This window comes from Kocuria sp. CPCC 205263 (assembly GCF_040981075.1).
In the GTDB taxonomy this organism is placed as follows: Bacteria; Actinomycetota; Actinomycetes; order Actinomycetales; family Micrococcaceae; genus Kocuria; species Kocuria rosea.
Window position 1 is genome coordinate 1 of sequence record NZ_JAVKPV010000017.1, and the last position, 55,465, is coordinate 55,465.

The 55,465-nt window shown below is 73.9% G+C and carries 53 protein-coding genes and 2 pseudogenes (1 of these 55 cut by a window edge); 24 read left to right on the forward strand and 31 right to left on the reverse strand.

Going from position 1 to position 55,465, the window contains the following annotated elements; translation table 11 throughout:
- Window positions 1-258: 258 nt before the first annotated feature.
- On the forward strand, window positions 259-1,602 hold the full coding sequence (gene gabT / locus RF647_RS17625; RefSeq protein WP_368812850.1) for a 4-aminobutyrate--2-oxoglutarate transaminase: 1,344 nt from the start codon (window positions 259-261) through the stop codon (window positions 1,600-1,602).
- Between the two features lie 151 nt (window positions 1,603-1,753).
- Here the strand turns inward: gabT and RF647_RS17630 are convergent, their stop codons facing one another.
- Entirely contained in the window at window positions 1,754-2,707 is a 954-nt protein-coding gene (locus RF647_RS17630) for a hypothetical protein (protein WP_368812851.1), read from the reverse strand.
- A 239-nt stretch (window positions 2,708-2,946) separates the two neighbouring features.
- Complete coding sequence (locus tag RF647_RS17635; RefSeq protein WP_368812852.1) at window positions 2,947-3,372, reverse strand: hypothetical protein; 426 nt, start codon at window positions 3,370-3,372, stop codon at window positions 2,947-2,949.
- Between the two features lie 139 nt (window positions 3,373-3,511).
- Here RF647_RS17635 and RF647_RS17640 point away from each other — a divergent pair, with 139 nt between their 5' ends.
- Window positions 3,512-5,023, forward strand: a complete 1,512-nt coding sequence (locus RF647_RS17640; protein WP_368812853.1) for an amidase — start codon at window positions 3,512-3,514, stop codon at window positions 5,021-5,023.
- Here RF647_RS17640 and RF647_RS17645 read toward each other — a convergent pair.
- Window positions 5,020-5,211, reverse strand: a complete 192-nt coding sequence (locus tag RF647_RS17645; protein WP_109268626.1) for a hypothetical protein — start codon at window positions 5,209-5,211, stop codon at window positions 5,020-5,022. The genes RF647_RS17640 and RF647_RS17645 overlap by 4 nt on opposite strands.
- 174 nt (window positions 5,212-5,385) lie before the next feature.
- On the opposite strand from RF647_RS17645, the gene pgm reads away from it, so the two are divergent.
- Entirely contained in the window at window positions 5,386-7,020 is a 1,635-nt protein-coding gene (gene pgm / locus RF647_RS17650; RefSeq protein ID WP_368812854.1) for a phosphoglucomutase (alpha-D-glucose-1,6-bisphosphate-dependent), read from the forward strand.
- On the opposite strand, the gene RF647_RS17655 is transcribed toward pgm, so the two are convergent.
- Entirely contained in the window at window positions 7,010-7,708 is a 699-nt protein-coding gene (locus tag RF647_RS17655; protein WP_368812855.1) for a metal-dependent transcriptional regulator, read from the reverse strand. The two genes, pgm and RF647_RS17655, sit on opposite strands and share 11 nt — an antisense overlap.
- A 227-nt stretch (window positions 7,709-7,935) precedes the next feature.
- Between RF647_RS17655 and RF647_RS17660 the strand changes: the two genes are divergently transcribed.
- The 5 genes from RF647_RS17660 (at window position 7,936) to RF647_RS17680 (ending at window position 12,474) form a co-directional block, all read left to right on the forward strand.
- Window positions 7,936-8,469, forward strand: a complete 534-nt coding sequence (locus tag RF647_RS17660) for a DUF4242 domain-containing protein (protein ID WP_017832068.1) — start codon at window positions 7,936-7,938, stop codon at window positions 8,467-8,469.
- A gap of 126 nt (window positions 8,470-8,595) precedes the next feature.
- The gene (locus RF647_RS17665; RefSeq protein ID WP_368812856.1) at window positions 8,596-9,687 is read left to right on the forward strand and encodes an acyl-CoA dehydrogenase; all 1,092 of its coding nucleotides are present in this window, start codon (window positions 8,596-8,598) and stop codon (window positions 9,685-9,687) included.
- Complete coding sequence (locus RF647_RS17670; protein ID WP_237740401.1) at window positions 9,663-10,415, forward strand: ABC transporter ATP-binding protein; 753 nt, start codon at window positions 9,663-9,665, stop codon at window positions 10,413-10,415. The genes RF647_RS17665 and RF647_RS17670 overlap by 25 nt, the downstream gene beginning before the upstream one ends.
- Window positions 10,412-11,593 carry an ABC transporter substrate-binding protein gene (locus RF647_RS17675; protein WP_368812857.1) on the forward strand — a complete coding sequence of 394 codons (1,182 nt, stop codon included), beginning with the start codon at window positions 10,412-10,414 and terminating at the stop codon, window positions 11,591-11,593. Before RF647_RS17670 ends, RF647_RS17675 begins: the two co-directional genes overlap by 4 nt.
- Window positions 11,590-12,474 (forward strand): ABC transporter permease subunit, encoded by an 885-nt coding sequence (locus RF647_RS17680; RefSeq protein ID WP_368812858.1) that lies wholly within the window; start codon window positions 11,590-11,592, stop codon window positions 12,472-12,474. Before RF647_RS17675 ends, RF647_RS17680 begins: the two co-directional genes overlap by 4 nt.
- A 3-nt stretch (window positions 12,475-12,477) precedes the next feature.
- Here RF647_RS17680 and RF647_RS17685 read toward each other — a convergent pair whose 3' ends face one another.
- Together RF647_RS17685 and RF647_RS17690 are read right to left on the reverse strand one after the other, a co-directional pair.
- Window positions 12,478-12,723 (reverse strand): CDGSH iron-sulfur domain-containing protein, encoded by a 246-nt coding sequence (locus tag RF647_RS17685; protein WP_368812859.1) that lies wholly within the window; start codon window positions 12,721-12,723, stop codon window positions 12,478-12,480.
- Between the two features lie 80 nt (window positions 12,724-12,803).
- Window positions 12,804-13,865 carry an iron-containing redox enzyme family protein gene (locus RF647_RS17690; protein ID WP_368812860.1) on the reverse strand — a complete coding sequence of 354 codons (1,062 nt, stop codon included), beginning with the start codon at window positions 13,863-13,865 and terminating at the stop codon, window positions 12,804-12,806.
- A 191-nt stretch (window positions 13,866-14,056) separates the two neighbouring features.
- On the opposite strand from RF647_RS17690, the gene RF647_RS17695 reads away from it, so the two are divergent.
- The 5 genes and pseudogenes from RF647_RS17695 (at window position 14,057) to cadA (ending at window position 20,617) form a co-directional block, all read left to right on the forward strand.
- Entirely contained in the window at window positions 14,057-15,415 is a 1,359-nt protein-coding gene (locus RF647_RS17695) for a uracil-xanthine permease family protein (RefSeq protein WP_368812861.1), read from the forward strand.
- Window positions 15,416-15,564: 149 nt separating this feature from the next.
- Window positions 15,565-15,966 carry a hypothetical protein gene (locus RF647_RS17700; RefSeq protein ID WP_017832076.1) on the forward strand — a complete coding sequence of 134 codons (402 nt, stop codon included), beginning with the start codon at window positions 15,565-15,567 and terminating at the stop codon, window positions 15,964-15,966.
- A 173-nt stretch (window positions 15,967-16,139) separates the two neighbouring features.
- On the forward strand, window positions 16,140-16,427 hold the full coding sequence (locus tag RF647_RS17705) for a hypothetical protein (protein WP_368812862.1): 288 nt from the start codon (window positions 16,140-16,142) through the stop codon (window positions 16,425-16,427).
- Window position 16,428: 1 nt separating this feature from the next.
- Window positions 16,429-18,759 (forward strand): annotated as a pseudogene (ppsA, locus tag RF647_RS17710) (phosphoenolpyruvate synthase); the annotation flags it as partial.
- A gap of 43 nt (window positions 18,760-18,802) precedes the next feature.
- Window positions 18,803-20,617: pseudogene (gene cadA / locus RF647_RS17715) on the forward strand (cadmium family heavy metal-translocating P-type ATPase).
- Window positions 20,618-20,626: 9 nt separating this feature from the next.
- On the opposite strand, the gene RF647_RS17720 reads toward cadA, so the two are convergent.
- From RF647_RS17720 to RF647_RS17735, 4 genes are all read right to left on the reverse strand, one after another.
- Entirely contained in the window at window positions 20,627-21,055 is a 429-nt protein-coding gene (locus RF647_RS17720) for a universal stress protein (protein WP_368812863.1), read from the reverse strand.
- Window positions 21,056-21,140: 85 nt separating this feature from the next.
- Window positions 21,141-21,569 carry a universal stress protein gene (locus RF647_RS17725; RefSeq protein WP_368812864.1) on the reverse strand — a complete coding sequence of 143 codons (429 nt, stop codon included), beginning with the start codon at window positions 21,567-21,569 and terminating at the stop codon, window positions 21,141-21,143.
- A gap of 76 nt (window positions 21,570-21,645) precedes the next feature.
- Window positions 21,646-22,077: a universal stress protein gene (locus tag RF647_RS17730; RefSeq protein ID WP_368812865.1), complete on the reverse strand. Its 432-nt coding sequence runs from the start codon at window positions 22,075-22,077 to the stop codon at window positions 21,646-21,648.
- A gap of 163 nt (window positions 22,078-22,240) precedes the next feature.
- Entirely contained in the window at window positions 22,241-22,657 is a 417-nt protein-coding gene (locus RF647_RS17735) for an Hsp20/alpha crystallin family protein (protein ID WP_031282283.1), read from the reverse strand.
- 284 nt (window positions 22,658-22,941) lie between these two features.
- Between RF647_RS17735 and RF647_RS17740 the strand changes: the two genes are divergently transcribed.
- Window positions 22,942-23,460, forward strand: a complete 519-nt coding sequence (locus RF647_RS17740; protein WP_368812866.1) for a hypothetical protein — start codon at window positions 22,942-22,944, stop codon at window positions 23,458-23,460.
- Between the two features lie 19 nt (window positions 23,461-23,479).
- On the opposite strand, the gene RF647_RS17745 is transcribed toward RF647_RS17740, so the two are convergent.
- Together RF647_RS17745 and RF647_RS17750 are read right to left on the reverse strand one after the other, a co-directional pair.
- Window positions 23,480-24,805, reverse strand: a complete 1,326-nt coding sequence (locus RF647_RS17745; RefSeq protein WP_368812867.1) for an erythromycin esterase family protein — start codon at window positions 24,803-24,805, stop codon at window positions 23,480-23,482.
- Window positions 24,802-26,157 (reverse strand): phosphoribosyltransferase family protein, encoded by a 1,356-nt coding sequence (locus RF647_RS17750; protein WP_368812868.1) that lies wholly within the window; start codon window positions 26,155-26,157, stop codon window positions 24,802-24,804. Before RF647_RS17750 ends, RF647_RS17745 begins: the two co-directional genes overlap by 4 nt.
- Before the next feature lie 271 nt (window positions 26,158-26,428).
- On the opposite strand from RF647_RS17750, the gene RF647_RS17755 reads away from it, so the two are divergent.
- Complete coding sequence (locus RF647_RS17755) at window positions 26,429-27,007, forward strand: hypothetical protein (protein WP_368812869.1); 579 nt, start codon at window positions 26,429-26,431, stop codon at window positions 27,005-27,007.
- Between the two features lie 24 nt (window positions 27,008-27,031).
- Here RF647_RS17755 and RF647_RS17760 read toward each other — a convergent pair whose 3' ends face one another.
- Genes RF647_RS17760 through RF647_RS17780 form a run of 5 tightly spaced genes read right to left on the reverse strand, consistent with a single transcriptional unit; the run spans window position 27,032 to window position 31,354 of the window.
- Window positions 27,032-28,078, reverse strand: coding sequence for an enoyl-CoA hydratase/isomerase family protein (locus RF647_RS17760; RefSeq protein WP_035925933.1), 1,047 nt, complete (start codon window positions 28,076-28,078; stop codon window positions 27,032-27,034).
- Window positions 28,079-28,118: 40 nt separating this feature from the next.
- Window positions 28,119-28,943: a glycerophosphodiester phosphodiesterase family protein gene (locus RF647_RS17765; RefSeq protein ID WP_368812870.1), complete on the reverse strand. Its 825-nt coding sequence runs from the start codon at window positions 28,941-28,943 to the stop codon at window positions 28,119-28,121.
- Window positions 28,944-28,953: 10 nt separating this feature from the next.
- Complete coding sequence (locus RF647_RS17770; protein WP_368812871.1) at window positions 28,954-29,832, reverse strand: HAD family hydrolase; 879 nt, start codon at window positions 29,830-29,832, stop codon at window positions 28,954-28,956.
- A gap of 14 nt (window positions 29,833-29,846) precedes the next feature.
- A complete protein-coding gene (locus tag RF647_RS17775; RefSeq protein ID WP_368812872.1) occupies window positions 29,847-30,368 on the reverse strand; it encodes a YbhB/YbcL family Raf kinase inhibitor-like protein in 522 nt (173 codons plus the stop codon).
- A 56-nt stretch (window positions 30,369-30,424) separates the two neighbouring features.
- On the reverse strand, window positions 30,425-31,354 hold the full coding sequence (locus tag RF647_RS17780; protein WP_368812873.1) for a carbohydrate kinase: 930 nt from the start codon (window positions 31,352-31,354) through the stop codon (window positions 30,425-30,427).
- A 210-nt stretch (window positions 31,355-31,564) separates the two neighbouring features.
- Between RF647_RS17780 and RF647_RS17785 the strand changes: the two genes are divergently transcribed.
- Complete coding sequence (locus tag RF647_RS17785; RefSeq protein WP_368812874.1) at window positions 31,565-33,022, forward strand: glyceraldehyde-3-phosphate dehydrogenase; 1,458 nt, start codon at window positions 31,565-31,567, stop codon at window positions 33,020-33,022.
- A gap of 159 nt (window positions 33,023-33,181) precedes the next feature.
- Here RF647_RS17785 and RF647_RS17790 read toward each other — a convergent pair whose 3' ends face one another.
- The 10 genes from RF647_RS17790 to fdhD form a co-directional block, all read right to left on the reverse strand.
- Window positions 33,182-34,501, reverse strand: coding sequence for a M18 family aminopeptidase (locus RF647_RS17790; protein WP_368812875.1), 1,320 nt, complete (start codon window positions 34,499-34,501; stop codon window positions 33,182-33,184).
- 9 nt (window positions 34,502-34,510) lie between these two features.
- Window positions 34,511-35,614 carry a lysostaphin resistance A-like protein gene (locus RF647_RS17795; RefSeq protein WP_368812876.1) on the reverse strand — a complete coding sequence of 368 codons (1,104 nt, stop codon included), beginning with the start codon at window positions 35,612-35,614 and terminating at the stop codon, window positions 34,511-34,513.
- Between the two features lie 87 nt (window positions 35,615-35,701).
- Complete coding sequence (locus tag RF647_RS17800) at window positions 35,702-36,763, reverse strand: Gfo/Idh/MocA family protein (RefSeq protein ID WP_368812877.1); 1,062 nt, start codon at window positions 36,761-36,763, stop codon at window positions 35,702-35,704.
- Between the two features lie 74 nt (window positions 36,764-36,837).
- Entirely contained in the window at window positions 36,838-37,857 is a 1,020-nt protein-coding gene (locus tag RF647_RS17805) for a LacI family DNA-binding transcriptional regulator (RefSeq protein ID WP_368812878.1), read from the reverse strand.
- Window positions 37,858-37,898: 41 nt separating this feature from the next.
- Window positions 37,899-39,353 (reverse strand): GH1 family beta-glucosidase, encoded by a 1,455-nt coding sequence (locus tag RF647_RS17810; protein WP_368812879.1) that lies wholly within the window; start codon window positions 39,351-39,353, stop codon window positions 37,899-37,901.
- Window positions 39,353-40,249, reverse strand: coding sequence for a carbohydrate ABC transporter permease (locus tag RF647_RS17815; RefSeq protein WP_368812880.1), 897 nt, complete (start codon window positions 40,247-40,249; stop codon window positions 39,353-39,355). The genes RF647_RS17810 and RF647_RS17815 overlap by 1 nt, the downstream gene beginning before the upstream one ends.
- Window positions 40,246-41,367, reverse strand: coding sequence for a carbohydrate ABC transporter permease (locus RF647_RS17820; protein ID WP_368812881.1), 1,122 nt, complete (start codon window positions 41,365-41,367; stop codon window positions 40,246-40,248). Before RF647_RS17820 ends, RF647_RS17815 begins: the two co-directional genes overlap by 4 nt.
- 64 nt (window positions 41,368-41,431) lie before the next feature.
- Window positions 41,432-42,742: an extracellular solute-binding protein gene (locus tag RF647_RS17825; protein WP_368812882.1), complete on the reverse strand. Its 1,311-nt coding sequence runs from the start codon at window positions 42,740-42,742 to the stop codon at window positions 41,432-41,434.
- A 175-nt stretch (window positions 42,743-42,917) separates the two neighbouring features.
- Window positions 42,918-43,652, reverse strand: coding sequence for a glutamine amidotransferase (locus RF647_RS17830; RefSeq protein ID WP_368812883.1), 735 nt, complete (start codon window positions 43,650-43,652; stop codon window positions 42,918-42,920).
- Window positions 43,653-43,691: 39 nt separating this feature from the next.
- Window positions 43,692-44,549 (reverse strand): formate dehydrogenase accessory sulfurtransferase FdhD, encoded by an 858-nt coding sequence (fdhD, locus tag RF647_RS17835; RefSeq protein ID WP_368812884.1) that lies wholly within the window; start codon window positions 44,547-44,549, stop codon window positions 43,692-43,694.
- A gap of 397 nt (window positions 44,550-44,946) precedes the next feature.
- On the opposite strand from fdhD, the gene RF647_RS17840 reads away from it, so the two are divergent.
- The 5 genes from RF647_RS17840 (at window position 44,947) to RF647_RS17860 (ending at window position 48,766) form a co-directional block, all read left to right on the forward strand.
- Window positions 44,947-45,537 (forward strand): alternate-type signal peptide domain-containing protein, encoded by a 591-nt coding sequence (locus RF647_RS17840; protein ID WP_368812885.1) that lies wholly within the window; start codon window positions 44,947-44,949, stop codon window positions 45,535-45,537.
- Window positions 45,538-45,646: 109 nt separating this feature from the next.
- Complete coding sequence (locus RF647_RS17845; RefSeq protein WP_368812886.1) at window positions 45,647-46,234, forward strand: hypothetical protein; 588 nt, start codon at window positions 45,647-45,649, stop codon at window positions 46,232-46,234.
- A gap of 23 nt (window positions 46,235-46,257) precedes the next feature.
- Window positions 46,258-47,250: a hypothetical protein gene (locus tag RF647_RS17850; protein WP_368812887.1), complete on the forward strand. Its 993-nt coding sequence runs from the start codon at window positions 46,258-46,260 to the stop codon at window positions 47,248-47,250.
- Window positions 47,247-47,912, forward strand: a complete 666-nt coding sequence (locus RF647_RS17855) for a signal peptidase I (RefSeq protein WP_368812888.1) — start codon at window positions 47,247-47,249, stop codon at window positions 47,910-47,912. Before RF647_RS17850 ends, RF647_RS17855 begins: the two co-directional genes overlap by 4 nt.
- A 101-nt stretch (window positions 47,913-48,013) precedes the next feature.
- Complete coding sequence (locus RF647_RS17860) at window positions 48,014-48,766, forward strand: PIG-L deacetylase family protein (protein WP_368812889.1); 753 nt, start codon at window positions 48,014-48,016, stop codon at window positions 48,764-48,766.
- 25 nt (window positions 48,767-48,791) lie between these two features.
- On the opposite strand, the gene RF647_RS17865 is transcribed toward RF647_RS17860, so the two are convergent.
- On the reverse strand, window positions 48,792-50,006 hold the full coding sequence (locus RF647_RS17865) for an MFS transporter (RefSeq protein ID WP_368812890.1): 1,215 nt from the start codon (window positions 50,004-50,006) through the stop codon (window positions 48,792-48,794).
- The gene (locus tag RF647_RS17870) at window positions 49,999-51,282 is read right to left on the reverse strand and encodes a glycosyltransferase 87 family protein (protein ID WP_368812891.1); all 1,284 of its coding nucleotides are present in this window, start codon (window positions 51,280-51,282) and stop codon (window positions 49,999-50,001) included. The genes RF647_RS17865 and RF647_RS17870 overlap by 8 nt, the downstream gene beginning before the upstream one ends.
- Before the next feature lie 225 nt (window positions 51,283-51,507).
- Here RF647_RS17870 and RF647_RS17875 point away from each other — a divergent pair, with 225 nt between their 5' ends.
- A complete protein-coding gene (locus RF647_RS17875; protein WP_368812892.1) occupies window positions 51,508-52,242 on the forward strand; it encodes a GAF and ANTAR domain-containing protein in 735 nt (244 codons plus the stop codon).
- A 67-nt stretch (window positions 52,243-52,309) separates the two neighbouring features.
- Here the strand turns inward: RF647_RS17875 and RF647_RS17880 are convergent, their stop codons facing one another.
- On the reverse strand, window positions 52,310-53,119 hold the full coding sequence (locus RF647_RS17880; protein ID WP_368812893.1) for an SDR family oxidoreductase: 810 nt from the start codon (window positions 53,117-53,119) through the stop codon (window positions 52,310-52,312).
- 173 nt (window positions 53,120-53,292) lie between these two features.
- Between RF647_RS17880 and RF647_RS17885 the strand changes: the two genes are divergently transcribed.
- Window positions 53,293-53,964: a hypothetical protein gene (locus RF647_RS17885; protein WP_368812894.1), complete on the forward strand. Its 672-nt coding sequence runs from the start codon at window positions 53,293-53,295 to the stop codon at window positions 53,962-53,964.
- Between the two features lie 24 nt (window positions 53,965-53,988).
- Here RF647_RS17885 and RF647_RS17890 read toward each other — a convergent pair whose 3' ends face one another.
- On the reverse strand, window positions 53,989-54,918 hold the full coding sequence (locus RF647_RS17890; RefSeq protein WP_368812895.1) for an NADP-dependent oxidoreductase: 930 nt from the start codon (window positions 54,916-54,918) through the stop codon (window positions 53,989-53,991).
- 173 nt (window positions 54,919-55,091) lie between these two features.
- On the opposite strand from RF647_RS17890, the gene RF647_RS17895 reads away from it, so the two are divergent.
- A protein-coding gene (locus RF647_RS17895) for a VOC family protein (RefSeq protein ID WP_035925887.1) crosses the window boundary here: on the forward strand, window positions 55,092-55,465 show its 5' portion. 46 nt of this gene lie beyond the right edge of the window; 374 of the gene's 420 nt are visible here — the first part of the coding sequence; the start codon lies at window positions 55,092-55,094; the stop codon falls past the right edge of the window.

The window sequence follows — 55,465 nt, forward strand, 5'->3', positions numbered from 1 at the left end:
GCCGCGAGGGCGGGGCCGAGGGCCTCCACGAGTACACCACCACCCAGTACATCGGCGTGGAGAACCCCTGGAGCAGCGTCCCGACCCCCGGCACCGGCACCCCGGCCTGAGGTCCTGACCCGCGTTCCCGCACCGGGACGGCGGTCGTCGCAGGCAGCTGCGGCGGCCGCCGTCCCGTGCCGGGGCACTCCCGCCCGGCGCCCCCGGCCGTCCCGTCCCGTCCCCACCGTCCCGTCCCCACCGAAAGGAGATCTCGTCGTGACCGAGATCCAGTACCGGCTCGAGCAGGTCCGTCGCCTCGACGGCGCCCTCCCGGGCCCCAAGTCCCGCGAGCTGTCCGAGCGGCGCGCCGCGGCCGTCGCCTCCGGAGTCGCCTCCTCCGTACCCGCCTACGCCGCGGACGTGGACGGCGGGATCGTGCTCGACGTCGACGGCAACCAGCTCGTCGACCTCGGGTCCGGCATCGCCGTGACCAGCGTGGGCGCCTCCGCCCCCGCCGTGGTCGCCAAGGTGCAGGAGGCCGTGGCGCACTTCACCCACACCTGCTTCATGGTCACCCCGTACGAGGGCTACGTGGCCGTCGCGGAGAAGCTCGCCGAGCTCTCCCCCGGTGACCACCAGAAGAAGGCGGCGCTGTTCAACTCGGGCTCCGAGGCCGTCGAGAACGCCGTGAAGATCTCCCGCGTGCACACCGGCCGCCAGGCCGTGGTCGTGTTCGACCACGCCTACCACGGGCGCACGAACATGACCCTCGCGATGACCGCCAAGGTGATGCCCTACAAGCAGGGCTTCGGCCCGTTCGCCGGCGAGGTCTACCGCGTACCCGTGTCCTACCCGTTCCGGGACCCGGAGGGCATGACCGGCGCCGAGGCCGCCCGCCGCGCGCTGCTCCAGGTGGAGAAGCAGGTCGGCGCGGAGAACGTCGCCGCCGTCGTGATCGAGCCCATCCAGGGCGAGGGCGGGTTCATCGTGCCGGCCGACGGCTTCCTGCCCGCGCTGTCCGAGTGGTGCACCGACAACGGCGCCGTGTTCGTCGTCGACGAGGTGCAGTCCGGCATCGCGCGCACCGGCGAGTGGTTCGCCGTGGACCACGAGGGCGTCGTCCCCGACCTGATCACCGTGGCCAAGGGCGTGGCCGGCGGCATGCCGCTGTCCGGCGTGGTCGGCCGCGCCGAGATCATGGACTCCGTCCACGCGGGCGGCCTCGGCGGCACCTACGGCGGCAACCCCGTGGCCTGTGCCGCCGCCCTCGGCGCGCTGCAGACCATCGAGGAGTGGGACCTCGTGGCCCGCGCCCGCCGGATCGAGGAGATCATCCGCGAGGAGCTGGCCCCGGTGGCCGAGGAGACCGGCACCGTGGGCGAGATCCGCGGCCGCGGGGCCATGATGGCGCTCGAGTTCGTCCGGCCCGGCGGCACGGAGCCCGACGCCGACGCCGCCAAGGCGATCGCCGCGGAGTGCCTCGCGCAGGGCGTCCTCATCCTGACCTGCGGGACCTTCGGCAACATCGTGCGCCTGCTGCCCCCGCTCGTCATCGGCGAGGAGCTGCTGCGCGACGGCCTGCAGGTGCTCGCCCAGGCCGTCCGCAACGCGGCGGCCTAGGCGCGCACCGACGGGTCTCGTTCAGCGCCACCCTCCCGCCGGGGGGTCTCGTTCGCATGGTCAGTCAGTCACATTCCGTCCGGACGGGCCCCCTCGGCGCGGCGGGCGGCCGGTCGCGACCCCTCGCCCCGCGGACCTCGGCTCGGCCCCGTCACCGGTGGTGTGCGGTCCCCATGGCCTCCCACACCAGGGCGACCGCCACCGGCACCCGGCCCCGCGTCGTCGTCGTGTGCCGGTGCAGGTCGTGAGCGCAGATCCGGAGCTCCCGCCACCCCGCCGACTCCGTGGCCCGCAACCGCCTGATGTCCAGCACTCGCTGCTCCGCCCGGTCGTGGTGGGCACCCTCGTACTGCAGGCTGAGCCGGTGACTCTCCAGGGCGAGGTCGGGCTGCGCCAGCAGCGTCCCGTCTGGCCCCAGCAGAGGATGGTCGAGCACCAGGCCCCGGATCCCGTGGTCCTCGAGCAGCAGCCGCAGCCGTGTCTCGCCGGGCGAGTCCGACCCCACCCGCATCCGCTCGATCGCGGCGCGGGCCGTACGGATGCCACGCCGCCCGGCGTGCTCCCGCACCCCGGTCTCGAGCTCGTCCGGCCGGCACACCGCGGCCGCGGCCCGGCGGATCCCGTGGCGGTGGGCGTTGACCAGTCCGTCGGCGAGCACCACTGCCTCCGTCACCGTGAGCTCGGCGCAGACGTCCAGGAACGTGCGCACCGGTGACGTGACGGCCACCCCGTGGACGCGGACCACCTCGTGCGGACCGAGGCGTCCCCTCCGGCAGACGACGCCCGGCCGCCTCAGGGCCCTCGAGTCGTCGGCGCGCGTGAGCCACAGCTCCGAGGACCCCTGCCAGGGGACAGGAACCCGCATCCGGTGGAGCAGCGCCGCGGAGCGGTGGCTGATCACCGTCCCCGGATACCGGCGGGTCAGTGCCCGTGCCGCTTCCAGCAGAGGAGCGGGACAGCCGGCGGGGACCCGCACTCCCCTGCCGACGGGACTGATGAGGTCGGCGTCCCGGAGCCGGTGCTCCGCGACGCCCAGGGCGAGGGCCTCTTGGCGTGAGAAGCCGATGCCACGGAGCTCAGGCGGCAGGGGTCCGGGGTGTCTCATGCCGAGAGCATGACCGCCGGGGACGGGGGGAGGAGGGCGCGAGCACACGGAGTGGCGCAGTCCTGCCCTCCCGGACCGTCATCGTGCCCCGGTGGAGTGCGATTGCGCCGCCCGGCATTCTTCGGCCCCTCACACGGCGAGGGGGCGGGTTCTGCACGTCGCCATCACCGACGGGGCGCTGCCGGACCCTCCGCGCCACTGTTTCCCACCGAACGCGACCCCTCGCGCACGGTGGGAGGTCAGCCGGAGCAGCGCTCCTGCAGGCCTCTGACCTCCTGGACCACGCTGATGAAGGAGCGCTCGCCCTGCCGGAAGCCGGCGACGGCCTCACGGACCGAGGTGAGCTGCCCGGACAGCTCGTCCGGAGCGGTGGCCGCGAGCTCGTCGACCTCGGTGAACAGCCCGGCGGGATCCTCCCGCAGCTGTTGCGGCGCGGTGCGCACGGTCTCGAGCACGCGGGCGCACGTCTCCTGGACGGTGGCCGACGAGGCCCCGCCGGAGGCCGTGGGGGCGCTCGCGGCGGCGGACGCCGTCGCGTCCGGCCCGCTGCCGGCCGCGGTGTCCCCGTCGGAGGAGGGGGATGAGCAGCCGGCGAGGGCCAGGAGCAGGACGGACGCCGTCGCCGCGCGGATCGCCGCGGGACGGGGCGCACAGGCGGTGGGCACGGGGGTCTCCTGCGGGTCGGGGAAGATCGGGAACCGGGGCGTGCGGGCACGTCCGGACAGCCGACAGCCTACTAGCCTGGGCTCAGCGCCCTGCGGAGCCCCGGAGGGGGACCGTGCGACCGTCGGACAGGAGCCCGCAGTGACCTCAATCGGAGACCTCAGCGCCGTGCAGCTGCGGGACGCGCTCGCGCGCGGCGAGCTGGGCGCTGTGGAGACCGCCGAGCACTTCCTGGCCAGGATCGAGGCGCTCAATCCGGCGCTGGGGGCGTTCGTCCACGTCGCGGAGGACCTCGCCCTCGACCGGGCGCGCGCGCTCGACGCCCTGCCCGCCGGTGCCGCCCGCGGAGCGCTGCACGGCGTGCCGCTCGCGGTGAAGGACCTGCACGACGTCGCGGGGATGCCCACCACCTACGGTTCCGCCGCCGTGGCCGGACGGCACGGCGGCACACCCGTGGCGGAGGCCGACGACGACCTCGCGGCCGTGCTCAGCGCGTCCGGGGCGGTGTGCCTGGGCAAGACCCAGGTGCCCGAGTTCGGCCTCAACTGCTACTCCGAGAACCTCGTGGCCCCGCCCGCCCGGAACCCGCACGACCCGTCGACAGGAGCCGGCGGCTCCTCGGGCGGCCAGGCGGCGGCCGTGGCGGCGGGTCTGCTCCCCGTGGCGCCGGGCTCCGACGGCGGAGGGTCGGTGCGCATCCCAGCGGCGGTGTGCGGGCTGGTCGGGCTCAAGCCCAACCGCGGCCGGGTGCCCACCGCGGACGCGCAGTCGGACGCCGCCCAGCTCGTGGTGAACGGTCCTCTCGCCCGCACGGCCGAGGACGCGGCGCTGCTGCTCGACGTCCTGTGCGCCCCCGCGCCCGGCCCGGCGCACGGCAACGTGGTGCGGCGGGCGGTCCGCGCCGCTCCGCAAGGGTCCTTCCTGGACGGCGTGCGCGCGGCCCGGCGGGGCGACCTCCCGTGGGGGGACCGGCCGCTGCGGATCGGGGTGAGCACCGCCTCCCCGTTCGACGCCGTCCAGGACATCGAGGTCTCCCCGGAGGCCCGCGCCGCCCTCGACGCGGGCGTCGCCCTGCTGCGGGCCGCCGGGCACGAGGTCGAGGAGGCCGAGCTGTCCTACGACCCCGAGTACTCCGGGGCCTTCTTCGACGTGTGGACCACCTCGATGGGCACGGCCCCGCTGGACGACGAGCAGGCGGGGAGGCTCACCGGCCTCGCGGGGGCCTTCCGCGCCCGCGCCCTGCGCCGGTCGGCGGTCGAGCTGGCGCACGCCGTGGGCGTCCTGCGCCGGATCGAGCAGGACGTGGTGCGGGCCTACGGTGCCTGGGACGTGGTCCTGACGCCCGCGCTCGCCATGACACCGCGGCCACTGGGCTGGTACTGGGAGGGCTACGACCTCGCGGACCCCGCGGGCGCGGACCAGGACTACCGGCGCCAGTGCGGGTACACCCCGTGGACCTCGGTCGTGAACGTCGTGGGTCTGCCCGCGGTGACCGTCCCGACGCTGTGGACCCGCGAGGCGGGCGACGAGGACGGGCCGGTCGTGCCCATGGGCGTCCAGCTCATCGGCCGCCCGAGCGCGGAGGCTCAGCTGCTCGCCGTCGTTGCCCAGCTCGAGGACCAGGGCCGCCCCGGCCCCCGCGCCGCCGCCTAGGAGTGGCCCAGGGCCTCCTCCTCCGAGTCGGGGTCGTCCGGATCGGTGGCCGCCTGGGGGTCCTCCTCCGGCTCGAAGCCGGTCGCGTTCTCGTCGGTGGTCAGCCCGATGCCCTGCTCGTTGTCCGGGACGGTGCCCTCCGGGCCCTTGCCCGAGCCCTCGGTCGTCCCGCCGGGTGCGTCGCTCATGGTGTGCCTGCCTCCTCGTTCGGTCCTGCCCTGTCTGGTGCCCTCATCCTGTCCCACCGGCCGCGATTCCTCCACCCCTGCGCGGGCCTCCCGCGCGGCACTGAGCACGAAACCTGACGACCCGATCGCGTGCCAGCCTCCGCGGGCCCGCCGCCCGGCGGTAGGTTGGGCGCCATGACCAATCGTGCGGGCACCGTCGCCCAACCCAGTGACCTCGTCGACCTCGGCAAGCTCCTCGACGCCTACACCGACGTCGTGCCCGATCCCTCGGACCCGGACCAGCGCGTGGCGTTCGGGACGTCCGGGCACCGCGGCTCGTCCCTCAAGGCCTCGTTCAACGAGCAGCACATCGCGGCGATCACGCAGGCCATCGTGGAGTACCGCGCCGGCCAGCGGATCACGGGCCCGCTGTTCATGGGCAAGGACACCCACGCCCTGTCCGGGCCCGCGCAGGACACCGCGCTCGAGGTGCTGGCCGCCAACGACGTCACCGTCCTGCTGGACTCCCGGGACGGCTACGTGCCCACCCCGGCGCTGTCCCACGCGATCCTGACCCACAACGCGGGCCGGGCGGAGGCGGTGGCCGACGGCATCGTCATCACCCCCTCGCACAACCCGCCCGGCGACGGCGGCTTCAAGTACAACCCGCCCAACGGCGGCCCCGCGGACTCCGACGCCACCGAGTGGATCGCCCAGCGGGCCAACCAGTTCCTCGAGAACGGCATGTCCGGGGTCCGCCGGGTCTCCCTGGAGCGGGCGCGGGCGGCGGAGACCACGGGCAGTTACGACTTCCTCGAGGAGTACGTGCGGACGCTGCCGGAGGTCGTCGACCTCGACGTGGTCCGGGACTCCGGTCTGCACATCGGCGCGGACCCCATGGGCTCGGCCTCCGTGGCCTACTGGGGCGAGATCGCCCAGCGCTTCGGGCTGAACATGACCGTGGTGAACCCGCAGGTGGACCCGCAGTGGGCGTTCATGACCCTCGACTGGGACGAGAAGATCCGGATGGACTGCTCCTCCCCGTCCGCGATGGCCTCGCTCATCGGCAACCGGGACAAGTATGACATCGCCACGGGCAACGACGCCGACACCGACCGCCACGGCATCGTGACCCCGGACGCGGGGCTGATAAACCCCAACCACTACCTGGCGGTGGCGATCGACTACCTCTTCCGCGAGCGCACCGGCTGGTCCCCGGACGCCGGGGTCGGCAAGACCCTGGTGTCCTCCTCGATCATCGACCGGGTGGCGGCCTCGCTGGGCCGCGAGCTCGTGGAGGTGCCGGTGGGCTTCAAGTGGTTCGTGCCCGGGCTGATGGACGGCTCGATCGGCTTCGGCGGCGAGGAGTCCGCGGGCGCGTCCTTCCTGCGCCGGGACGGTTCCGTGTGGTCCACCGACAAGGACGGGATCATCCTGGCCCTGCTGGCCTCGGAGATCACGGCCCGCACCGGAAAGACCCCGTCCCAGCGCTACACGGAGCTCACTGAGGAGTTCGGCGCCCCCGTCTACCAGCGCATCGACGCCCCGGCGAGCCGGGAGCAGAAGGCCGCCCTGAAGAAGCTCTCCCCGGCCCAGGTCGAGGCGGACACCCTGGCCGGCGAGCAGATCACGGCGAAGCTGACGAACGCCCCCGGCAACGGCGCGGCGATCGGCGGGCTGAAGGTCACCACGAGGAACGCGTGGTTCGCGGCCCGGCCGTCCGGCACGGAGGACGTCTACAAGATCTACGCGGAGTCGTTCCTCGGCGAGGAGCACCTGCAGCAGGTCCAGCGGGAGGCCAAGGCGCTGGTGGACGGCGTCATCTCCTGACGGGCCCCGGAGGCGGTCCGGGCCGGTCCCGGGGCCGGACCCAGACCGCCTCCGCGGCGAGGACGTCCACCTCGACGACGTCCCCGTCCAGCACCACGGGCACCGCGCGGGACCGGTCCTCGCCGAGCACGAGCTCCGTGCCCGGCCGGATGCCGGCGCTCCCGAGCCGGCGCAGCACCCCCGGATCCGCGTCCGAGACGCGGGCCACCACCACGGGACTGCCCGGGGCGACGTCGGCGAGGAGCACTGCCGGGGCGGACGGCACGGTGCCGTCCCGCCGCGGGATCGGGTCGCCGTGCGGGTCCCGCTCCGGATGGCCCAGGAGGGCCTCCAGCCGGGCGACGAACTTCTCGCTCACCGCGTGCTCGAGGACCTCGGCCTCCTCGTGCACCTCGTCCCAGGAGTAGCCGAGGTGGCCGGTGAGGAACGCCTCGAGGATCCGGTGGCGCCGCACCATCTGGACGGCGACGTCCCGGCCGCGGTCGGTGAGGACGATCCCGCCGTGGGCGGGCCGGCTCAGCAGCCCCTGCGCGGTGAGCTTCTTGACGGCCTCCGACACGGTGGACGGGGACAGGCCCAGCCGCTGGGCCAGCCCGGTGGTGGTCACGGCGTCCGAGGACCACTCCTGGGCCAGCCAGACGGTCTTCAGGCAGTCCTGGACGGACCGGTTCAGTTCTTCCGCGCGCACTCCCCCAGGCTAGCGACCCGCGGGCGGCGGCGCCCGGCGCCGACCCCCGGGCGGGCGGAGCGGGGGGCATTGTGCACCCTGCGGTCCCCCGGCACGAGGAGAACCCGCCCGGACGCCCAGTGTTGCGAACTGTGACGGATCCCGGGACCTTCCGAGGGCAGGAGCCTAGCCTGGCAGGAGTGCCCGAGCGGCGACGACGTCGCCCCGACCCGACGGAAGGAACCCCCATGTCGCTCCACCTGCTCGAGATCGTTCCCGCCTCCGCGTCCAAGGACGCCGTGACCCAGCTCATCGCCACGGTCTCCGAGGCCGTCTCCGCGGCGGGCGCCGAGTTCATCGAGTCCCAGGTCACGGCCGACCACGGACGGGTCTTCGTGATCGTGGAGGCCGACAGCGCCGAGGGCCTCGCCCAGACCGTGCGCACCGCCGCCGGGGACGCCGCCGCGGAGGTCACCGGCCCCGACGCCGTCCGTCTCGTGGGCGCCGAGCTCGACGACATCAAGAAGCTCAAGGGCGACGCGCAGTACCTGGTGGAGTGGGACATCCCCGCCGAGATCACCATGGAGCAGTACCTGGCGCGCAAGAAGGCCAACTCCCCGAAGTACGCCGAGGTCCCCGAGGTCTCCTTCCTGCGCACCTACGTGCGCGAGGACACCGCCAAGTGCCTGTGCTTCTACAACGCCCCCGACGAGGCGGCCGTCGAGCGGGCCCGCCAGGCCGTGGGCACCCCGTTCGACCGGCTGTTCAAGCTCAACGTCTGAGCGGGACGCAGCACGCGACGACACGGCGGTCCCCGCGAGCCGGGGGCCGCCGTCGTGCTTCGACGCCCCGGGCCAGCCCGTCGAGCGGACGAGCCCGCCCCGCACTCCCCGGCAGAACGGAAGACCATGACCCAGTCCACGCGATCCCCGTCCACGGCCGGCGGGCCGCCCCCCGAGAGCCGGTCCCTGCTCGCGCCGCTCGTCGACTACCCCGAGCACGAGTTCGTCCGCCGCACCGCCGCGGCGCGGGCCCGCGACGTCGACACGGCCGCCGCCTCCCCGCTGGGGACCCTGCGCGAGCTGGGCGCCCGGGGGCTGCTGGACCTCGGTCTGACCGGGTCGCTGGCCCCGCAGGCGGCCGTCGTGTTCGACCTCGCCACCGAGTGCACCGCCACGGCGTTCTCCCTGTGGGCCCACCGGGCGACCGTCGAGTACCTCGCCGCCACCGGGACGGAGATCCCCGCGGACGTGCGCTCCGGGGCCGTGCCCGGCTGCTCGGCGATGGCGCCGGCCTTCAAGGACGCCGCCGGCATCGGCGAGATCCCCGTGACGCTGACCGCCGGCGCGGCGGGACCGGTCCTCGACGGCACCGTGCCGTGGGCCTCCAACCTGTACCCCGAGGGCGTCGTGGTCCTGCCCGCCGTCCGGGAGGACGGCACCCGCGTGGTGGTCCGGACCCGGGTCTCGGCACCGGGGGTGACGGTGCGCCTGCTCGAGAACCTGATGGCGCTCAACGCGACGGCCTCGGGCGTGCTCGTCCTCGAGGGCGTGGCCGTCGACCCCGCCGTGGACCTGCTGAGCGAGGACGTCCCGTCCTTCCTCGCCGCCGTCCGCGGCCCGTTCCTGCTGCTGCAGACCGCCTTCTGCCTCGGCCTCTCGGCCGCCGCGCTCACCGCCGCGCACGAGGCCCTGCAGGGCGTCGCCGAGGTGTTCCGGGAGGAGCTCGAGGAGGCGACCGCCGAGTACCGCCGCCTGCGCGCCGACCTGCTGCGCCTGGCGGAGGCGCCCCGGGAGACCGCCCCCCGGGAGCTGTTCTCCCTCCGGCTGGACGCCGCGCTGCTCACGGGCCGGGCGACCCGGATCGAGGGGAAGGTCGTGGGCGGGCGCGGCTACGCCATGTCCTCCCCCACCGCCCGCCGGGCCCGCGAGGCCGCGTTCCTGCCCGTGCAGTCCCCCACGGAAGGTCACCTGCGGTGGGTGCTGCAGAACCTGGCCTGAGCCGCGCCGCGCCGGCGCTCACCGTCCGCGGGCTGCGCAAGAGCTACCCGGGGGCCTCCGCGCCCGCCCTCGACGGGGTGGACCTGACCCTGCGCAGCGGCGAGACGTTCGCGGTGCTGGGCCCCAGCGGGTCCGGGAAGTCCACGCTGCTGCGGGCGATCGCGGGGCTCGAGCCCCTGGACGGGGGCAGCATCGAGTTCGGCTGCGCCGACGAGCGCTTCGCCGTCGTCTTCCAGGACCCCGGGCTGTTCCCCTGGCTGTCGGTGCGCCAGAACATCGCCCTCGGCGGGCGGTACCGGCGCAACCGGGACCGCTTCGAGGACACCCGCGTGGACGACCTGCTCGAGATCCTCGGCCTGGTCCCGCTCGCGCACACCCCCGTCCAGGAGCTCTCCGGCGGGCAGGCCCAGCGGGTGTCGGTGGGCCGAGCGCTCGCGGTGCGCCCCGACGTGCTCCTGCTCGACGAGCCGTTCAGCGCCCTGGACCCGGCGACCCGCAAGGACCTCCAGCTGTGGCTGCGCGGGCTCGCGACCGAGCTGGACCTGACGGTCTTCCTCGTGACCCACGACGTCGACGAGGCGATCACCCTCGGCGACCGGATCGGCTTCTTCGCCGGTCCGCGCGGCTTCCGCCGGCAGTGGGTCCCGGCGCAGGACGGCACGACGGCCGAGCAGATCCTCGCCCACTACCGCGGGGCCGACGACGGCTCCGGGAACTGGGTCATATGAGCGCCGGCGGGCCGAGCCGGCGGGTCCTGCTGCGGGCCGGGGCGGGGGCCGCGGCCCTCACCGGGCTCGGCTGGGGCGCGGGCTCCCTCTACGCGGACAGCCAGCAGGAGGCGCGCGGCGCGGCCGACCCGGAGCGCCCGGTGCGGATCGGGTACCTCCCGATCACGGACGCCTCCCCCCTGCTGGTCGCCCATGCCAACGGGTACTACGAGGACGCCGCCGTCCCGGTGGCCGACCCCGTGCTCTTCCGCAGCTGGTCCTCGCTGTCCGAGGCGTTCGTGGCGGGCAAGGTGGACGCGATCCACCTGCTGATGCCCATGGCCCTGTACATGCGCTACGGGCTGCGGGCCGACGTGCGCATCACCGCGTGGAACCACACCAACGGCTCCGCCCTCACGGTCCGCCCGGACGTGGCGGAGATCGCCGATCTGGCCGGGGAGTCCGTGGCGATCCCGGCGTGGTGGTCCGTGCACAACGTGGTGGTCCAGAAGCTGCTGCGGGCCGCGGGCCTGACCCCGGTGATGCGCGAGAGCCCGTCCCGGGCGCGGCGCACGGTGGCCCTGCTGCCCATGGCGCCCTCGGACATGCTCCCCGCGCTCAACAACGGCGTGATCGGCGGGTACGTGGTGGCCGACCCGTTCAACGCCGCCGCGGAGGCGCGGCAGGTGGGGCACATCCACCGGTTCCTCGGCGACGTGTGGCGGGACCACGCGTGCTGCGTGACCATGATGCGCGGCGAGCTCCTCCGCAACCGTCCCGCGCACGCCGCCGGGTTCATGGACGCCCTCGTCCGGGCCCAGGCCTGGGCCCGGCAGAACCGCCCCGAGACCGCGGCGCTGCTGGCCGCCGGCTACCTCCCCCAGCCCCGGCCCGTGATCGAGCAGGCCCTGACCTACTCCGCCGCCGCGCACGGTGACGCCCTGCACCACCCGGACTGGCACGGCGAGCGCCTGGACTTCCGCCCCTACCCGTACGCGAGCTTCACCGAGGAGCTGGTCCGCGCCATGCAGGACACCGTCGTCGACGCCCCGGCGGCGTTCCTCGACGGACTGGACCCGGCGCTCGTCCACCGCGAGCTCGTCGACGACACGCTCGTGACCCGCAGCATCGAGAAGGCCGGCGGCCTCGCCGCCTTCGGCACGACCGGCACCACCCGGACCGAGGAGATCAGCGCATGAGCGCGCCGCACCCCGCCCCGCAGGACACCCCGGGGTCCCCCACCGACCTCGACGACGCCGCCCGCAGCGCTCCGGCCGGGACCGGCCCGGCGGGCCCCGACCCGGCGCGGACGACCCGGCGCACCGGGTCCCGCTGGACCGGCCCGGCCTGGGGTGCCTTCGGGGTGCTGGTCACGATCGCCGTGTGGTGGGCGTTCACGCACGCCGCGGCCGGGGCGAACACCATGATCGCCTCCTTCCAGCCCGAGCGCATGCCCGGGGCGGTGGCCTCGCTGGCCGAGCGGGGGGTGGTGGTCCAGGACGGCCTGACCAGCCTGTGGCGCCTGCTGTGCGGGCTGGCCGTGGCCACGGGCCTGGGCGTTCCGCTGGGCCTGCTCATCGGCTCCTACCGCCTCTTCCGGTGGACCAGCGCCCCGGTGGTGCAGTTCCTGCGCATGGTCTCCCCGCTGTCCTGGGCGCCGGTGGCCGTGGCGCTGCTGGGGGTGGGCAACGCCCCCGTCATCTTCCTCGTCGCCGCCGCCGCGGTCTGGCCGATCACCATGAACACGGCCGCCGGCGTCAAGGCGCTGGACCCGCTGCACCTGCGGGTCGCCGAGACGCTCGGGGCCACCCCGGTCGAGCGGCTGCGCACCGTGGTGCTGCCCAGCATCCGGCCGTTCGTCATGACCGGGGTGCGGCTGGCCCTGGGGATCTCGTGGGTGGTCATCGTGCCGGCCGAGATGCTCGGGGTCAGCAGCGGCCTGGGCTACGAGATCCTCAACGCCCGGGACCGGCTGGCCTACGACGAGATGCTCGTGGTGATCCTCGTCATCGGCCTCCTGGGCATGGCGCTGGACCAGCTCGCCCAGTGGCTGCTGCGCGAGCCGGGTCCGCGCCGCTGAGTCTCAGCGGGCCCGGAACCGGGCGCGCTTGTGCGAGCCGTCGCAGAACGGCTTGATGGACGACGCCCCGCAGCGGCACAGCGCCACGGTGGCGCGCCCGGGGTCGATGGGCCGGTCGTCGCCGTCCAGCAGTTCGTAGCCCCCGCGCACCAGCAGCGGGCCGTCGGGGCACACGGTGATCGTCGCCGACGCGCCGGACCCGGCAGCAGCGGCCGGCCCGGGGTCGGGCACCGGCGCAGGCTCGGCCACCGGCGCAGACTCGGGCACGGGCGGAGGCCCGGCGGCCGGTCCCGGGGCCGCCCGGGCGTCCTCGGGGCGGTGCGCCGCGCTCACCGGACGAGCTCCGCGGCGCCGTGCGGAGACGGCTCCGCCGCGGCCGGGCGCAGCGCAGACTCCCCCGCCTCCCACCGCGCGAGCGCGTGGCGGGCGGCGAGCGCGTCCAGGTGCAGGACGCAGCGCGCGCCGAAGAAGACGTCCGCCGCGACGGCGGGCTCGTCGACCACGAGGCCGCCGGCCATGTCCCGGGCCGCGATCTGCTCGTGGGCGGCGTCGGCCTCGACGTGCTCGTCGTAGAACGCCGCCGCGGCGGGAAGTCCCAGGCGGTGGAAACCGCGCGCCAGGAACTTGGAGGGCACCGACGACGTCATTTCGTACATCGCCAGGTGCCCCACCACCGCGCCGCGCAGCCGGCGGTGCAGACCGAACATCGTGACGGTGTTGACCCCGGCGAGCCACTCGGCGGGCACCCGGTCCACGGCGCAGCCATAGGAGTCGTCGAGGCCGGCCTCGCGCATCCCGGCCGCGAACAGGGCCGAGTGCATGCGCGCGGCGTCGCCGCCGCCGTACTCGTCGACCTGGATCTCGATCAGGCCGGCCTTCGCCCGGCCGCTCAGCCGGGGGATGCCCCAGGTGTGCGGGTCGCCCTCCATGAGCTGGTAGACGGACTTCAGCTGCAGGAACTCCCGGGCCTGCTCGGCGTCCGCCCGGCCGGAGAGGTGGCGCGCGAGGCTCGGCCCGTCGTCGTCGGCGGCGATGGCGAACAGGGCGTCGGCGACCGCCTGCGGCGTGCCGGGCACAGTGTCGGCGGGCAGCTCCGCGCGCAGCTCGGCCTCGAGCGCGCCGGAGAGGACCTCCCGCGCGCGCAGCAGCTCGGGGTCGCTCTCCCAGCGGTCGTCGACCCCGTCGACGCCCTGGTAGTGCAGGGCATGCAGGACGAACAGGCTGAGCTGGACGTCGTCGTCGGCGAGCACGCCGTCCGCGCGGGACACGGCGGCGCGGGCGGCCGCCGGCAGCGCCCCGGCCCGGGCCTCGGCCCCGGGGGAGCCGGGCTCCTCCCGGAGCACCGCGAGGAGGTCCTCGCCGAGCGGCCCTCGTGGCTGTGGCTGACGCATGTGTCGACTCCTGTCCGGATGATGGGGGTGATCGCCCACCATCATAGTTTCCATCACCGTGCTGATCATATGGACGGCGTCCGACAGCGCCGGGGCACCGGGTCCGGGACCCCCTCTCCGACCGGCGGGGCACCGAGTACAGTGGTGGAGGCCCGGATCCGGGCTCCCACCCCGCCGTCGAGGAGACCCGCATGAGTTCCCCCGTGCCCGGACGCACCATCGCCACCCGCCTCGGCCTGGGCTGGCGCCTCCACGGCGACGGCCGCACCGTCACCGCCGGGGAGGTCGTCAGACCGCGGGAGCGGCTCACCTGGCCCCGGACGGTCACCATCGGCGCGCAGCACGTGGTCGCCATGTTCGGCGCCACGTTCCTGGTGCCGCTGATCACGGGCTTCCCGCCCTCCACCACACTGTTCTTCTCCGGCGTGGGCACGATCCTGTTCCTGGTGGTCACCGCCGGCCGGGTCCCCTCCTACCTCGGCTCGTCCTTCGCCTTCATCGCCCCGATCACCGCCTCGATGAACCAGTACGGTCCCGGCGGCGCGCTGGGCGGCGTCCTCATGGCCGGCGCGGCGCTGTTCCTCATCGGCCTGGTGGTGCAGTTCGCGGGCACCGCCTGGCTCCAGAAGCTGATGCCGCCGCTGGTCACGGGCACCATCGTGGCGCTCATCGGGTTCAATCTGGCGCCGTCCGCGAAGGACAACTTCATGGAGGCCCCCGTCACCGCACTGGTGACGCTGTCCTCCATCATCCTCGTCTCGGTGCTCTTCCGCGGCCTGCCCGGGCGACTGTCGATCCTGCTGGGCGTGGCCATCGGATACGTCACCGCGGTGCTGCGCGACGAGGTGGACTTCAGCCGGATCGACACCGCCTGGCAGCAGCAGGGCCTCTTCGGGCTGCCCCCGTTCCAGACCCCCGAGTTCCACCTGCCCCTGATGGGCCTGTTCGTCCCCGTCATCCTCGTGCTGGTCGCCGAGAACATCGGGCACGTGAAGTCCGTGGCGCTCATGACCGGCGACGACCTCGACCCGTACATGGGGCGGGCGATCATGTCCGACGGGCTCGCCACCATGATCGCCGGCTCTGGCGGCGGCTCGGGCACCACGACCTACGCCGAGAACATCGGCGTCATGGCGGCCACGCGCGTCTACTCGACGGCGGCCTACTGGGTCGCCGCCGTGGTGGCGATCCTGCTGAGCGTCTTCCCGGTCTTCGGCGCCGCGGTGGCCACGGTCCCCGCAGGGGTCCTGGGCGGGGCCGCCACGGTGCTGTACGGGATGATCGGCATGCTCGGCGTGCGGATCTGGGTGCAGAACCGCGTGGACTTCTCGAACCCGGTCAACCTCACCACCGCCGCGGTGGCCATGATCATCGGGATCGCCGACTACACGTGGGAGGCCTCCGGGCTGCAGTTCGCGGGCATCGCCCTCGGCACGGCGGCCACGCTCGTGGTCTACCACCTCATGGCGTTCCTGGCCCGCGTGCGGGGGACGGTGGGCAGCGACCCGCTCGCCCCCGACACCACGCGGCTGCCCTCCCCCTTGGGCTGAGCTGCGCCGGACACCCCTCTACTCGTCGGTAGACGAAATGTGCCGGTGAGGGGCCACCTTTCGTGGTGACCCAGGTCTCCTTTCCCCTAGCGTGGAATGCGGGAGGGCCGAGCAGCCGGCCGCGCACCACGAGCTGCAGGGGAGAGACCATGCACCACAAACCGTCCGTTCTCGTCCAGGTCGACCTCGACGGCCGGCACATCCGGCTCGTCGTCAGCGGGTGCGTCACCGAGCTCAATCACCGGGCCCTGTGCCCCCTCGTCCGCCGCGCCCGCACCCTGGCGCCGGACATCGCCGTGGTCGTGGACCTCACCACCGCCCACCACGTCGAACCGGTCGCCGTGGACCTGCTGCGCTGGGCCGCGGAGCACGAGGACGCGGTGCGCGGCACGCCCGCCGTCGACTTCGTCCTCCCTGCCGAGCTCCCCGGCCACGGCACCGTGACCCGGCTCGCCGGGTGGGCCAACGCCCGCCGCCGCCCCGGGGCCCCCGAGCCCGCGCGCCGGGGGGCACGGAGCGGAGCCGCCCCGCGGTCCCGCCTCGCGGGCTGAACCGGCCCGTACCGTCCCACCAGAGGGAGGACACCCGTGAGCACGATCAGCCGCGCCCTGATGGCGCACCCCACCGCCCGCTCCTCGCGCGCGAGGAGCGGGCGGCGGAGGTCCGGTGCATCGAGGCGTGCCTCGAGGTCGCTCAGATCTGCCGGATCGGCGCCGAAGCCTGCGTGGAGGAGGACGCCGTCGCGGACCTCCGCGACTGCCTGCGCGCCGAGCAGGACTGCGCGGTGATCGGCTCGGCCACCGCCCAGGTGCTGGCCCGCCTCGGCTTCCCGGAGCCCGGGGACGGCCGGGCCGTGCTGGTGCCGCTGCTCGAGGCGTGCGGGGCGGCGGCCCGGGCGTGCCGGGACGCCTGCCGTCGGCACGCCGAGGTCTACGAGCACTGCGCCCTCGTGGCCGAGGCGTGCGAGCGGTGCGACGAGGCCTGCGCGGACCTGCTGAACCGTAGGAGCTGACGTGGCCGCCCCCGAGGTCCACTGGTTCGAGGAGCTCGGGATCGCAGACGTCCCCCGGGTGGGCGGCAAGAACGCCTCCCTCGAGCAGATGGTCCGGGAGCTGGCCTCCCGGGGGGTGCGCGTGCCGGGGGGCTTCGCGACCACCGCGGACGCGTACCGGTCCTCCGTGGAGGCCAATGGGATCGGGCCCGCCCTCCGGGACCGGCTCGCGGACCACCGCGCGGGCCGTGCGACGCTGCGGGAGACCGGTGCCGCCGTGCGCGAGCTGTTCCTGCGCGGCGAGTTCCCCGCGGGGACGGCACGGCAGATCCGGCAGTTCTACCGGGAGCTCTCCGCGCGCACGGGCCGCGCCGGACTGTCCGTGGCCGTGCGCAGCAGCGCGACCGCGGAGGACCTCCCGGACGCGAGCTTCGCCGACCAGCAGGAGACGTTCCTCAACGTGGTCGGCGAGGACGAGCTGCTGGAGGCGTGCCGGCGGTGCTACGCGTCCCTGTTCACGGACCGGGCCATCACCTACCGGGAGCTCTAGGGGTCCGACCACCTCGCGGTCGCCCTGTCCGTCGGCGTGCAGGAGATGGTCCGGGCGGACCTCGGCCGCTCCGGGGTGATGTTCTCGATCGACACCGAGAGCGGCTTCCCGCGCGTGGCCGTGATCAGCGCGACGTGGGGCCTGGGCGAGACGGTCGTGCAGGGCACCGTGGACCCGGACAAGTACCTCGTGTTCAAGCCCCTCTTCGACGTGGCGGAGGCCCCGATCGTGGAGCGGACCCGGGGTGCCAAGCTGCACAAGCTCGTCCACGACGACGACACCCCTGCCGGGGCCGCCGCCACCCGGCTCGTGCAGACGTCCCCCGCGGAGCGGCAGGCGTGGGTGCTCGGCGACGACGACGTCCTGCGGCTCGGCCGCTGGGCCGTGCTCGTCGAGGACCACTACGGCCGCCCCATGGACCTGGAGTGGACGAAGGACGGGCTGACGGGCGAGCTGTTCCTGCTGCAGGCCCGGCCGGAGACCGTCCAGGCCGGTCGCAGCGGGACCCGCTTCACGATCCACCACCTCCGGGGCGAGGGGCGCGTGCTCGCGGTGGGCGCCGCGGTCGGGGACGCCGTGGCCACCGGCCCGGCCTGCGTGGTGCGCACCGCGGCGGACATCGAGTCCTTCCGGGACGGGTCGGTGCTCGTCACCGAGACGACGGACCCGGACTGGGTCCCGGTGATGAAGCGCGCCGCCGCGATCGTCACCGACCACGGCGGGACCACCAGCCACGCGGCGATCGTCAGCCGGGAGCTGGGCCTGCCCGCCGTCGTCGGGACCGGGGACGCCTCGCGGACGATCCCGGAGGGCCAGGAGCTGACGGTCTCCTGCGCGGCGGGCGACCGGGGCACGGTCTACGAGGGCACCCTCCCGTTCGACGTCGAGGAGGTCGACCTCGGGGAGCTGCCGGAGTCGCGCACCGCGATCATGGTCAACGTGACGAGCCCCGCCGCGGCCTTCCGCTGGTGGCGGCTGTCGGCCGACGGGGTGGGTCTGGCCCGGATGGAGTTCGTCGTCAACAACATCGTCGAGGTCCACCCCATGGCCCTCGTGCACCCGGAGCGGGTCCGAGACGAGGCGGACCGCCGGCGGATCGCGGAGCTGACGGCGGGCTTCCCGGACGACCAGGAGTACTTCGGGCAGACGCTGGCGCTGGGCCTCGCCAAGCTCGCCGTGCCGTACCACCCCCGGCCGGTGATCGTGCGGCTCAGCGACTTCAAGTCCAACGAGTACGCCCACCTTGTGGGCGGGGCGGCCTTCGAGGAGCCCGAGGAGAACCCGATGCTCGGCTTCCGGGGACCTCCCGCTACTACGACCCCCGGTACCGGGAGGGCTTCGCCCTCGAGTGCCGGGCGCTGCGGCGGGTGCGCGAACGCATCGGCTTCGACCACGTGGTGGTCATGATCCCCTTCTGCCGCACCGTGGGCGAGGCGGACCGGGTCCTGACCACGATGGCCGAGCACGGCCTCGAGCGCGGGCGGCACGGCCTGAAGGTGTACATGATGTGCGAGATCCCCTCCAACGTGGTCCTGGCCGAGCAGTTCGCCACGCGGTTCGACAGCTTCTCCATCGGCTCCAACGACCTCACGCAGCTCGTCCTGGGGGTGGACCGGGACGCGGATGATCAGCGAGGTGATCCGCAAGGCCCACGCCCCGGGCATCCCCATCGGCATCTGCGGCCAGGGGCCCAGCAACCACCCCGACTTCGCCGAGTTCCTGGTGCGGGAGGGGATCGACTCGATCTCCCTGAACCCGGACAGCTTCCTGCGCACCGCGCGGCGGATCGCCGAGACCGAGCGGCGCCTCGCGGGCCCGGGCCCGAGCCCGGGAGCACAATGGACGCATGAGCCTCTCGGCGGGCGCGCGCCCCGACCTGGACGTCGAGCCCGGCCGCGCGGGGCGGCTGCTCGAGTTCCCGCGGCGCTATCCGCTCGTGGCCGTGGGCGCCGTGGTCGTGGGACTGCTGGTCGCCGGGCAGCCGGGGCCGGCGCAGTGGCTGGGCTCCGGGTGGGCCCTGGTCGTGGCCGCCCGGGTGGCGTGGGGCATGGTCGCGGACGTCGTCGCCGGGCACTGGGGCGTGGACCTGCTGGCCGTCACGGCGATCAGCTCGACCGTGGCGGTCGGCGAGTACCTGGCGTCCCTCGTGGTGGTCCTCATGCTCACCGGGGGCCAGGCCCTCGAGGACTACGCGGCGAACCGGGCCCGCAAGGAGCTCAACGCGCTGCTCGAGCGGGCCCCGGTGCTGGCCCACCGGCGGCACCCGGACGGGTCCGTCGAGGACGTCCCGGTCGAGGAGGTCCGCCCCGGGGACGAGCTGCTGGTCCGCCCCGCCGAGGTCGTCCCCGTGGACGGGCGCCTGGTCGGCGCGGAGGCCGACTTCGACGAGTCCTCCATCACCGGGGAGAGCCTGCCCGAGACCCGCCGCGCCGGGGAGCCGGTGCTCTAGGGCGTCCTCAACGAGCAGCAGGCCGTGGTGCTGCGGGCCACTGCCACCGCGGCGGACAGCCAGTACTCCCAGATCGTGGCGATGGTCCGGGAGGCCGCCGAGTCCCGCGCGCCGGTGGTGCGCCTGGCCGACCGCTACGCCGTGCCCTTCACCGCGTTCGCCCTCCTCGTGGCCGGGCTGGCGTGGTGGTACCACGGGGACCCGGTGGTCTTCGCCGAGGTGCTCGTGGTGGCCACCCCCTGCCCGCTGCTGATTGCCGCCCCCGTGGCGTTCCTGGGCGGGATGAGCCGGGCGGCGCGCAACGGCGTCATCATCATCAACGCCGGGACCCTCGAGCGGCTCGCCGCGGTGCGCACCGTGGCCTTCGACAAGACCGGGACGATCACCGACGGCCGCCCCGAGCTGCTGGCCGTCCACGCCCGCCCCCCGTTCCCGGAGGAGGAGCTGCTGCGCCTGACGGCGTCCGCCGAGCAGTACTCCTCTCACGTGCTCTCCGCCTCGGTGCGGGACGCCGCGCTCGCCCGGGGGCTCGTGCCGGCCCCGGCCGAGGAGGCCCACGAGGAGGCCACCCACGGGGTCACCGCCACCGTGGAGGAACGCCGGGTGGTGGTCGGCAAGCGCGCCCACGTGGCCGTGGACGGCCGCTTCGCCGGCACCCTGGTGATGAGCGACCAGGTGCGCGAGGACGCGGCGGCCACGATGGCCGAGCTGACCGCGCTCGGGGTCCGGGAGATCCTCGTGCTCAGCGGTGACGCCCGCGCCACCGTGGAGCACGTCGCCGCGGCGCTGGGCATCACCCGGGTGTTGCCCGAGTGCCTGCCCGAGGACAAGGTCCGCACCGTCCGCAGCGCCCCGCACCGTCCGGTGCTCATGGTCGGCGACGGCGTCAACGACGCCCCCGTGCTCGCCGCCGCCGACGTCGGCGCCGCGATGGGCGCCCGGGACGCGACCGCCGCCAGCGAGTCCGCCGACGTCGTGATCCTCACCGAGGACCTCGCCAGGACCGCGACGGCGGTGCGGATCGGCCGGCGCACCATGCAGGTGGCCCTGCAGAGCATCTGGCTGGGCATCGCCCTGTCCGTGGTGCTCATGCTCGTGGCCGCCACCGGGGCGATCCCCACGATCCTCGGCGCCCTCAGCCAGGAGGTCGTGGACCTCCTGGCCATCCTCAACGCCCTGCGCGCCCTGCGCGGGCCCCGCGGCGAACGGTGACGGGCCGGCTCAGTGCCGGACCACGAGCACCGGGCAGTGGGCGTAGGAGACGCACGCGTGGGAGACCGAGCCCAGGGATGAGCCGAGCAGCCCGCCGCGGCCGCGCCGGCCGAGCACGAGCAGCTGCGCGGTCTCGCTCTCCGCGATGAGCCGGCCTGCCGGACGGCCGTGCGTCACCGTGGTGGTCAGCCGGCCGGGGACGTCCTCCCCGAAGACGGCCGCGACCGTGCGCGCGAGGATCCGCTCGTGGTTGGCGCGCAGCGCCTCATGGTCGACGAGGAGCTCGGCGTCCAGCACGGTGGGGTCCCCCGCGCACGCGATCGCCTCGAGCGGGACGTCGAGAGCCGCCGCGAGCCTCGCGGCGAGCCGCAGGGCCTCCATCGAGGACTCCGAGCCGTCGATCCCCACGAGGATCCGCTGGTCCGTCGGTGCGTTCATGACCGAACCTCCTTGTCCGGGCCGGCTGCCGGGAGCCGGCCTGTCGGTGCCGTGTGGCCCGCGCCGGGTGCCCGGCGCCGGCCGGTCAGTGCCGGACGACCAGCACCGGGCAGTGGGCGTGGTCGATGCACGCGTTGGAGACGGAGCCCAGGGCCGAGCCCCGCAGGCCTCCGTGGCCGCGGCGCCCGAGCACCAGCATCAGGGCGTTCTCGCTCTCCTCGACCAGGCGGGCCGCGGCCCGTCCGTGGAGCAGCTCGGCGCGCACGTGCTCCGGGGGGGCCGCGCCGAAGACGTCGGCGACCGTCGAGCGGAGCAGCTCCACGCTGCCGGCCGGCGGCTGGTCCGGGTCGACGGTCCCCCAGCCCTCGTAGACGGGCGGCCCCTCCCAGAACATGAGGGCGGCCAGCGGGACGCCCAGGGCCCGGGCGATCCTGTCCCCCGCCCGGAGGGCCTCCTTCGAGGAGTCCGATCCGTCGATGCCGACGAGGATCCGTTGCTTCGAGGGTGCGTCCATGGCCGAGCTCCTTCGTTCCGGCGCCCGCGGTCCGTGCCCGGGGCGCGCTCCGGCCGCCAGGAACCTGGCGGGCCGCTCAGTGCCGCACCACGAGGACGGGGCACTTGGCGTGGGAGACGAGGGCCGAGGAGACGGAGCCGAGGATCATCCCCAGCACCCCGCCCGTTCCCCGCCGGCCCACCACGAGCATACGGGCCGCCTCGCTCTCCTCGATGAGCCGGGCGGCGGGCTGGCCGCGCAGGAGCCGAGTGGTCAGGTTCGCCGGGCGCTGCTCCCCGAACACCTCGTCGAGGGTGCTCTCGAACAGCTGCTCGCTGCCGCGGCGGAACTCCTCGGGGTCCACCACGCGGTAGCTCTCGTAGAGCAGCGGGTCCTCCCAGCACATGACGGCCTCGAGCGGTGCGCCCAGGGCCTCGGCGAGCCGCACTCCCTCCCGGAGCGCGGCCTTGGACGACCCGGACCCGTCGACTCCCACGACGATCGGGCCTCCGGACGACGGCTCGCCCATGGTGTTCCCCCTTGTTCCCGGCGGGCCGGCCGGTCCGCCTGTCTCCACGATAGGACTCGGTGAGGTCCGTCACAACGCATCCCCGGTCCCGGGGCCCGCATGACGGCCGGCGGGCGGCACCGTCCCGGCCCGCCTGCCGTCGCGCGGGCGGCGCGCAGCGTCCTCAGCCGCGGGTGACCTGGATCTTCCGGGTCGCGGGCGGCTCGACGTGCCCGGCGACGGGGACGCGGACCTCCAGCACGCCGTCGCGGTACGCGGCGCTGATGTCCTCGTCCCGGCACCCGGCGGGCAGCGGCAGGGCGCGGGAGAACGAGCCGTAGCGGAACTCCGAGCGGTAGCCGCCCTTGTCCTTGTGCTCGGTCCGCTCCCTGCGCTCGGCCCGCAGGTGGAGCACGTCGTCGGCCACGGTGAGCTCCACGTCCTGCTCGGGGTCGATGCCGGGCAGCTCCGCCCGGATCACCACGGTGTCGCCGTCCCGGTACTCCTCCACACGGGGCCAGGAGGCCTCGACGTCCCCCTCCAGGAGGCGTCGGAGGGGCTCGAGCATCTCCAGCCCCTCCCTGCGCATCAATCCGGCCATGACCTGACTCCTTCCCGTGGCACCGGTGCCGCGGCCGTCCGGGAGGTCGTCCCGGCCGTCCGGTGGGACCGGTGCGGTCCGCCTCAGACCCTTCAAGCGTAGACACCGCCGATCGGGCGCGTAAGGGCCGCGGGGTCCGGGACGCATGATGACGGGGACCCGCTCTGCCGGCCCCGAGGACACTGTATTCGCAGGTGCGACAGGGCGATGATCGGGGCATCCCCACGGGTCCTGTCGCCGTCCGGCGCCTACCCCGTGGACCGGGAGAGATCGGGGTGTCCGCGGTGGACGACAACGTGATGAAGATCGTCTACACGTTCTTCCTGGGGGCCCTGCTGGCCCTGTTCGTGGGCCTGGGGATCCAGACGTTCTACCCGGGGCCGGAGATGCCGGAGCCGACCGCGGGGATGGAGTTCGTGCCCGAGGGCGGCGCTCCGACCGAGGAGCAGCGCGCGGAGATGGAGGAGAACGACCGGCAGTGGCGGCAGTGGCAGGAGGAGCAGCAGAGCTACAGCCGCGACGTGGCGGTCGTGGCCCTGGGCGCCTCCGTGGTGCTGCTCGGTCTCAGCCTCGTGCTGGAGAAGCGCAACAGGGTGCTGACCAACGGGCTGATGCTGGGCGGGCTGTTCACCCTGATCTACGCCATCGGCCGCAGCTTCGCCTCCAGCGAGACCACCATGACGTTCGTCGCCGTGAGCGTGGGTCTGGCCGTGGTGCTGGTCCTCGGCCACCGGCGCTTCTTCCAGGACCGTCCCCCGGCGGGCGCGCCCGAGGAGGCGCACCGGGAGCCGACGGGCGTCTGAGCCGCTCCGCCGGGACGCCTCAGAAGCCCGTCGGCTCGGTCTCCAGCTCGGGCTCCTCGGGCGGGGCCTCGTGGTGCAGGGGCCGCAGGGCGGCGGTCGTCCCGAACCACAGCAGCGCGTCGTAGCGCTCCCCCATGCGGGTGGGGACGTAGTTGCCGGCCTCGCGCCACGGGTGGTACACCACCCCGACGGCCCGGTGGCCGAACCTCCCGGAGAGCCAGGGCCCGGAGCGGTCGCGGCCGAAGACGAGCACCGCGTCCTCCTCCAGCGCCCGGTGCAGGAGGTCCTCGTGGCTGCCGGCACGCGCCTGCGGGACGGTGAGCACCTCCTCGGTCGCGCCCCACGCCTCCGCCGCGACGACCGTGCCGGTCCAGGAGGCGAGGCCGACCAGGACCACCTCGTGCGCGGGGTGGCGCTCACGCAGCAGCTGGCCCACGTTGACCAGCCCGGCGTCGAACATGTCGGTGGCCCGGGCGTCCCCCACGTGGGAGTTGTGCTCCCACACCAGGCCCTTGGCACCGGGCCCGTGATGGCGGGAGAGCAGGTCCGCGGTGTCCGCCATGTGCTCGTCCCGCACGTTCCAGGACTGCCGGTCGCCCCGCACCATGGTCCGGTAGTAGCGCTCGGCGTCGACCGCCACCATGGCGTTGAGGGCGGCGTCGAACGCGGCGGGGTCCCCGGCCGTCCGGTCCATGGTGCGCCGGCGCACCTCGGTGAGGAGGGCGACGACGTCGGCCTCGCAGCTCTCGGGCACGATCCGCGTCCGCCACGCGTAGCGGTGCGGGTCCTCGTGGAAGGGGACGAAGCACTGCCACGCCTGCAGCGCGGCGGGCAGCGCCTCGGGGGCGCTCGTCCCGAGCCAGCCGATGATCTCCCGCAGCGAGTCCCACAGCGAGTAGACGTCCAGGCCGTAGAAGCCCACCTGCTCGTGGCGGGCCCGGCGGGCGTTCTCCTCCCGGAGCCAGTCGAGGAACTCGGCGACCTCCTCGTTCGCCCACATCCACGTGGGCCAGCGCTCGAAGCCCGCGAGGACGCCGTGGGCGTCGAGGTCCTGGTCCGCCTCGCCGCGCACCCACCGGTTGAGCCGCCAGCAGTCCGGCCAGTCCCCCTCGACCCCGATCCAGGTGAAGCCGTGCTCCTCGATGAGCCGGCGGCTGAGCAGGGCCCGCCACCGGTAGTACTCGTGCGTGCCGTGGGACGCCTCCCCCACGCACACGAACCGGGCGCCGGCGCAGCGCTCCACGAGCGGGTCGAGGTCCTGCGCCGTTTCCAGCGGCCGGGCGAGGGAGCGGATCTCCGCGAGGACCCCGGCCTCCCGGGAGGGCCCGCGCCCGAGCGGGCTCACCGGGACCTCCCGTCGCCGTGCTCCCCGGCCGGGGAGAGGTGGCGCAGGAACCAGTCCCGGGCCAGTGCGGCGGCCTCGGCGAGCGTGCCGGGCTCCTCGAAGAGGTGCGTGGCGCCCTCCACCACGGCCAGCCGGGTGGGGCAGCGCATCGACTCCTGCGCCCACCGGTTGAGGCCGAGCACCTCGGAGTCCTCGCTGCCGACGATCAGCAGGGTGGGTGCCTGCACCGAGCGCAGCCGCTCGTCCGCGAGGTCCGGCCGGCCGCCGCGGGAGACCACGGCCGCGATGGACGCGCCGGGCTCGGCCGCGGCCCACAGGGCGGCGCCGGCGCCGGTGCTCGCCCCGAAGTACCCGACCGGGGACGCCGCGGATCCGGGCTGTTCGCGCAGCCACGCCGTGGCCAGGAGCAGCCGCTCGGCGAGCAGGCCGATGTCGAAGACGTTGCCGCGGTCCGTCTCCTCCCCGGGGGTGAGCAGGTCGAGCAGCAGGGTGCCGAGCCCCGCCTGCTGCAGGACGGAGGCCACGTACTGGTTCCGCGGGCTGCGCCGGCTGCTGCCGCTGCCGTGGGCGAAGACCACCACCCCGGCGCCGGGCCCCGGCAGGTGCAGGTGCGCCTCGAGCTGCTCCCTCCCGGCCGGGATGCGCACGTCGGCGTCGACCGGATAGCCGTGCGCGGCCGGCCCCGCCCGGAGCGGCGCGGGCAGCTCCGGCTGGTGGCGGCGCCGGGCGGCGTCCAGCAGGGCCACCACCTCGTCGTCCTCGGTGGCGGAGAAGTCCCGGTAGTGGTAGCCGACGGCCGTGAAGTACGGCGGGGTCGCGAGGCAGATCACCTCGTCCGCCTCGACCACCCGGCCCAGGGCCTCCTGCGGGGCCACAGGGACGGCCAGCACCACGCGCGCGGCGCCCAGCTGGCGGGCGATCCGGCAGGCCACGCGGGCCGTGGAGCCGGTGGCGATGCCGTCGTCGACGACCAGGGCGGTCCGCCCGGTGAGATCGACCCGCTCCCGGCCCTCGCGGAAGCGCGCCGTCCGCGCCTCGAGCACGGCCCGCTCCCGCGCCTCGATCTGCTCGAGCTGCGCGTCCGTCACCCCGAAGTACTGGAGGGTCCGCTCGTCGAGCACGCGGGCGCCCTCCTCCCCGATGGCGCCCATGGCCAGCTCGGGCTGCGAGGGGACCCCCAGTTTCCGCACCACGATCACGTCCAGCGGTGCGTCCAGGATGCGGGCCACCTCGTGGGCCACGGGCACACCGCCGCGGGGCAGCCCCAGCACCACCACGTCCTGCCCGCGCAGGGACCTCAGCCGCTTCCCCAGCTGCCGCCCGGCCTCGACCCTGTTCTCGAAGACCACCATGGTCCCCACCGCCTCTCCGGCGGGCGCGCGGCCCACCGCCCTCCGGTGCTCGCCCGGCTCCGTTCGCGTCCCCGGGTCCCCTGGGCCGCCTCGGAGGACTCCAGCGTAGGCAGGCGGGGAACGCGGTGGAAGGCCCGCGGTCCAGGTGACGGACGTGGACAACGGAGCAGGCCCGCCCCACAATGTGAGCACGCCCCGGCGGCCGGCCGGCCTCGGACCCGGGCGCCCCGGACGGACGTCCCGCACCGGCGGGGGAGACGGAGCACGCCGCATGGAGGACCGCACGCAGGACAGCGCCGAGGACCGCACGGACGGCAGGGTCATGCGGACGGTCTACACGTTCTTCCTGGGGCTGCTGCTGGCCCTGTTCGTGGGTCTCGGCGTCGCCACGGTCCACCCCGGCCCGGAGGAGCCCGCGCCGCCCCCGGCGGTCGCGATGGCGCGGGAGACCCGCGAGCTCGCCCCGGAGGAGCAGCAGCAGTGGGCGGCCTACGAGCGCGAGTGGGAGGCGTGGGAGGTCGAGCAGATGCGGTACAGCCGCGACGTCGGCGTGATCGCCCTGGTCGCGTCCGTCGTGCTGCTGGTGGCGAGCCTGGCGGTGGAGCGGCGCCGGCCGGTGCTTGCCCACGGCGTGCTGCTCGGCGGTCTGTTCACGCTGCTGCACAGCGTGGTCCGCAGCCTGGTCTCGCAGGACACCGTCGCCTCGTTCGCCGTGGTCACCGTGGCGCTGGCCGTGGTGCTGTACCTCGGCTACCGCCGGTTCGTGGACCGTCCCACCCCGGCCGGTGACCGGTGGGGCCCGCCCCGCCCGGTGGTCAGCGACAACGGGAAGCACCCGTCCCGCCGCTGAGCGCACCGGGCGGGTGCCGGCCGGTCAGCGGGGCAGCGGCAGCTTCTCGTCGAGCACGGCCCGGACGGCCGCGACGTCGACGTCCGTGACGGAGGCGTGCTCCCAGGCCGGCCGGTTGTCCTTGTCCACGAGGACCGCCCGCACGCCCTCGGCGAAGTCGGGGCGGGCGATCGTGTCCGCGGCGAGGCGCAGCTCCCGCTCGAGGCAGGAGCGCACGCTGTCGTCGGCCGCCCCGCGCTCCAGCAGCTCGAAGGTGCGCACCAGCGAGGAGGGGCTCATCCCCGCGAGGTCCTCCGGCGCGGCGGCGACGATCTGCTCGAGGGTCGGGGCGCCGTAGCGCTCCTCGATCTCCTCCCACCGCGCCACCACGGAGGACGGCTCGGGCTCGCGCGCGAAGCGGGAGAGGGCGTCCTCCGGGCCCTCCTCCACCACGGCCCCGGCGAGGGCCTCGAAGTCCTCGTCCGCCACGAGGACGTCGGCCAGCCCGAGGGCGACGGCGTCCGCGCCGCCGAGCCGCTGCCCGCCGAGGGCGAGCCAGCGGCCCACGGCCAGGCCCGGTTCGCCGCGGTGGTCCGGCCGGGAGACGCGCGGCAGGAACCAGGAGGCGCCGATGTCGGTGAAGAAGCCGATCTTCGTCTCGGGCATCGCCATGACCGTGGAGGGACCCACCACGCGGTGGGAGCCGTGCACGGAGATGCCCATGCCGCCGCCCATGCAGATCCCGTTCATGAGCGCCACGTAGGGCTTGGGGTAGTCCGCGATCAGGCAGTCGAGGGCGTACTCGACGGCGAACACCCCCGTGGCCTCCTCCGTCCGTCCGGCGAGCACGGCGTCGCGGACCTCCCGGATGTCGCCGCCGGCGCACCACGCCCGCGGGGAGGCGGAGGTGACGAGCACGTGGCGCACGGCGTCGTCGTCCCGCCACGCGTCGAGCGCGGCCTTGAGGTCCCGGTACATCTGTGCGGTGAGGGCGTTGAGCTGACGGGGCCGGTTGAGCACGATGTGCCCGGTGCCGTTGCGGACCTCGGTCAGGACGTGCTGCGCGGTGCCGGTCGTGGCGGTGTCGGTCATGGCTCCCACCCTGCCACGGGCCGCGCCGCCGTGCCACGGCTCACACGCCGGAGGGCGGCCACTGTCCACGCTGCGCCAGGAGGGAGGCGAGCAGGTCGGCCCGGTCGGTGACGATCCCGTCGACCCCGAGCTCGAGCAGCTCCGCCATCTCGGCCGTCTCGTTGACGGTCCACACGTGCACGTCGATGCCGTGCCGGTGGGCGAACTCCAGGAAGCGGGGGGTCACGAGCCGCACCTCGGCCCCGCCCCGCACCCGGTAGCGGCGGGGGATCTGCACGGTGTCGAACGGCTCGATCCACCGGGCGGCCGCCCGCCGCGCGAGCCGCCAGGTGGGCCCGCCCAGCCACGAGCACACGAGCAGCAGGCGCATCCCCTCCTTGCCGGAGGACGTGGGCACGGTCCGGCCGTCCAGCTCGCGGATCCGCCGCAGCGTGCGGCGCCGGCGGCTCTCGGAGAAGGAGGTCACCCGCACCCGGTCCACGGCGCCGAGCTCGTGGAGCAGCGCCGGCAGGGCCGCCACGGACGCCTCGTCCTTGACGTCCACGTTGAACTTCAGCTCGGGGAGCTCCGTCAGCAGGTCGGCGAAGCGGGGGATGCCCCCGGCGCCGGCGACGCGCTCGGCCCTGATCTGCGCCCAGGTCAGGGCGGAGACCTTCCCGCTGCCGCCGGTGACGCGGTCGAGGGTCTCGTCGTGGAAGGACAGGACCACGCCGTCGGCCGTGGTGTTGACGTCCGTCTCGATCCACTCGTAGCCGAGGTCCCGGGCCGCCCGGAAGGCGTCGAGGGTGTTCTCGGCACCGTCCCGGCAGAAACCGCGGTGGGCCAGGGCTGCGGGGGCGTCGCGCCGGCGCGCTGGAGGGGTCACCCCCCTATTGTTACCCCGTGGTAGCTGATTGTCCCGCCCATGACGCGCCAGGTCGGCCGCCGCGCAGCAGCGCCTCGATCACCTGGGCCACCCCGTCCTCCTCGAACGGCGGGGCCGTGCGGCCCACGGCGCGCGCGACCGCGGGGTGCCCGCTCGCCATGGCGTAGCCGTGGGCGGCCCACGTGAGCATCTCGAGGTCGTTGGGCATGTCGCCGAAGGCCATCACCTCGTGCGGGCGGATGCCGCGCTCGGCCGCGTACTGCTCGAGGGTGCGCGCCTTGGTGAGCCCCTTCTGGCCCATCTCCACGAGCGGGGCCGCCGCCACGGAGTGCGTCACGGACAGCCTGCCGGCCACGAGCTCGGCGAGCGCCCGGAAGTACTCTTGCGGCTCGGCGGTGTCCAGCTTGGCCAGGAACTTCACCAGCCCCTGGTCCTCCGGCACCCGGTCCCGCAGCGCCCCGACCAGGGGGGCGCCGACCTCCATCCGGTCCGTCCGGGCCCACCCGTGGTCCGTGAAGACGCCCTCGAGCGTCTCCGCCGCGAACAGCGTGCCGGGGTGCCGGGCCGCGACCTCGTCCATGACCGCGAAGGCGTCCCGGGCCGGGAACAGGCTCGACTCCACGACCAGGTCGGCGCTGAGGTCGTAGACCACCGCCCCGTTCGAGCAGATGACCACGCCCTCGTGGCCGAGCTGCTCGCGCAGCGGGTCGAGCCAGCGCATGGGCCGGCCCGTTACGAACACCACGTGGATGCCGCTGTCCTGGGCGGCGCGGATCGCCTCGACGGTGCGCGGGCGGAAGCGGAAGTCGTGCCCCAGGACGGTGCCGTCGAGGTCGCTGGCGATCATCCGGACCGGCGCCGTCCCGGGGACCTCCGGATCAGGGCTCACGGGTGTTGTGCCACCTAGTAGGCCTCGTGCGTCCCGGTGAGGCAGGTGCGGGCGATCCCGGAGCTGAAGAGCTGGAAGTTGACGACGGCGGGGCTGGCGCTCTCGTCGACCTCGATCCGCTCCTCGCCCACCGCGGTCACGCACACGATGTAGCGGTGCGGCCCGTGGCCGGGGGGCGGGGCGGCGCCCACGTACTCGTCGGTGCCGCCGTCGTTGCGGTGCTTGACCGCCCCGGCCGGAGGGTCGGACGCCGCGCCGCGCGCGAGGGAGGTGACGTCGGCGGGGACGTTGGACAGGCACCAGTGCCAGAAGCCGCTGGGGGTGGGGGCGTCCGGGTCGAAGACCGTGACCACGTAGCTCTTCGTGCCCTCCGGGGCCCCGGACCAGCTCAGCTGCGGGGACACGTCCTGGCCGCCGGCGCCCATGATGCCCGAGAGCTGGGCCGGGGCGAGCGTGCCGCCGTCGGAGATGTCCTCGGAGGTGAGGGTGAAGCTCGGCAGGTCGGGCAGGTCGGCGTACGGGTCGCGCTCGGGCACGGGCTCTCCTTCGGGACGGGACCGGACGGGACCGGGTGGGATCGGGGCGGGACGGGTCAGGGCGCGGGCAGCTCGTCCTTGCGGGGCAGGTCCGCGCCGGCGCGGGAGACCGTGACGCCGGCCGCCGCGGCGGCGTAGCGCAGCAGCTCGCCGACCTGCTGCTCGTCCAGGTTGTCGATCCGCTCGCGGGCCGGCGCGCCCGTGTAGCCGTGGTCGGTGAGCCAGCCGAGCAGCGCGGCCATGAAGGAGTCCCCGGCCCCCACGGTGTCCGCGACCGTGGTGCGGGCGGCGGGCACCTCCACCCCGCGCGGCCCGGTGGCGCGGGTGCGGGCCCAGGGCCCCAGGGGCCCGCGGGTGACGACGACGAGCTCCGCGCCGGCCTTGAGCCAGGCGCCCGCGCTCTCCTCGACGCTGCGGTGGGGGTACAGCCACAGGAGGTCCTCGTCCGAGGCCTTCACGACGTCGGCGAGGGCCACGAGCTGCTCGGCCCGGGCCCGGGCGTCCGAGGAGTCCGGGATGATGGACGGCCGGCAGTTGGGGTCGTAGGAGATCAGGGCCGAGCGGTGGGCCTGCTCCACGGCGTGCAGGACCTTCGAGGCGCCGGGCTCGAGCATCGCCCCGATCGACCCGACGTGCAGCAGGGAGGTGTCCCGGAGCAGCTCGGCCAGCTGCTCGTCCGAGAGGTCCAGGGACCAGTCGAGCTGGAAGTCGTAGGTCGCGGCGCCGTCCTCCCCGATGACGGCCTCCGCCACGGAGGTGGGCCGCGTGTCGGCGTCGAAGGGCAGGAGCACGCCGTTGTCCCGCAGGTGCGCCTCGACCTGCGTGCCGTACTCGTCCTCGCCGTAGCGGCCGAGGAACTGGACCTCGTGGCCGAGCCGGGCCAGGCCCACGGCCACGTTCATGGGGCTTCCCCCGGCGTGCGCGCGGGGCTCCTGGCCGCGCTTCGAGACCACGTCCACGAGCGCCTCACCGATGACCGTCAGCATGCTCTCACGGTAGCACCCGCCGCCCCCGCCGGCCCCGGCGCCGGACCGGCCCGCCGGGCCCGTAACGGGAGCCCTTCCCGCCCCCGGTGCCCCTAGAATGGAGGGCGGCGTCCTGCGCGAACCGCAGCGGCGCGCACCCGACCGCGCAACGAGGCGCGGCACGTCACGGCCGGACACGATGACGTCCCCGGCCGAGGAAGAGAGTCATTCTTGAGCACTCCTGAAAGCTGGGCCGACCGCGAGTCGCTCGCCGAGGGCATCGTCCCCCTGGTCGGACGCCTGCACCGTGAGAACAAGGTCGTGCCGACGGTCTACGGCCGCTCCCTGGTGCACAAGTCCGTCACCCAGATCATCAAGGCGCACCGCTTCGCGCGCCGGATCGACGGCGAGGAGCTGCCCCTCGAGGACACGACCCGTCTGCTCGAGGCCATGTCCGGGCTGAACCTCGGCACCTGCGCGGTGGACCTCGGCAAGCTCAACCGGCTCGCCCAGGAGTCGGACCAGGACCTCGAGGCGTTCCTGCGCGAGGAGCTCGCCCCCGTGGTGGACCGCAAGGCCCAGAACTCCCCGGAGTCCCAGGACGTGGTGCTCTACGGGTTCGGCCGCATCGGCCGCCTGCTCGCCCGCATCCTCATCAACCGCAACGACGGCACCGGCCTGAACCTGCGCGCCGTCGTGGTGCGCAAGAAGCCGGGCAACGACCTGGTCAAGCGCGCCTCCCTCCTGCGCCGCGACTCGGTGCACGGGAAGTTCGACGGGACCATCCACGTCGACGAGGAGAACGACGTCATCACGGCCAACGGGGTGGCCATCAAGTTCATCTACGCGAACGACCCCACCGAGATCGACTACACCGCCTACGGGATCGACAACGCGATCGTCGTGGACAACACGGGCGTGTGGCGCGACGAGGCCGGACTCTCGAAGCACCTGCAGGCCAAGGGCGTGGCCAAGGTGCTGCTCACCGCACCGGGCAAGGGCGACCTGAAGAACATCGTGTGCGGGGTCAACGACGACGTCATCACCGCGGAGGACACCATCCTGTCCGCCGCGTCCTGCACCACCAACGCGATCACCCCGGTCGTGAAGGTCCTTCACGACAAGTACGGCATCGCGCAGGGCCACGTGGAGACGGTCCACTCCTACACCAACGACCAGAACCTCATCGACAACTGGCACAAGGGCGACCGCCGGGGCCGCTCCGCCGCCCTCAACATGGTCATCACCGAGACCGGCGCCGCGAAGGCCGTGGCCAAGGCCCTGCCGGAGATGGCCGGGAAGCTGACGGGCAACGCGATCCGCGTCCCCACCCCGGACGTGTCCATGGCCATCCTCAATCTGCAGCTCGAGCAGGCCCCGGAGTCCGAGGACGCGGTCAACCAGTATCTGAAGGACATCTCGCTGAACTCGTCCCTGCGCAAGCAGATCGACTACACCGACTCCCCCGAGATCGTGTCCACCGACTTCGTGGGCTCCCGCCGCGCGGGCGTCGTCGACGGTCTCGCGACGATCGTCAACGGCAGCTCGCTGGTGCTCTACGTCTGGTACGACAACGAGTTCGGCTACTCCTGCCAGGTCGTGCGGGTGCTCGCCCGGATGGCCGACATCGCCATGCCGCAGTTCCCGGCCGAGCGGGTCGCGGTCGGCACGGCGTCGATCCCCGGCTGAGCCGCCCCTCGCAGGCCTGGGACGCCGACGGGTCGCCACCTGCGGCCGTCCGCGCCGAGGGGTCGCCACTGAACGGAACGACCGACTCGCACCGTTCAGTGGCGACCCCTTGCGCAGCAGTTCGAGCAGAGGACGCCCCTCGCACGGCGGCGCAGCGGGTCAGGCGGTGTAGAAGGCCCCCGCGACGGCCCCGAGGGCGGCGACGTCGTCCACGTGGCACAGCTCCCGGGCGGAGTGCATCGACAGCAGGCCGATGCCGACGTCGATCGTGCGCACCCCCAGCCGGGCCGCGGTGATGGGCCCGATCGTGGACCCGCACGGCACCCGGTTGTTGGAGACGAACTCCTGGTAGCCCACACCGGCGCGCGCGCAGGCCTCGGCCCAGATCCCGGCGCCCACGGCGTCCGTGGCGTAGTGCTGGTCCGCGTTGATCTTCAGCAGCGGCCCCGCCCCCGGCACCGGCCGGTTCACGGGGTCGTGGTGGCCCTGGTAGTTGGGGTGCACCAGGTGCCCGGCGTCGGCGGACAGGCACACGGACCCGGCCAGGGAGCGCCGGTGCTCGGCGGCGGAGCGGCCCAGGCCCTCACCGATGCGCACCAGCACGTCCTCGAGGAACGGTCCCGCGGCGCCGGAGCGGGTGCGGGAGCCGATCTCCTCGTGGTCGAACGCGGCGAGCACCGCGATGTGCCGGCCCTGTTCGACCGCCTCGGCCTCGCGGGCGAGGGCGCTCAGCCCGGCGTGCACGGAGGAGAGGTTGTCCAGCCGCCCGGCGGCGAACAGCGTCCCGCCCTGCCCGAACACGGCGGGGGGCTGGGCGTCCGCCAGCACCACGTCGTAGCCGACGATGCGGGCAGGGTCCACGGGCCCGCCGTCCGCGTGCTCGGCCAGCAGCGCGAGGACGTCCGCGTCCTCCGGCTGCCCCACGCCCCAGATCGGCTGCACGTGCTGCTGGCGGTCGAGCTGCAGGCCCTTGTTGGCCTCGCGGTCCAGGTGGATGGCGAGCTGCGGGATGCGGGCCACGGGGCCGGTGGCGGTCAGATGCTCCGCCGGGGCGCCGTCCGTCCCGCGGACCACGAGCCGGCCCGCCAGGCGCAGCTCGCGGTCCAGCCACGAGTTCAGCAGCGCCCCGCCGTAGGTCTCGACCCCGGCCTGGTGCCAGGTGTGGGCCGTGGTGGTGGGTCTCGGCTTGAGCTTGAAGCCCGGCGAGTCGGTGTGCGCGCCGAGGATCCGGAACCCCGCCGCGGGCGGGACCTCCGCCGGGGTGGCCCACGCGATGACGGCCCCGTCGCGGAGCACGTAGCGCCGCCCGCGGACGCCGGGCCGGGCCCAGTCCTCCGTCTCGTCGAGGCGGACGAAGCCCGCCTCCTCCAGCCGGGCGGCGGCGGCGTGCGCGGCGTGGAAGGAGCTCGGCGACTCCATCACGTAGCGGCCGAGGTCCTCGACGGCGGACCGGGGGTCGACTGCGGTGCGGGGTTCCATGCCGTCAGTCTACGAAAGGTGCTGGGGCGCGCGTCCGGGCGCCTGTCCCGCCCAGTGGCCGGGACAGGCGGGCGGGCCGGGGCACACCCAGGCTCCGGGCCCGCGGCCCTCCCCACCGGGTCCGGGGCCGGCCGCGAGGAGGAGGGGCGGCCGCGGCGGGTGCACGGTCCGGGTCACCTCCACGCCGCGCCGGCGCGCGCCGCGGACCACGAGCCACGCGAAGAGCAGCTGCAGGGCCGCCGAGAGGGCGAGGGCCACCCAGGACGACTCCTCGGCGTCCGGGTCGGCCAGGCCGAGCGCCCCGAAGAGCGTGGCGATCACGTTGTTGACCACGTGCAGGGCGATCGCCGCCTCGAGCCCGCCGGTGCGCCAGGTCAGATAGCCGGCGACGACCGCCATGACGGCCACCGCCAGCAGCCCCCAGGTGTCGTACAGGTGCCCGAACGTGAACAGGGGCACCGGCAGCAGGATCGCGAACACGGGCCGGCGCAGCCACCGTCCCACGGTCTGCAGCAGGTAGCCCCGGAAGACGAGCTCCTCCGCCGCGCACTGCAGCGGGACCACCAGCACGATCATGGCGATCAGCCACCAGAAGCCCTCCACCGGCTGCGGGGCGGTCAGCGAGCCGAGCAGCGCGTACTCCACGAGGAGGGCGGCCGCCTGGCCCACCGCGTAGATCGCCAGGGCCACGAGGAGGCACCGGCCGAGGAGGCCCCAGCGCAGCCGTCCCGTCACGGACAGCAGCAGCCCGAGGGGCCGGGGGCCCGTGATGGCCCGGGCCGCGAGGAGCGCCGGGATCATGAGGACCAGGGAGAAGAACAGCATGAAGAAGATCGCCGGGTCCATCATGTCCAGCTCCGTGCCCCCGAGGAAGACCTCGTCCAGGGCCTCCTCGCCGCGCACGGCCACGAGCCCCACGGCCCACACGATGCCGAAGACGATGGCCAGCACCCCGTAGAAGGCGCCGAAGAGCAGCAGCTCCACGAGCGGCTTCCACCACCGGTGGTCGGGGTCGGCGTGGCCGAGCCGGTGGTACGGCAGGAGCCGGGGACCGGGGCCCGAGGGGTCGTCGTCGAGGGATCCCTGCCTCCAGGGGGCGGCGCGCGTGGTCATGCCTCCCACGGTATCCGCAGCCGGTCCCTTCCGGACACGCGACAGTTCGGGGGCGCCCGTCCGGTGCCCCGTCGTGGCGCCCGCGGGTCAGGGCAGGTCGCTGCGGTAGCGCAGGCCCATCTGCCGGCGCGCGTCGTCGAGCAGCTCCAGCACCAGCACGGTGTCCGCGAGCGGCATGCGCGGGCTCTCGGTCAGGCCGGCCTGGAGGCACCGGGTCACCTCCCGCAGCTCGTGGGCGAAGCCGTGCCCGGCGGCCCGGAAGCGCTCGGTCCGCGGCGCGGCTCCCCCGGACCGGACCACCAGCTCACCGGGGTGGTACAGGGGCGCCCCGGTGCGCAGCCAGCCGTCCGTCCCGCTGATGGTCACCGTGCCCGGGCAGTTCGTCTCGATGGACGTGGTGAGGTGGGCGTGCGCGCCGTCCGCCCAGGTGAGGGTCAGAGCGTTGTGCAGGTCCACGCCGTCATCGTTGAGGACGCCGTGGGCCGTGAGGCCGGCCGGTGCGCCGAGTGCCGCGAGCGCCCAGGTGAGCGGGTACACGGCGAGGTCCAGCAGGGCCCCTCCGCCCGCCGCGGGATCCCAGAGCCGGGACCCGCGGTCGTACGGCACCGGGGCGCCGAGGTCCGCCTGGAGCCAGCGGACCCGGCCGATCTCACCGGAACGGACGATGTCGAGGGCGCGCCCGAAGCTCGGCAGGAAGCGCGTCCACACCGCCTCCATGAGGAACAGCCCGCGCGCCCGGGCGAGCTCCCGCAGCTCCCCCGCCTCCCGGGCGTTCATGGTCAGCGGCTTCTCGCAGAGCACGTGCTTGCCGGCCTCGAGGGCCGCGCGGGCCACCGCGTGGTGCTGGGCGTGCGGCGTGGCGACGTAGACGACCTCCACGGCGGGGTCCGCGACGAGGCGCTCCCAGCCGGTGGCGCCGTCGTGGTCGTAGTGGCTCCGGGCCGCGCCGAAGCGTTCGGCGAACGCCTCTGCGGAGGACCGGGAGCGGGAGCTGACGGCCGAGAGCACGGCGTCGTCGAGCAGCGCCAGGTCCTGGACCACGCGGCCGGCGATCGACCCGGTGGCGACGACCCCCCAGTGCACGGGGCGGCCGGTCGCCGTCGCGGGGTCGTCGCCCGTCACCGGGGCGGGGAGGGCTGGAGGGGGCATGGTGGCCTTTCGGGGAGGATCCGGGGGACGCCGACGACGGCGCCGGGGCGTCGCCCGGCTCGGGGCGGGAAGGGCTAGACGGAGTCCCGGAGCACGAGCGAGGTCGACATGATGGTCACGCGGTCCGTCGGCCGGCCCTCGATCATGTCGACGAGGGTCTCGGCCATCTTCCGGCCGAGCTCGACGATCGGGTGGTTCACCGTGGTCAGCGCGGGGGTCACCGACGTCGCGAAGGAGTCGTCGTCGAAGCCGACCACGGCGATGTCCTCCGGGATGCGCAGGCCGCGGCCCTGGATCACGGTGTACGCCCCGGCCGCCATCTGGTCGTTGGCGGCGAACACGGCGTCGACCGGCCGGCCGCGGTCCAGCAGCCGCTGCATGGCCCGGGCCCCCGAGGCGAGCGTGAAGTCGCCCATCTCCACCAGCTGGTCGTCCAGCCCGGCCTCCCGAACCGCGGTCCGCCAGCCCGCCAGCCGGTCGATGCCCGGGGGCATGTCCTGCGGCCCGGCGATGGTCGCGATGCTCCGCCGCCCGCTCGCGGTGAGCAGCCGGGTGGCGCTGCACGCGGCGGCCTCGTTCTCGACCTCCACGTAGTAGGCGTCCTCGGCTCCGACGAGCGGGCGACCCGCGAACACCATGGGCAGCGACCCCGAGAGGTGGGTCCACGAGTGGTCGCCGCTGTGGTGCGAGACCACCAGGGCGCCGTCCACGTTGCCGCCGAGCAGGAAGCTGCGGGTCTTCTCGGGCTTCGCCTCGGACGCGATGACCATGTTCAGGGTGAAGTCGGTGTCCGTCAGGTACATCGCGATGCCCTGGACCACGGTCGTGAAGAACGGGTCCGCGAACACCTTGGACGTGGACTCCGGGATGATCAGGGCGACCGAGTTGGCCCGTCGCTTCGCCAGCGACCGTGCCGCCCGGTTCGGGGTGTAGTCGAGGGCCTCGATGGCCTTCCGCACCGACTGCGCGAGCTCGGGGTCGACGCTGGGCGAGTCGTTCACCACCCGGGACACGGTCGCCCGCGAGACCCCGGCCAGCGCGGCCACCATCTCGAGCGTCGGCACGGGCCGGGGGCCGCCTGCGCGCTGCGTCATGATCATCTCCGGTGCTCTCGGCGGGTGGGCTGGCATCAATGCTAGGCGCCCGTGGACGGGGCCACCGGCGTGCGGTCCGCGGCGGCGGCGATGACCCCGGCGTAGGCGCGACCGCTGTCCTTGACGGTCCGCTCGAACGTCCCGTAGTCCACCCGGACCACGCCGAAGCGCTTGCCGTAGCCCCACGACCACTCGAAGTTGTCCAGCAGCGACCACACGAAGTAGCCGCGGACGTCCGCGCCCTGGTCGATGGCCTCCCCCACGGCCGCGATGTGGCCGAGGACGAACTCGGTGCGCTCCGTGTCGTGGACGGCGCCGTCGTCGCTGACGACGTCGTCGTAGGCGGCGCCGTTCTCGGTGACGTACAGGGGCGGGAGCGCGGGGTACTCCTCGCCCAGGCGCACCAGGAGCTTCCGCAGCCCGTCCGGGTTCACCTCCCAGTCCATCGCCGTGCGCGGCAGGCCGCGGCTCGGGAACGCGATGTCCTCGGAGCCGATCCAGCACGAGGACGTGGGACGGCTGGCGCCGCCGGAGTGGCCGTCGCCGCCGGAGGCCTCCGGGTGTCCGCTGATGAGGTCGTCGTGGTAGTGGTTCACGCCGAGGAAGTCGAGGGGCGCCCCGATGGTCGCGAGGTCACCGTCCCGGACGAGCTCGCGGAGGCCGAACCGGTCCAGGTCCGCGAGGGTGTCCTCGGGGTACGCGCCGCGCAGGATCGGGTCCAGGAAGAGGCGGTTCTGCAGGGAGTCGAACCGCCGGGCCGCGTCGAGGTCCACCGGGTCCGAGGGGTCGCGCGGGATCGAGTTGCTGAGGTTGAGGGTGATGCCCAGGTGCTCGGCACCGCGGGACCGCAGGTGCTCGACCGCGAGGCCGTGGGCCAGGTGCTGGTGGTGCACGGCGGCGACGGCGGCCCGGGGGTTCTGTCGTCCGGGCGCGTGGACCCCGGCCGCGTAGCCGAGCAGCGACGAGCAGAAGGGTTCGTTGAACGTGGTCCAGTGCCGCACCCGGTCGCCGAGCACCGAGTGCACGTCGTCGGCGTACTCGACGAAGCGGTGCGCGGTGTCCCGGTGGGCCCACCCGCCCTTCTCCTCGATCGCCTGCGGCAGGTCCCAGTGGTACAGGGTGAGCCAGGGCAGGATGCCGGCCTCGAGCAGCTCGTCGACCAGGCGGGAGTAGAAGTCCAGGCCCTCGGGGTTCGGGGCCCGGTCACCGGGACGCACCCGCGCCCAGCTCGTGGAGAAGCGGTAGGAGCCGAGCCCGAGCTCCTTCATGATCCGCACGTCCTCGGGCATCCGGTGGTAGTGCTGCACGGCGTCCTCCAGGGTGTCGCCGTTGGCCACGGCGCCCGGCAGACGGGCGAAGGCGTCCCAGACGGAGTCCTCCTTGCCGCCCTCGTGCCCGGCGCCCTCCACCTGGGCCGCGGCGGTGGCCGAGCCCCAGAGGAAGCCCTCGGGCCAGCTGCGGTGGTGCACGGTTGCGTCTTCTGCGTTGTTCGGCATTAGCCCTTCACTGCTCCTTGCATGATTCCGGAAATGAGTTGTCTGCCCGCGACGGCGAAGAGCGCCAGGAGGGGAAGCGTGGCCATGACGGCGCCGGCGAGGACGATCGAGTAGTCCACGTAGCGGGCCGACTGCAGCTGGCTCAGCGCCGTCTGCAGGGTGGGGTTGCTCGCGTCGAGGACGAGCAGCGGCCACAGGAAGTCGGTCCACGCCGTCATGAAGGTGAACAGGCCGAGGATGGCCATGGCCGGGCGGGCCGCGGGGAGCGCGACGTGCCAGAAGGTGGAGATCATCGACGCCCCGTCCATCCGGGCCGACTCGATGAGCTCGTCGGGGATGACGTCCACGAGGTACTGGCGCATGAAGAACACGCCGAACGCCGTGACGAGGGTGGGCACGACGACCGCCCCGATCTTGCCGGTCCAGCCGAGTTCGCGCATGAGCATGAACAGCGGGATGATGCCGAGCTGCGTGGGGATGGCCATGGTCGCCACGACCGCGACCATGAGGCCGTCGCGCCCCTTGAACCGCAGCTTGGCGAACGAGTACCCGGCGAGGGTGGAGAACGTGACCACCGAGACGGTGATGATCCCCGAGATGAGCACGCTGTTGCCGAGGGCCAGCCAGAAGGGGATGGTGTTGAAGACCTCGCCCACGTTCGTCCAGAAGTTGCCGCCCGGCAGCAGCGGCGGCCAGGTGCGGACGAGGGCCTCGTTGGAGCGGCTGCCGATGATCACCGACCACCACAGCGGATAGGCGCTGGCCAGGAAGAACGCGGAGAGCAGGCCGTAGGTGAGGAAGCCGGGGCGGTGCCCGTCCCCGAAGATCCGCCGGCGCACGGGCACCGCCCGCGACCGCCGCGTCCTGGTCCTCGTGGGTGCGCCGGTGACGGTCATCGTGTCCTCCTCGTGGTCGTCGGTGCTGCGGCCGCCCGTGGCGCCCCGGTGCCGGTGTTCGCCGCCGCGTCGGGGACGACGGCGTCCACCGCACGCGGCCTCCGCCGCCGACCGGCCCCGCGCCCGGTCCTGCGCCGCGGCCTCCCCCCGTCGGACGCCGTCGCGATGCGGCGCGAGACCAGGTAGTTGACCAGGCCGAAGAGCAGGATGAGGAGGAAGAGCAGCCAGGCGATGGTCGCGGCCTTGCCGAAGTTCTGCCGCTGGAAGGCCATCTCCCAGAGGTAGAGGACCGTGGTCTGGAACTGGCGCTGCGTGCCGCCCGCGGCCACGGGGTCGAAGAGCCTCGGCTCCGTGAAGATCTGGAGTCCGCCGATGGTGGTCGTGATGATCACGAACACCATCGTGGGACGGATGCTCGGCAGGGTGATGCTGAAGAACCGGCGGAGAGGGCCCGCGCCGTCGATCGCGCCGGCGTCGTACAGGTCCCGGGGCACCGCCTGCATCGCCGCGAGCAGGATCAGCGCGTTGTAGCCGGTCCAGCGCCAGTTGACCATGGCGGCGATGGCGATGTGGCTGGGCAGCGTCTCGTTCTTCCACAGGATCGGGTCGACCCCGAAGCTGCCGAGGATGTTGTTGATGAGCCCGTACTGCTCGCCGAACATGTTCGTGAAGATCATGGCCACGGCCACCGGGGTGACCACGTAGGGCAGCAGCACGCTCATCTGCCACAGCGTCCTGGCGCGCAGGTTCTGATCCAGGACCGCCGCGATCAGCACCGCGGCCGCCAGCTGCGGGATGCTCGAGAGCAGGAAGATGCTCACCGTGTTGAACAGCGAGTTCCAGAAGAACCGGTCCCGCAGCACCTCGGTGAAGTTGCCCGTCCCCACGAACTCGCCCCGGCCGGTGAGCAGGTGCCAGTCGAAGAGCGAGACGAAGAACGTGTACCCGAGCGGGAAGAGCCCCACCACTCCGAAGAGGACGAAGAAGGGCGCGATGTACAGGTAGGGGGAGGCTTTCAGGTCCAGGACGATGAGCCGCTGTCTGCGGGTCGGCCTGGGCGGACTCGGCGCCGGCGCGGCGGGCGCCGCGGCGGCGGGACGGTGGGCTGTCGTGGTCATGAGGGTCTCGCGCTTCCGTGAGGGGGCTTCCGGCGGATTCCGGAGGCCCCGTGGCCGGGTCCTGCTAGTTGTTGACGACCAGGTCGTCCAGAAGCGCGAGGGCCTCGTCCCAGGCCTCGTCGGCCGTGGCGGTCCCGGCGTCGAGGCGCTTCAGCGGCGGCAGGAAGACGTTCTCCTGGATCACGGAGTCGTGCGGGCCCTTGAACTGGGCGACGACCCCCTCGGCGCGGGACGCGAGGATCACCCCGGTGGGTGCGTCGTTGAACACGGGGTTCGGTTCGGCGTCCTCGACCAGCTTCTCCTGGGCCTCGATGGTGCTGGGGAAGTTGTTCGCCTTGGCCGACTGCTTGACCTGCTGCTCGGGCTCGGTGAGCCAGGCCGCGAGCTTCGCCGCCTCCTCCGGGTGCTCGGAGGTCTCCGGGACGGAGAGGAACGCGCCGCCCCAGTTGGAGGCGCCGCCCGGGAAGACGTCGGCGAAGTCCCACCCGCTGCCCTCGCCGCCGCCGGCGGACTCGAGCTGGCCCTCGATGGTGCCGAGCATCCAGCCGGGGCAGACGAAGGTCGCGAAGGAGCCGTCCACGAAGGCCTGGCCGTTGCCCCAGTCGAACTGGGTCTGGTTGGCGGAGAGGCCGTCCAGCGTGCCCGCGGCGAGCAGGTCGAAGCGCTCGCGCAGCTGCTCGTTGCCCTCCACGTTCAGCTCGCCGTCGGCGGTGTAGTAGCCCTCCTCGAGCTGGTTGACCATCGAGTTCCACACGAAGCCGGACTGGTCGTACCAGGCCTTGCCCGTGGACTCCTGGTACTCGCGGCCGAGCTCGAAGTAGGTCTCCCAGGTGGCGTCGTCCCCGCCGAAGAGCTCCGCGACCTCCTCGCGGTCGCTGGGCAGACCGGCCTCCTCGAAGAGCTTTCCGTTGTAGCAGAGGCCCTGGGGGCCGATGTCGGTGCCGTACCCGATGACGCGGCCCTCGGGGTCGGTCCCCTGCTCGAACTTCCACGGCACCCAGTTGTCCTTGATGTCGGCCGCGCCGTGCTCGTTGAGGTCGACGAACTGGTCGGAGACCTCCATGATCGAGCCGAGCCAGCCCTCCTCGATGGCGGTGACGTCGCTGAGCCCGGACCCGGCGGCGATCTTGGTGAAGGCGTCCGTGCGCGCGTTCGAGCCGCGGTCGATGTTCGTGGCCTTGATGGTCACGCCCGGGTTCAGCTCCTCGTACTCGCCGTAGAGGTCGTCGTAGCCGAAGGTCCCGAAGCTGGTGACGGTGAGCTCGACGGGGTTGTCGGCGCTGGCCGGCTCGCCCCCGCCGCACCCCGTGGCGACGGCTGCCAGTGCCGCCGCACCCGCCAGGGCTGTCGTTCGCTTGGGTCGCGTGTGTCCCACGGTCACTCCTTGGTGTGAAGGGGCTGGAGAGCAACTGCTGGTGAGAGAGCGCTCTCTCTGCTGTGCTTCGACTGTATGTGCCGTGGCTCACACCGTCAAGAGAGCGCTCTCTCAGATTTCGGGGAAGCCGCTCCGCGTCGTGCTGGGAGGACGGGACGGGCCCGCCCGCGGCGTGTCAGCGGGCGTAGCGGTCCACGAAGGCGGCGAGGATTTTCTCGGGCTTGGTCACGGGCGGCCCCGTGCGGATCCGGTCCTTGACGACCTCGGCCTCGGCCGGCGGGAAGTACCCGTGCTCCTTGTACGCCTCGATCCGGCGGAGCAGGGCGGGGGCGTCGAGCTCGGGGTGGAACTGGGTCGCGTAGAGGTTCTGCTTGATCCGGAACATCTGGACGGGGCAGTCCGCGCCGGTCGCGAGCAGGACGGCGGCGGGCGCCAGGGTGCGCGTGCCCTCCTTGTGTCCCACGAACCCGTGGAACGCCGGCGGGAACTCCCGCAGCAGCGGGTCCCGCAGCCCCTCCTCGGTCAGCGTGACCTCGATGACGCCGATCTCCTCGCCGCGGGTGCGGTCCACGATCCCGCCCTGGTGCGTGCCGAGGGTGCCGACGCCGTAGCAGGCGCCGAGGAACGGGAAGTCCCGGGCGACGACCTCGTCGAGCAGGTCCCGCATCTCGGACTCGGCCCGCCGCTGCACCTCCGACTTCTGCTGCGGCGGGTCGGAGGAGTTGAACGGGGACCCGCCGATGACGACCCCGGAGTAGCGCTCGAGGTCGATCGGCGGCATGGGCCCCGCCTCCAGCCGGACCCGGTGGAGGTGGCTCTCCTGCAGGCCGCTGAAGCGGCAGATGGTCTCGTACTCCTCGTCCGCGACGTCGTCCTCGGCGCGGGTGGCGAGCAGCAGGAAGGGCTTCATGACCCCATCGTAGCCAGCGGCGGGGCGCTCCCCGCCCGATCAGGGGACGAGGCGCTCCCGGTGCGCGTAGGCGTTGAAGGAGGTGCCGCGGCTGAAGCCGAGCAGGGTGACGCCCGTCTGCTCCGCGAGGTCCACGGCGAGGGCCGAGGGCGCCGAGACGGCCGCGAGCGCCGGGACGCCAGCCATGTACGCCTTCTGCACCAGCTCGAAGGAGGCGCGGCCCGAGACCTGCAGCACGGTGGAGCCCAGGGGCAGAAGATTCTCGCGCAGGGCCCAGCCCACCACCTTGTCCACGGCGTTGTGCCGCCCCACGTCCTCCCGCACGCACAGCAGCTCGGGCTCGCCGGCACCGTCGCCGTCGGGACCGTCCGGGAAGCGGAAGAGGCCCGCGGCATGGACGCCGCCGGTCGTGGAGAACAGCTTCTGCCCGGTGCGCAGCCGGTCCGGCAGGGCGAGCAGCGCGGGCACGGAGAGCCCGGTTCGGTCCGCGGCAGGGTCGAACGTGGAGACCTTGGTGACGGCCTCGATGGACGCCGTGCCGCAGACCCCGCACGACGACGACGTGTAGACGTGCCGCTCCATGGAGGTGTCCGGCAGGGCGACCCCCGGCGCGAGCCGCACCTCCACCACGTTGTAGGTCCGCTGCCCGTCCGGGCCGATGCCGCTCCGGTAGTCCATCTGCACGATCTCGCCCGGAGTCCGCACCACACCCTCGGAGACGAGGAACCCGGCCACGAGGTCGAAGTCGTGACCCGGGGTGCGCATCGTGACGGTGAACGGCCTGCCGTCGAGCCGGATCTCCAGGGGCTCCTCGCCGGCCAGGGTGTCCGCGCGTCCGGTACCGCCGCCGTCGGCGGTGTACCGGTGCACGCGGCGCCGCTGGGAAGCTCGGGTCATGGCGGTCCTCCGGTCCCGGCTCCACCGGGTGGGAGCCCTCCTCCGGCATCCTATGGGCGCGGCTCGCGGGGGCCGAAGCGGTGGTATTACCGGACAGTAACGTCGGGCGAAGTGGGGACAGGGAAGTTCTGTTCTTATTCATAGACTTTTGTCTAGAGTTGACGTGTCAAGGGAATTCGGCGGCAGGGCTGCCGACGGATCCCCCGGGCGATCCACTGCGGTTCCACGGACCGGCGCGCCGAGGCGCGGCCGTCGCAGCGGGCACCCCGTCCCCCGTGATCCGGGGGGACCGGGTGCACGCCGCCTCCGCGGACACCCCACCGGATGCCCGGCACCACACGCGCACCGATCCCGCGCGGCCTCTCCTCTCACCCCTCTCTCGCTCGAAGGCGGACCCATGAACACTGAAGCGCAGACCCCCCTGTCCGAGTCCACCGCGCAGACCGGCAGGAACCGGCGCGCCGGCAAGGCCGTCCTGGCCGGCGCCGTGGCCGTCGGCCTCCTCGCCGCCGGCGGCGGCACCTTCTCCAAGTGGTCCGAGGAGCAGGCCATCGCCTCCCAGGACATCATCACCGCCGGTGAGCTCTCCATGGCGAACACCACCGTGGCCTGGAAGGACGGTGCCGGAACCCCGATCGACCCGGCCAAGTACCAGATCGTCCCCGGCGACACCATCGCGCTCCACGCCTCCACCAAGGTCATCGCCGAGGGCGACAACCTGCGAGGGTCCCTGAAGCTCGAGCTCCCCGCACAGCTGCAGCAGGAGATCGACGCCCTCGAGAAAGCCGGCTACGTGTCCTACGACGTGACCCTGACCAGCGGCGAGAAGTCGGCCCGGGACTCGTTCCCGGTCACCGAGGACGACAACGGGGACACCGTGACGGCCGTCGCCACGTTCACCTGGAAGGCGGACAAGACCACCGGCAGCGCCGGCGAGAAGGTGGCCAAGTCGCTGAACGGCACCAAGCTCGTCCTCGCCCAGCAGTGACCGTCCGGGGCCGACCGGCCCCGGTGCACCCCGGTGCGGCGACGACGCCGCACCGGGGCGCACTGCCCCTCACACCCCGTCTCGCTCCGTCTCACCCCCAGAGGCTCCCATGACGCGCACTCCACGCTCCCGCCCCTCGACCGCCGGCCGCACCCTCGCCGCCGCCGCAGCCGCGCTCCTGGCGCTGACCCTGCTCGGCAACAGCCTCGGGACGGCCGCCCGCTGGTCCGACACGGCACCGCTCGAGACGCAGGCCGTCAGCACCGGCACCCTCGACGTGGCATTGGAGCCCGCGCGGGCGACCCTCCACCACACCGACGTCGATCCCGCGACCGGCGCCCCCCGGCGCGGAACCACCGACCTCACCGGAGCGGCGGACGCCCTGTCCGCGCTGGCCCCCGGCGACACGGTCGTCGTCACGACCCGCGCCGTCCTCGACGTCGAGGGCGCGAACCTCACCGCGACCCTCTCGGTCGATCCCGGGGTGCCGGCCGGCGGCGCGGTCGTCCCCCGCCTCGAGCTGGTGCCGGTCTCCGGCGCGCTGCCGCAGCCCGGGCCGTCCTCCTGGACGGTGTCCTCGGCCCACGACGGCGCGGTCTACGACGTCACCGTCTCCTACGAGGTGTCCCCGGACCCCGTCGCCCAGGGCACGACCGTCACGCCGGGCCCGCTCACGGTCGCCCTCACCCAGCATTGATCCCCCTCCCCCCAGGAGCTCCCATGAGCCAGTACCGCACCCCCACGGCCTACGTGCTCGGCGTCCTCGTCCTGCTGGCCGTCATCGTGCTCACGACCCCGAACGGCGGGACCCACGCCCGCTGGTCCGCCACCGCCCGGGCCGAGGCGCCCACCATGACCACGGGCCGGATCGGCTTCGAGATCGCCGGGGTCGAGGGCGCCGAAGGCGCCGCGACCCTGACCAGCACGTCCGGCTTCGACGTCCAGTACCGGCCGGTGCAGGTCTTTCTGGTGGACTCCGCCGGGCGGTCCGTGGCCGCGCCGGCGGGCATGCGCTTCGCCTACCGCACCGGCGCGGCCTGCGACGACGGCGCGGCGCCGGCCGAGTGGACCGCCGCAGCACCCGGCGGATCCGCCCCGGTGGGCGTCGACGGCGGGACGCGGGCGCCCCTGGAGCACGACCGGCCTGCCGGGCTGTGCCTGACCGTCTCGACCGGCGCCGTCGCCGTGGACGCGTTCCGTGCGCTCGACGGGCAGGGGCTGCAGGTCGTCACCGTGGTGGAGGCCAGCACCCTCGGGGACGGCACCTGGTCGACGACCCGCTCCTGGACGGTGCCGTTCACCGTGGAGGCGCCTCCCGTGGAGCAGCCCCCCGTGACCGCACCCGACCGCCCGACGGCGCAGGACGCGGCGCGCTGCGGTGCGGACCACAGCGCCGCACAGCTCCAGTGGTCCTGGACCGGCGGCCTCGGCGCTCCGGCCGTGGCGGAGTGGCACCTCCTGGTCCGCCCGAGGGGCAGCACCGTGGCGCCCACGCCGGTGAAGCGGCTGATTGATGGCACCGCGCGGGAGATCCGGTTGTCCGCCGACGAGCTCCGGGGTGTCGCGGGCCACGAGAAGAATCAGGATTACGACGTCCTCGTCCGGGCCGTGCTCGCCGGCGGAGGCACCTCCTACGTGGACAGCGCCTATGCGTGGACGGTCAGGACGGCCGGCGCGAGCCACAACATCAACTGTGAAGGAATCCCGTCATGACCACCGTGCTCCGCAAGACCCTGCACCCGCTGCTTGTGCTCGCCCTGGCCGCGGTGGCCGCGCTGCTGCTCGCCGTCGTCGTCGTCCCGCTCGCACTCGGCTGGGTGCCCCTGACGGTGCTCTCCGGCTCGATGGAGCCGACCGTCCCGACCGGCAGCCAGGTCGTCGTCGCCCCGCTCGAGGGCGAGGACGGTGCCGCGGGACTGAGCACCGGGGACGTCGTGACGTTCATGCCCCGTCCGGACGACCCGACGCTCGTGACCCACCGGATCGTGGGCGTCGCGGTGGACGACGAGGGGCGGCGCAGCTTCACGACGCAGGGCGACGCCAACGCCGCCCCGGACGCGGAGCCGGTCACCGCCACCCAGTTGCGCGGCCTGGTGAAGTACCACGTGCCCTGGGCGGGCTACGCCGCCACCCTCCTGGACGCGGAGCAGAAGCGCAGCGGAATCGTGCTGGTCGCCGCGGCGCTGTTCTGCTACGCGCTGTGGCAGCCCGTGGGCGCCGTCCGGGACCGCGCCCGGCCCACGGACGAGAGCACGGACGCGGAGAGGGACCACGGCGCCGACGGCGTGGCGGAGCAGGCCCCGGCCGGGGAGCAGACGTCCCCGGCGGAGGCCCCGACGGAGGCGCTGCCGCTGGTGCCCGCCGCCGGCCGCTGAGCGGCGCAGCGCTCGCCCGGGGGCCGGCGCGCCCTGCCGGACCGTCGACGCCGGGCGAGCCGCCGTTGCCGGTCCCCGGCGGCGGGGCCATGATGGGGACCATGACCGAGACCCCGCTCACGCACGTCGACGAGAACTGGCAGCGCGCCCTGGTGGTGGTGGCGCACCCGGACGACATGGAGTTCGGCGCCGCCGCGGCCGTGGCCCGCTGGACCGGACAGGGCAAGGACGTGGTGTACTGCCTCGTCACCAGCGGGGAGGCCGGCATCGACGGCCTCGAGCCGCAGCAGTGCGGTCCGCTGCGGGAGGCGGAGCAGCGGGAGTCCTGCCGGGTCGTGGGCGTGGAGCAGGTGGAGTTCCTGCACCTGCCGGACGGGGTGCTCGAGTACGGGGTGGCGCTGCGGCGCCGGATCGCGGAGGTGGTCCGCCGGCACCGCCCGGACGTGGTGATCACCAACAACTTCCGCGACACCTGGGACGGCGCCACCAACCTGAACCAGGCCGACCACATCGCCACGGGCCGGGCCACCCTGGACGCCGTGCGGGACGCCGGCAACCGGTGGGTCTTCCCGGAGCAGGTCGAGGCGGGCCTGGAGCCGTGGCCCGACGTGCTGGCGGTGTGGGCGGCGGCCTCGCCCGCCGCCCGGCACGCGGCGGACGTCACGGAGACCTTCGACGCCGGCGTGGAGTCCCTGCGCGCGCACGGCGCCTACCTCGAGGGCCTGGGCTGGACCGACTTCGACCCGGACGCCTTCCTGCGGGGCAACGCCGCCGCCGTGGGCGAGCGGCTCGGGGTGCCGCTCGCGAGCTCCTTCGAGGTGCTCCCCCTCCGGTGGGGCGGCACCGAGGACTGAGCCCGGCTCCGCCGGCGCTGAGCGGTCAGGCCGGCTCGGGCTCCCGGAGGACCAGGAGCACCAGCAGCACGGCGAGGACCACGAGGGCCGCCACGAAACCGACGGCCCCGGCCCAGCCGGTGACCGTGTAGAAGACCCCGCCGGCCGTGCCCAGCACGGACGAGCCCGCGTAGTAGAACAGCGTGTAGAGGGACGAGGCCTGCGCCTTGCCGGTGCGGGAGCGCACCGGGACCCACCCGGACGCCACGGCGTGCGCGGCGAAGAAGCCCGCGGTGAACAGCAGCAGCCCCACGACGATCACGGGGATCGACGGGACCAGCGTGGCCAGCAGCCCGGCGAGCATCACGGTCCCGCTGCTCGCGAGGACCACCCGGCGCCCGTGGGCCGCCGCGATCCGGCCGGCCGTCCCGGAGGACCAGGTGCCCGAGAGGTAGGCGAGGAACAGGAGGCTCACCGCGGTCTGGGACACCCCGAACGGCTCCTCGCCGAGGTGGAAGCCCAGGTAGTTGTAGATCGCCACGAACCCGCCCATGAGCAGGAAGCCCTGCAGGTAGAGCACCAGCAGACCGCGGTCCGCGAGGTTCGCCCGCAGCCGCCCGAGCAGCCCGGCCGGCCCGGTGAGCCGGACGGTCTGGCGCACGAACCCGCGCTGGCGCGGGGCGATCAGGACGAAGACCACGGCGGCGAGCGCGGCGAGCACGCTCACGGTGATCGTGCCGGTCCGCCAGCCGAACGCGTCGCCCACGGGTGCGGCGATGATGCGCCCGGCGAGGCCGCCCAGGCTGGTGCCCGCCACGTAGGTGCCCGCGGCCACGGCGGCGTGCCGGCGGTCGAGCTCCTCCGCGAGGTAGGCCATGGCCACGGCGGGGATCCCGCCCAGGGCGATGCCCTCCGCGAAGCGCAGCGCCACCACGGCCTCGAAGCTCGGCGCCAGGGGCATGACGAGCCCCAGGACCGTGGCGGAGACGACGGCCATGACCATGGTCCGCAGCCGGCCCCACCGGTCGGAGACCACGGACCACGGCAGGACGCCCACGGCGAGGCCGAAGGTCGCGGCGGAGACGCCCAGGGAGGCCCGCGCGGCGTCGATCCCGAGGTCCGCGGCCATGAGGGGCAGCACGCCCTGCACGGAGTAGAGCTGGGCGAACGTCGCCACGCCGGCGCACAGCAGCGCCAGCAGCACCCGGCGGTAGCCCCGGCTGCCGCGGTCGTAGCCGGTCCAGCCGCCGGGCTCAGCCACGACCGGCCCCGCGGTTCTCCCGGGTCCCGGCCCGCAGCCCGGTGACCACCCACAGGCCCAGGAGCAGGAACAGGGCGAGATAGGGCAGCGCGGCCACGGCGTCGATCGCCGGCCCGGAGACCCCCACCGGCCCCAGCCACGCGTCCCAGCGGATCGGCCCGACGTACAGGCCCACCAGGGCGACCCCGCCCAGCACCAGGGCGAGCCGGCGCGGACCGTCCCGGAGGAACGCCGGCCACGCCTCGACCCACAGCGCCGTGTACACGAGCCCCCACCACACGTGGTGGTGGGACCAGGTGACCGGGGACAGGTAGAGCATGAGGAGGGCGTTGACCGCCACCACGGAGAGGATCATCCCCCGGGCGGCGAGGACCCGGATCAGCAGGGCGACGCCCACGACCGCGGCGAGGAGCAGGACCCCGCGCAGCAGGGGCTCCGGCTCCCCGGGGACGCCGAGGTGGAGGAGCACCCCCTGCAGCGAGGTGTTGTCGACGTACGCGGTGTCGCCGACGCGCTCGTCGCTGAGCACGGCCTCGGTCCAGAACACGACCGCGTCCCGCGGCAGCGCCAGGAACCCGATCAGCACGGTCGCGGCGAAGGTGAGGCCCATCGTGAGGATCGGCCGCAGCTGTCCGCGGACCAGGAACACCAGCCCGAACGCGAGGGGGGTCAGCTTGATGCCGGCGGCCAGGCCGATCCAGAACCCGCGCGGGATCCGGCCCAGCAGGGTGTCGTCGCGGGTGCGCAGCAGGTCGTAGAGGACCAGGGCCATGAGCAGCGCGTTGATCTGCCCGAGACCCACGTTGCGCATCCACGGCCCCGACCACAGCAGCACGGCGGTGCCGGCGGCCACGGCGGTGGCGGGGCCCAGCAGGGCCTGCAGGGGCAGCGGCCGGCCGCGGGCGGCCGCCCGGCGCAGGAGCACGGCCGAGAGGACCGCGGCGACGCCCATCGAGGCGAGACCCAGGACGAGCTCGGTGAGCCGCTCGGGGAGGAAGGCGAGCGGCACGAACAGCAGCGCCGCGAACGGCGGGTAGGTGAACGGCAGCCCACCGTCGCCGTCCGGGCTGAGCCCGGGGCCGTAGAGCTCGTCGTCGAAGCCGTGCCGGTCCACCACGGCCATCCCGCCGAGCCGGTAGACGTCCAGGTCGATGCTGCTGTCGAGGACCAGCCACACGGACCGCAGCAGCACGCCCGCCAGCAGCAGCCACACCAGGCCGGTCAGCGCCGTCGAGCGTCCGGTGCGGGACGCGACGGCGGCGGACGGAACGCTCACCAGGGCCTCAGTTCTCGGGTCGGTGCGTGCCGGAGCGGACGCAGGCGGAGGTTGCGGCCCCCACTCTAAGCCCGCCCGGTCCCATCCCCCGTCCCGGTCGGCCCGGGGCCGGGGCCGACGGCCCGGGAACACGGCATGATGGACCCTGACACGTCGGAGACACCGCGACGGCACGGACCCCGGGCACCGGGACCGCGTGACTGCCGCGAGCACCGGAGGAGGACGATGACGGAGCACGAGACGGGCGGACCGCCCGGGGCGTCCCTGCACGAGCTGCTGCTCGAGAGCCAGGACATCGCGTCCTTCCTCGACGCCCTCTCGGGCCGCATCGCCCAGGCCCTGTCCACCGACGGGGACGAGGTGTGGTGCGCGGTCACCCTGCTCCGGCCGAAGCGGTCCTCCACCGTGGCCTCCTCCAGCCCCGCGGCCGAGGCCCTGGACGAGATCCAGTACCACTACGGTGACGGGCCGTGCCTCACGGCGTCCCGCGAGAACCGGCTGGTCCACGTCCCGGACACCCGTTCCGATCCCCGGTGGCCCGAGTACGGCCGGGCCGCCGCCGCCCACGGCATCCTCTCCGCCCTGGGGGTGCCCCTGGACCTCGCCGGCGAGGCCTCGGCGGCCCTGGACGTCTACGCCGACCGTCCGCACAAGTTCGACCGGGCGACGATCGAGGTCATCCAGCGCGAGGTGGCCTCCGCCTCCAGCGCGCTGCGCCTGGCCGTGCGGATGGAGAAGCACCGGGACGCCGAGGCGGACCTGAAGGCGGCCATGGCCTCGCGCACCACCATCGACCTCGCCGTGGGCATCGTCATGGGCCAGAACCGCTGCACCCAGGAGCAGGCCTTCGACATCCTCCGGTCCGCCTCCAGCCATCGCAACGTCAAGTTGCGCGACCTGGCCGCGGAGCTGGTCGCCACCGTCGGACAGGGCCCGGCCACCACCCACTTCGACCGCTGAGCACTCCTCCGGCGGGCACTGCTCCGCTCCCGCCGAGGGACCGTGGCCGCGTGCGGCGCGGGAGCGGCTACCCCTTCCGCCACTCGTCGCTCGTCAGGTGCGAGCCCGCCTGCGGTCCCATCTGCACCATGCCGCCGTCGACGACCCAGGACGCCCCGGTGACGTAGGCGGAGGCCGGGGACGCGAGGAACGCGATGACCGCGGCGACCTCGCGGGCGTCCCCGGGCCGGCCCAGCGGCACGCCGGGACGGTGGGCGGCCCGCGGGTTCTCGTCCTCCTGCCCCGTCATGGGGGTGGCGACCTCCCCCGGGGCCACCGAGTTCGCGGTGATCCCGTGCTCCCCCAGCTCGAGCGCGATGGTCTTCACGAGTCCGCCGAGGCCGTGCTTGGCGGCGTCGTAGGCGCTCGAGCCGACCCGGGGCACGTGCTCGTGGACGCTCGTGACGGCGATCAGCCGCCCGCCCCGCCCGGCGGCCACCAGGTGCCGCGCCGCCGCCTGGAGGCACACGAACGCGCCGTCGAGATCGGTGGCGAGCACCTTGCGCCACGTGCCCAGGGACGTCTCCAGGAACGGGACGTTCGCCCCCGTGCCCGAGGTGTGCACGAACACGTCCAGGCCGCCCAGCCGCTCCACGAGGCCGTCGACGACGGCACCGCAGCGCTCCAGCTCCGTGGTGTCCAGCCGCGCCACCACGGCCCGGCGGTCGTAGGACCGGACCTCCTCCGCCGTCCGCTCGGCACCCTCCTCGTCCCGGTGCCAGGTGATCCCCACGTCCATGCCGGCCGCCGCGAGCGCCACGGCGGTCGCACGCCCGATGCCGGAGTCGGAGCCGGTCACCACGGCCGTGCGGGGCTCGAAGTCGGGAGTGTGCTCCATGGTCGTGGCCTTCCCTCCGTGCAGAGCGCGGACCGCCGTGCGGGACGGCCCGGGGGCACCAGCCTATTCCCGGCGGTGACGTGGCGCACACCCCTCGGCCGGAGCCGTTGCGGACCGCGACCGAGGAGAGGAAGATCTTAAGCAAGCTGATGGTCGGAGACGAGGAGAGCGTCATGGCACACCAGGACCCGTCAGGATCGACCGTCCCGGAGGAGCCCCGGGAGCCCGGGAAGGACCGGCCGGGCGCCTCCACCCCGCGGGGGCGGCGGCAGGAGGTGGTCGCCGCGGAGAAGCGGGAGTTCGGGGGCGTGAAGTTCGGCTCCGCGTTCTTCGGCTGGATGACCGCCACGGGCATCGCCGTCCTGCTCACCGCCCTGCTCGGTGCGATCGGCGCGGGCGTGGGGGTGGCGACCAGCACGGACCCGGGCGAGATCGCGGAGCAGGTGGCGCAGGACGCCGGCACCGTGGGCCTCGTCAGCGGCATCGCCCTGGCCCTGGTCCTCTTCGTCGCCTACTTCGCCGGAGGCTACGTGGCCGGGCGGATGGCCCGGTTCGACGGCGCCAAGCAGGGGGTCGCCGTGTGGGTGTGGGCGGTCCTCATCGCGATCGTCCTGGCGGTCCTGGGCGCGGTGGCGGGCGAGCAGTTCAACGTGCTGCGCGAGCTCAACAGCTTCCCCCGCATCCCCATCGGCGAGGGCGCCCTGACCACGGGCGGCATCATAGCCCTGGTGGTCGCCGTCCTGATCCCGCTGCTCGCGGCGGTCCTCGGCGGCCTGGCCGGGATGCGCTTCCACCGGAAGGTGGACCAGGCCGGCATCGACCACCAGTACCGGTCCCACTTCTAGGACCGCTCCTGGGACCGGGGCGGGTCAGAACTCGAGGACGAGCCGTCCCCGCACGCCCCCGGCCTCGAGCCGGCGGTGCGCCTCGGCTGCGTCCGCGGCGGGCAGGACGGCGGCCACGCGCAGGGAGAGCACCCCCTCCTCCACGTACCGGCGCAGCCGGTCCAGCTTCTCGCCCGAGTGGTACTCCTGGGGCACGCTGATCCGGTGCACGGTGATCCCCCGGCCCGGGTCCCCCGTCCAGTGCCGCACGGTTGCGAACCCTCCGCCGTCCCGGACGGCAGGGGCCGCCTTCTCGTTCAGCACGGCGGCGTCCACGAGGGCGTCGACCCCGTCGGGGAAGAACTCCCGGATCCGCTCGGCGACGTCGTCCCCGCGCGCCACCACGTGGTCGGCGCCGAGGCTGTCGACGAGCTCCAGATCGTGCTCCGCGGCGTCCGCGATCACGGTGAGGCCCTCGTGCTTGGCGAGCTCCACCACGTAGTTGCCGAGGGTCCCGGCGGCCCCGGTGACGGCCAGGGTCTGCTCGGGCTGGAGGTCCAGCACCTCGAGGACCTGCAGGGCCGTGAGCCCGTTCATGGGCAGCGTGGCGGCCGTGGCGAAGTCCGTGTCCGCCGGGAGGTGGGCGATCGAGTCGTCGGGGGCGACCAGGAGCTCCGCGTAGGCGCCCCCGTGCTCCCCGCGCGGCAGGGCGATGGCCATGACCGCCTCCCCCACGCGCCAGGCGCTGCCCTCCCCCACCTCGTCGACGACCCCGGCCGCGTCCATCCCCGGCACGTACGGCGGCCGCAGGTGCTCCACGGGCTGACCGCCCGCGCGCAGCAGGGTGTCCGTGGGGCTGACGGCGACCGCCCTGACCCGGATCCGCACCTCTCCGGGGCCGGGGTGGGGGTCCGGCACCTCGTGGACGGCGAGGACCTCGGGCCCTCCGAACGTCTCGACTCCGATGACTCGCATGCCCGTTCCAACCCCGGGGCGCCCGCACCCATTCCGGCCCCGCACCGATGCCGTTCCGATGCCGTTCCGATGCCGTCCTGACATGCGGGTGAGGATCCCGTCACACCGTTGCGGCCCCGCCGGTCCGGGGCCATGCTGAGGGCGGGTCCCACCGCACCACGAAGGGGAGCACCATGGCACCGACAGACTTCATCACCCTTCCCGTCTCGGACCTGGAGAGATCGAAACGGTTCTACTCCTGTCTCGGCTGGCGCCTGCACCCCGCGTTCGAGGGCACCGGCGCCGGGACCGTCGAGATCCGCGAGGACGAGCACGTCATGGTCCTGAGCGAGGACCGCCACCTGCGCCTGGTGGGGCCCGGGACCCCCGGCACCCCGGCCGACGCCTCCGTCGTCAACGCGCTCAGCGTCGACTCCCCCGACGAGATCGACGTCATCGTCGACCGCGCCGTCCGCGCCGGCGGGACCGAGGGCGACGCCCAGGACTACGGCTTCCTGCGCTCGCGCTGCTTCCGGGACCCCGACGGCCACCAGTGGGAGATCCTGTG

Excerpts from the sequence above, each read along its gene's own strand:
- RF647_RS17630 (WP_368812851.1), bottom strand. The coding sequence starts at position 2,707 with ATGAGACACCCCGGACCCCTGCCGCCTGAGCTCCGTGGCATCGGCTTC.
- RF647_RS17645 (WP_109268626.1), bottom strand. The coding sequence starts at position 5,211 with ATGAGCGACGCACCCGGCGGGACGACCGAGGGCTCGGGCAAGGGCCCG.
- pgm (WP_368812854.1), top strand. The coding sequence starts at position 5,386 with ATGACCAATCGTGCGGGCACCGTCGCCCAACCCAGTGACCTCGTCGAC.
- RF647_RS17660 (WP_017832068.1), top strand. The coding sequence starts at position 7,936 with ATGTCGCTCCACCTGCTCGAGATCGTTCCCGCCTCCGCGTCCAAGGAC.
- RF647_RS17665 (WP_368812856.1), top strand. The coding sequence starts at position 8,596 with ATGACCCAGTCCACGCGATCCCCGTCCACGGCCGGCGGGCCGCCCCCC.
- RF647_RS17675 (WP_368812857.1), top strand. The coding sequence starts at position 10,412 with ATGAGCGCCGGCGGGCCGAGCCGGCGGGTCCTGCTGCGGGCCGGGGCG.
- RF647_RS17680 (WP_368812858.1), top strand. The coding sequence starts at position 11,590 with ATGAGCGCGCCGCACCCCGCCCCGCAGGACACCCCGGGGTCCCCCACC.
- RF647_RS17690 (WP_368812860.1), bottom strand. The coding sequence starts at position 13,865 with ATGCGTCAGCCACAGCCACGAGGGCCGCTCGGCGAGGACCTCCTCGCG.
- RF647_RS17695 (WP_368812861.1), top strand. The coding sequence starts at position 14,057 with ATGAGTTCCCCCGTGCCCGGACGCACCATCGCCACCCGCCTCGGCCTG.
- RF647_RS17700 (WP_017832076.1), top strand. The coding sequence starts at position 15,565 with ATGCACCACAAACCGTCCGTTCTCGTCCAGGTCGACCTCGACGGCCGG.
- RF647_RS17720 (WP_368812863.1), bottom strand. The coding sequence starts at position 21,055 with ATGAACGCACCGACGGACCAGCGGATCCTCGTGGGGATCGACGGCTCG.
- RF647_RS17725 (WP_368812864.1), bottom strand. The coding sequence starts at position 21,569 with ATGGACGCACCCTCGAAGCAACGGATCCTCGTCGGCATCGACGGATCG.
- RF647_RS17730 (WP_368812865.1), bottom strand. The coding sequence starts at position 22,077 with ATGGGCGAGCCGTCGTCCGGAGGCCCGATCGTCGTGGGAGTCGACGGG.
- RF647_RS17735 (WP_031282283.1), bottom strand. The coding sequence starts at position 22,657 with ATGGCCGGATTGATGCGCAGGGAGGGGCTGGAGATGCTCGAGCCCCTC.
- RF647_RS17750 (WP_368812868.1), bottom strand. The coding sequence starts at position 26,157 with ATGGTGGTCTTCGAGAACAGGGTCGAGGCCGGGCGGCAGCTGGGGAAG.
- RF647_RS17755 (WP_368812869.1), top strand. The coding sequence starts at position 26,429 with ATGGAGGACCGCACGCAGGACAGCGCCGAGGACCGCACGGACGGCAGG.
- RF647_RS17760 (WP_035925933.1), bottom strand. The coding sequence starts at position 28,078 with ATGACCGACACCGCCACGACCGGCACCGCGCAGCACGTCCTGACCGAG.
- RF647_RS17780 (WP_368812873.1), bottom strand. The coding sequence starts at position 31,354 with ATGCTGACGGTCATCGGTGAGGCGCTCGTGGACGTGGTCTCGAAGCGC.
- RF647_RS17790 (WP_368812875.1), bottom strand. The coding sequence starts at position 34,501 with ATGGAACCCCGCACCGCAGTCGACCCCCGGTCCGCCGTCGAGGACCTC.
- RF647_RS17795 (WP_368812876.1), bottom strand. The coding sequence starts at position 35,614 with ATGACCACGCGCGCCGCCCCCTGGAGGCAGGGATCCCTCGACGACGAC.
- RF647_RS17800 (WP_368812877.1), bottom strand. The coding sequence starts at position 36,763 with ATGCCCCCTCCAGCCCTCCCCGCCCCGGTGACGGGCGACGACCCCGCG.
- RF647_RS17805 (WP_368812878.1), bottom strand. The coding sequence starts at position 37,857 with ATGACGCAGCGCGCAGGCGGCCCCCGGCCCGTGCCGACGCTCGAGATG.
- RF647_RS17810 (WP_368812879.1), bottom strand. The coding sequence starts at position 39,353 with ATGCCGAACAACGCAGAAGACGCAACCGTGCACCACCGCAGCTGGCCC.
- RF647_RS17815 (WP_368812880.1), bottom strand. The coding sequence starts at position 40,249 with ATGACCGTCACCGGCGCACCCACGAGGACCAGGACGCGGCGGTCGCGG.
- RF647_RS17820 (WP_368812881.1), bottom strand. The coding sequence starts at position 41,367 with ATGACCACGACAGCCCACCGTCCCGCCGCCGCGGCGCCCGCCGCGCCG.
- RF647_RS17830 (WP_368812883.1), bottom strand. The coding sequence starts at position 43,652 with ATGAAGCCCTTCCTGCTGCTCGCCACCCGCGCCGAGGACGACGTCGCG.
- fdhD (WP_368812884.1), bottom strand. The coding sequence starts at position 44,549 with ATGACCCGAGCTTCCCAGCGGCGCCGCGTGCACCGGTACACCGCCGAC.
- RF647_RS17840 (WP_368812885.1), top strand. The coding sequence starts at position 44,947 with ATGAACACTGAAGCGCAGACCCCCCTGTCCGAGTCCACCGCGCAGACC.
- RF647_RS17845 (WP_368812886.1), top strand. The coding sequence starts at position 45,647 with ATGACGCGCACTCCACGCTCCCGCCCCTCGACCGCCGGCCGCACCCTC.
- RF647_RS17850 (WP_368812887.1), top strand. The coding sequence starts at position 46,258 with ATGAGCCAGTACCGCACCCCCACGGCCTACGTGCTCGGCGTCCTCGTC.
- RF647_RS17855 (WP_368812888.1), top strand. The coding sequence starts at position 47,247 with ATGACCACCGTGCTCCGCAAGACCCTGCACCCGCTGCTTGTGCTCGCC.
- RF647_RS17860 (WP_368812889.1), top strand. The coding sequence starts at position 48,014 with ATGACCGAGACCCCGCTCACGCACGTCGACGAGAACTGGCAGCGCGCC.
- RF647_RS17875 (WP_368812892.1), top strand. The coding sequence starts at position 51,508 with ATGACGGAGCACGAGACGGGCGGACCGCCCGGGGCGTCCCTGCACGAG.
- RF647_RS17880 (WP_368812893.1), bottom strand. The coding sequence starts at position 53,119 with ATGGAGCACACTCCCGACTTCGAGCCCCGCACGGCCGTGGTGACCGGC.
- RF647_RS17885 (WP_368812894.1), top strand. The coding sequence starts at position 53,293 with ATGGCACACCAGGACCCGTCAGGATCGACCGTCCCGGAGGAGCCCCGG.
- RF647_RS17890 (WP_368812895.1), bottom strand. The coding sequence starts at position 54,918 with ATGCGAGTCATCGGAGTCGAGACGTTCGGAGGGCCCGAGGTCCTCGCC.